This is a genomic window from uncultured Ellagibacter sp., assembly GCF_934617235.1.
Lineage (GTDB): Bacteria > Actinomycetota > Coriobacteriia > Coriobacteriales > Eggerthellaceae > Ellagibacter.
Window position 1 is genome coordinate 1 of the sequence record NZ_CAKTTZ010000020.1, and the last position, 42289, is coordinate 42289.

General features: G+C 61.0%; 39 protein-coding genes. 36 read left to right on the forward strand and 3 right to left on the reverse strand.

Annotated elements, in window-relative coordinates; translation table 11 throughout:
* From Q0G85_RS05250 to Q0G85_RS05385, 28 genes are all read left to right on the forward strand, one after another.
* Positions 1-703 (forward strand): AAA family ATPase (locus Q0G85_RS05250; RefSeq protein ID WP_297155405.1); only part of this gene is annotated, 703 nt, incomplete at its 5' end.
* A gap of 90 nt (positions 704-793) precedes the next feature.
* Positions 794-3472: a valine--tRNA ligase gene (locus tag Q0G85_RS05255; RefSeq protein ID WP_297155407.1), complete on the forward strand. Its 2679-nt coding sequence runs from the start codon at positions 794-796 to the stop codon at positions 3470-3472.
* A gap of 233 nt (positions 3473-3705) precedes the next feature.
* The gene (locus Q0G85_RS05260; protein ID WP_297155409.1) at positions 3706-3918 is read left to right on the forward strand and encodes a type II toxin-antitoxin system Phd/YefM family antitoxin; all 213 of its coding nucleotides are present in this window, start codon (positions 3706-3708) and stop codon (positions 3916-3918) included.
* Entirely contained in the window at positions 3915-4298 is a 384-nt protein-coding gene (locus Q0G85_RS05265; RefSeq protein ID WP_297155411.1) for a type II toxin-antitoxin system death-on-curing family toxin, read from the forward strand. The genes Q0G85_RS05260 and Q0G85_RS05265 overlap by 4 nt, the downstream gene beginning before the upstream one ends.
* A 191-nt stretch (positions 4299-4489) precedes the next feature.
* On the forward strand, positions 4490-5056 hold the full coding sequence (locus tag Q0G85_RS05270) for a zinc ribbon domain-containing protein (protein ID WP_297155413.1): 567 nt from the start codon (positions 4490-4492) through the stop codon (positions 5054-5056).
* 418 nt (positions 5057-5474) lie between these two features.
* On the forward strand, positions 5475-6887 hold the full coding sequence (gene ffh / locus Q0G85_RS05275; RefSeq protein WP_297155415.1) for a signal recognition particle protein: 1413 nt from the start codon (positions 5475-5477) through the stop codon (positions 6885-6887).
* Between the two features lie 223 nt (positions 6888-7110).
* Positions 7111-7632 (forward strand): flavodoxin family protein, encoded by a 522-nt coding sequence (locus Q0G85_RS05280; protein WP_297155417.1) that lies wholly within the window; start codon positions 7111-7113, stop codon positions 7630-7632.
* A 143-nt stretch (positions 7633-7775) separates the two neighbouring features.
* Positions 7776-8021 carry a 30S ribosomal protein S16 gene (gene rpsP / locus Q0G85_RS05285; RefSeq protein WP_158049236.1) on the forward strand — a complete coding sequence of 82 codons (246 nt, stop codon included), beginning with the start codon at positions 7776-7778 and terminating at the stop codon, positions 8019-8021.
* A 5-nt stretch (positions 8022-8026) separates the two neighbouring features.
* A complete protein-coding gene (locus Q0G85_RS05290; RefSeq protein WP_297155419.1) occupies positions 8027-8281 on the forward strand; it encodes a KH domain-containing protein in 255 nt (84 codons plus the stop codon).
* A complete protein-coding gene (locus Q0G85_RS05295) occupies positions 8281-8811 on the forward strand; it encodes a ribosome maturation factor RimM (protein ID WP_297155421.1) in 531 nt (176 codons plus the stop codon). Before Q0G85_RS05290 ends, Q0G85_RS05295 begins: the two co-directional genes overlap by 1 nt.
* A gap of 72 nt (positions 8812-8883) precedes the next feature.
* Positions 8884-9774 carry a tRNA (guanosine(37)-N1)-methyltransferase TrmD gene (gene trmD, locus Q0G85_RS05300; RefSeq protein ID WP_297155423.1) on the forward strand — a complete coding sequence of 297 codons (891 nt, stop codon included), beginning with the start codon at positions 8884-8886 and terminating at the stop codon, positions 9772-9774.
* Positions 9775-9859: 85 nt separating this feature from the next.
* Positions 9860-10429 (forward strand): signal peptidase I, encoded by a 570-nt coding sequence (gene lepB, locus Q0G85_RS05305; RefSeq protein ID WP_297155425.1) that lies wholly within the window; start codon positions 9860-9862, stop codon positions 10427-10429.
* 53 nt (positions 10430-10482) lie between these two features.
* Positions 10483-11415 carry a glycine--tRNA ligase subunit alpha gene (locus Q0G85_RS05310; protein WP_297155427.1) on the forward strand — a complete coding sequence of 311 codons (933 nt, stop codon included), beginning with the start codon at positions 10483-10485 and terminating at the stop codon, positions 11413-11415.
* Positions 11416-13518 (forward strand): glycine--tRNA ligase subunit beta, encoded by a 2103-nt coding sequence (gene glyS, locus Q0G85_RS05315; protein ID WP_297155428.1) that lies wholly within the window; start codon positions 11416-11418, stop codon positions 13516-13518.
* A 30-nt stretch (positions 13519-13548) separates the two neighbouring features.
* Positions 13549-14430 (forward strand): pyruvate, water dikinase regulatory protein, encoded by an 882-nt coding sequence (locus Q0G85_RS05320; RefSeq protein ID WP_297155430.1) that lies wholly within the window; start codon positions 13549-13551, stop codon positions 14428-14430.
* Positions 14431-14531: 101 nt separating this feature from the next.
* Entirely contained in the window at positions 14532-17249 is a 2718-nt protein-coding gene (gene ppdK / locus Q0G85_RS05325) for a pyruvate, phosphate dikinase (RefSeq protein WP_297155432.1), read from the forward strand.
* 79 nt (positions 17250-17328) lie between these two features.
* Complete coding sequence (gene asnS, locus Q0G85_RS05330; protein WP_297155434.1) at positions 17329-18768, forward strand: asparagine--tRNA ligase; 1440 nt, start codon at positions 17329-17331, stop codon at positions 18766-18768.
* Positions 18769-18786: 18 nt separating this feature from the next.
* The gene (gene mtnA, locus Q0G85_RS05335; RefSeq protein WP_297155436.1) at positions 18787-19884 is read left to right on the forward strand and encodes an S-methyl-5-thioribose-1-phosphate isomerase; all 1098 of its coding nucleotides are present in this window, start codon (positions 18787-18789) and stop codon (positions 19882-19884) included.
* 52 nt (positions 19885-19936) lie between these two features.
* Positions 19937-20980, forward strand: a complete 1044-nt coding sequence (locus Q0G85_RS05340; protein WP_297155438.1) for a deoxyguanosinetriphosphate triphosphohydrolase — start codon at positions 19937-19939, stop codon at positions 20978-20980.
* A gap of 6 nt (positions 20981-20986) precedes the next feature.
* Complete coding sequence (locus Q0G85_RS05345; protein ID WP_297155440.1) at positions 20987-21763, forward strand: AzlC family ABC transporter permease; 777 nt, start codon at positions 20987-20989, stop codon at positions 21761-21763.
* Positions 21760-22083 (forward strand): AzlD domain-containing protein, encoded by a 324-nt coding sequence (locus Q0G85_RS05350; RefSeq protein WP_297155442.1) that lies wholly within the window; start codon positions 21760-21762, stop codon positions 22081-22083. The genes Q0G85_RS05345 and Q0G85_RS05350 overlap by 4 nt, the downstream gene beginning before the upstream one ends.
* 204 nt (positions 22084-22287) lie before the next feature.
* Positions 22288-22635, forward strand: coding sequence for a 50S ribosomal protein L19 (gene rplS / locus Q0G85_RS05355; protein ID WP_296058664.1), 348 nt, complete (start codon positions 22288-22290; stop codon positions 22633-22635).
* A gap of 111 nt (positions 22636-22746) precedes the next feature.
* Entirely contained in the window at positions 22747-23535 is a 789-nt protein-coding gene (locus Q0G85_RS05360) for a ribonuclease HII (RefSeq protein WP_297155444.1), read from the forward strand.
* 297 nt (positions 23536-23832) lie between these two features.
* A complete protein-coding gene (locus Q0G85_RS05365) occupies positions 23833-24288 on the forward strand; it encodes a YraN family protein (RefSeq protein ID WP_297155446.1) in 456 nt (151 codons plus the stop codon).
* Positions 24288-25859, forward strand: coding sequence for a YifB family Mg chelatase-like AAA ATPase (locus Q0G85_RS05370; RefSeq protein WP_297155478.1), 1572 nt, complete (start codon positions 24288-24290; stop codon positions 25857-25859). Before Q0G85_RS05365 ends, Q0G85_RS05370 begins: the two co-directional genes overlap by 1 nt.
* The gene (locus Q0G85_RS05375) at positions 25856-26812 is read left to right on the forward strand and encodes a DNA-processing protein DprA (RefSeq protein ID WP_297155448.1); all 957 of its coding nucleotides are present in this window, start codon (positions 25856-25858) and stop codon (positions 26810-26812) included. Before Q0G85_RS05370 ends, Q0G85_RS05375 begins: the two co-directional genes overlap by 4 nt.
* A gap of 84 nt (positions 26813-26896) precedes the next feature.
* Positions 26897-28285 (forward strand): methylenetetrahydrofolate--tRNA-(uracil(54)-C(5))-methyltransferase (FADH(2)-oxidizing) TrmFO, encoded by a 1389-nt coding sequence (gene trmFO / locus Q0G85_RS05380; RefSeq protein WP_297155450.1) that lies wholly within the window; start codon positions 26897-26899, stop codon positions 28283-28285.
* Positions 28286-28288: 3 nt separating this feature from the next.
* Positions 28289-29272, forward strand: coding sequence for a tyrosine recombinase (locus tag Q0G85_RS05385; protein WP_297155452.1), 984 nt, complete (start codon positions 28289-28291; stop codon positions 29270-29272).
* Between the two features lie 4 nt (positions 29273-29276).
* Here the strand turns inward: Q0G85_RS05385 and Q0G85_RS05390 are convergent, their stop codons facing one another.
* A complete protein-coding gene (locus Q0G85_RS05390; RefSeq protein WP_297155454.1) occupies positions 29277-29645 on the reverse strand; it encodes a nitrous oxide-stimulated promoter family protein in 369 nt (122 codons plus the stop codon).
* Between the two features lie 189 nt (positions 29646-29834).
* Between Q0G85_RS05390 and uvrA the strand changes: the two genes are divergently transcribed.
* From uvrA to Q0G85_RS05430, 8 genes are all read left to right on the forward strand, one after another.
* Entirely contained in the window at positions 29835-32732 is a 2898-nt protein-coding gene (gene uvrA, locus Q0G85_RS05395; RefSeq protein WP_297155456.1) for an excinuclease ABC subunit UvrA, read from the forward strand.
* On the forward strand, positions 32722-33705 hold the full coding sequence (locus Q0G85_RS05400) for a DMT family transporter (protein WP_297155458.1): 984 nt from the start codon (positions 32722-32724) through the stop codon (positions 33703-33705). The genes uvrA and Q0G85_RS05400 overlap by 11 nt, the downstream gene beginning before the upstream one ends.
* Before the next feature lie 283 nt (positions 33706-33988).
* Positions 33989-35638: an ABC transporter substrate-binding protein gene (locus tag Q0G85_RS05405; protein WP_297155460.1), complete on the forward strand. Its 1650-nt coding sequence runs from the start codon at positions 33989-33991 to the stop codon at positions 35636-35638.
* A gap of 13 nt (positions 35639-35651) precedes the next feature.
* Positions 35652-36635, forward strand: a complete 984-nt coding sequence (locus Q0G85_RS05410) for an ABC transporter permease (protein ID WP_297155463.1) — start codon at positions 35652-35654, stop codon at positions 36633-36635.
* A complete protein-coding gene (locus Q0G85_RS05415) occupies positions 36632-37486 on the forward strand; it encodes an ABC transporter permease (RefSeq protein WP_297155465.1) in 855 nt (284 codons plus the stop codon). Before Q0G85_RS05410 ends, Q0G85_RS05415 begins: the two co-directional genes overlap by 4 nt.
* Before the next feature lie 9 nt (positions 37487-37495).
* A complete protein-coding gene (locus Q0G85_RS05420) occupies positions 37496-38539 on the forward strand; it encodes an ATP-binding cassette domain-containing protein (protein ID WP_297155467.1) in 1044 nt (347 codons plus the stop codon).
* A complete protein-coding gene (locus tag Q0G85_RS05425) occupies positions 38533-39141 on the forward strand; it encodes an ABC transporter ATP-binding protein (protein ID WP_297155469.1) in 609 nt (202 codons plus the stop codon). Before Q0G85_RS05420 ends, Q0G85_RS05425 begins: the two co-directional genes overlap by 7 nt.
* A 164-nt stretch (positions 39142-39305) precedes the next feature.
* Entirely contained in the window at positions 39306-40394 is a 1089-nt protein-coding gene (locus Q0G85_RS05430) for a hypothetical protein (RefSeq protein ID WP_297155472.1), read from the forward strand.
* 170 nt (positions 40395-40564) lie between these two features.
* Here Q0G85_RS05430 and Q0G85_RS05435 read toward each other — a convergent pair whose 3' ends face one another.
* Positions 40565-41149 (reverse strand): hypothetical protein, encoded by a 585-nt coding sequence (locus tag Q0G85_RS05435; RefSeq protein WP_297155474.1) that lies wholly within the window; start codon positions 41147-41149, stop codon positions 40565-40567.
* Positions 41150-41389: 240 nt separating this feature from the next.
* A partial coding sequence (locus tag Q0G85_RS05440) for a Glu/Leu/Phe/Val dehydrogenase dimerization domain-containing protein (RefSeq protein WP_297155476.1) occupies positions 41390-42289 on the reverse strand: 900 nt, incomplete at its 5' end.

Consider the following 42289-nt stretch of genomic DNA (forward strand, 5'->3'; position numbering starts at 1 on the left):
CATCTACATCGACGAGATCGACAAGATTGCCCGCAAGGCCGAGAACCTCTCCATCACGCGCGATGTTTCGGGCGAGGGCGTGCAGCAGGCGCTTTTGAAGATCGTCGAGGGCACTGAGGCCTCCGTGCCGCCGCAGGGCGGGCGCAAGCACCCCCAGCAGGAGCTTATCCACATCGACACGACGAACATCCTGTTCATCCTAGGCGGCGCGTTCGTCGGCCTGGCCGACATCATCGGTCAGCGCGTCGGCAAGAGCGGTCTGGGCTTCTCCTCCGAGCTGCCCGAGAGCAAGAAGCACGCCGAGGCGGAGCTTCTGGCGCAGGTGCTTCCCGAGGACCTGAACAAGTTCGGCATGATCCCCGAGTTCGTCGGCCGCATCCCCGTGATCACGGCGCTCAACGAGCTCTCCGAGGACGACCTTGTCCGCATCCTCACCGAGCCGAAGAACGCACTTGTGAAGCAGTACACGAAGATGTTCGAGTTCGAAGATTCCACGCTCGAGTTCGAAGAGGATGCCCTGCGCGCCATCGCGCACGAGGCCCAGGAGCACGGCACGGGCGCCCGCGGCCTGCGCTCGATCTGCGAGCGCGTGCTGCAGGACGTCATGTACGACCTGCCTGAGCACAAGGTCGCCACGCACGTCATCGTGCGCGCGAGCGACATCACGGGGGAAACGGTCCCCGAGATCGTTCCCGCTTCCTAACCAGTACTTTCCCGGGGCGCCTTTTACGGGCGCCCCTCTCGGCGTTTTTGCGCCTGTCCGCTTACGTTTCATCGAAGGAGCTTGCATCCAATGGAAAACATGCCGAAGAATTACGATGCAGAAGCCGTCGAGCAGCGCATGCTCGACAAATGGCTCGCCGGCGATTACTATCGCCGCAACCCCGGCGTGGGCGATTGCACGGTGACGATCCCGCCGCCGAACGTGACCGGCAAGCTTCATATGGGCCATGCGCTCGACGACACCATCCAGGACACCATCATCCGCATGAACCGCATGCGCGGCGTCTCCACACGCTGGATCTTGGGCACCGACCATGCGGGCATCGCCACGCAGACGAAGGTGGACAAGAAGCTCGCCTCCGAAGGAATCTCCCGCCGCGAGATCGGCCGCGAGAAGTTCGTCGACGCTTGCTGGGACTGGACGCACGAGTACGGCGGGCATATCGTCGAGCAGATCAAGCGCATGGGCTGCTCGATCGACTTCTCCGACCCGCACTTTACCATGGACGCCGACTACGCCACCGCGGTGCGCAAGGTCTTTTGCGACTGGTACCATGACGGGCTGATCTACCGCGGCAAGCGCATCGTGAACTGGTGCCCGCATTGCACGACGGCCATCGCCGACGACGAGGCGGAGTACAAGGAAGAAGACGGCCACCTGTGGTACCTGCGCTACCCGCTCGTCGAGCCTGTCGATGGGCAGGAATACGTCGTGGTGGCCACCACGCGCCCTGAGACGATGCTCGGCGACACTGGCGTGGCGGTCTCCCCGAAGGACCACGACAAGGACAAGTTCGTCGGCGCGAAGGTTCGCCTTCCCATCGTCGACCGCGAGATCCCCATTTTTTCCGACTTTTACGTCGATGCGGGCTTCGGCACGGGCTTCGTGAAGGTAACCCCTGCTCACGACCCCAACGACTATGGCATGGGCGAGCGTCACGGCCTTGAGAAGGTCAACATCTTCGACGAGACGGCGCACGTGGTCGAAGGCTACGGCGGGTTCTCGGGCATGGGCCGCGACGAGTGCCGCCAAGCGGTCGTCGCCTGGTTCGAGGAGCACGGCCTGCTCGACCATGTGGACGACCATCATCATTCCGTCATGCACTGCTACCGCTGCGACTCGACGCTCGAGCCGTGGCTGTCCGAGCAGTGGTTCGTCGCCGTCGACAAGCTGAAGGGACCGGCGACCGAGGCGGTCACCTCCGGCAAGGTCACCTTCCATCCCTCGCGCTGGACGCAGACGTATCTCACGTGGATGGAGAACCTCAAGGACTGGTGCATCTCGCGCCAGCTGTGGTGGGGCCATCGCATCCCCGTGTTCTACTGCGAGGACTGCGGCTGGGAAGATGCACTCATGGAGGACACCGACGTGTGCCCGAAGTGCGGCAGCCACCATGTCGCGCAGGAAGAGGACGTGCTCGACACCTGGTTCTCGAGCCAGCTGTGGACGTTCGCCACGCAAGGTTGGCCCGAGCATCCCGAGCGCCTGGAAGGGCATCATCCGACGACCGCGCTCGTCACCGCGCGCGACATCATCGCGCTGTGGGTGGCGCGCATGATCATGTCGTCGACGTACTTCCTTAAGGAAATCCCGTTCAAGGACGTGGTCATCTACGCGACCATCCTCGCGAAGGACGGCACGCGCATGTCCAAGTCGAAGGGCAACGGCGTCGACCCGATGGACCTCATCTCCATGTACGGCGCCGACGCGATGCGCTTCAACCTGCTCACGCTTGTGACCAACAACCAGGACGTGCGTTTCGACGCCGATATCGACAAGAAGACCCACGAGCTTCTCGGCAGCCCGCGCACGGAGTCGGCGCGCGCCTTCGTGACGAAGATCTGGAACGCGAGTCGCTTCGTTTTGGGCAACCTGGACGGCTTCACGCCCGGCGAACCGCGCGCGGTCTCGCAGGCCGACGCGTGGATCTTTAGCCGCCTGGCAAAGCTTTCCGTCGAGGTCACGAAGGACATCGAAACTTACCAGTTCGGAGAGATGGCACGCGAGCTGCACGCCTTCTTCTGGAACGAGTTCTGCGACTGGTACATCGAGTTTTGCAAGGCGAGCTTGCGCGAAGAGGGCGACGCCCGCCTGCAGACGCAGCGCAACCTCGTGTACGTGCTCGACAACGCGCTTCGCCTTCTGCATCCCGCGATGCCGTTCGTCACGGAAGCTATCTGGGAAAACGTCCCGCATGCGGAAGGGGAGGCGCCCGCGCTCATGATGGCGAAGTGGCCCGAGCCCGAAAGCCTCGCGTCGCTTGTTGACGAGGAGTCCGAGCGTGCGGTGAGCCTTCTGTGCGACGTGGTGAGCGCCGTCCGCTCGACGCGTGCGCGCTACGGCATCTCGCCCAAGCAGGAGCTCGATGTCGTCATTCGCGCTGACGGGGCAACGACTGAGGTGCTCGACGGCCTGAAGCTTCAGATCTCCTCGATGGGCCGCGTGGCAGGGCTCGACCTTCGCACAGCCGACGCTGAAAAGCCTGCTGAGAGCGCCTGCGTCGTTGCGCACGGCTGCGAGGTGTACTGTGTGCTCACCGGCCTTATCGACTTCGAGGCCGAACGCGCCCGCCTCACCAAGGAGCGCGCGTCTCTTCAGAAGGATGAGGCCAAGTTCGCTAAGAAGCTTTCCAACCCCGGCTTCCTTGCGAAGGCGGCGCCCGAGATCGTGGAGAAGGACACGGCAAAGCTCGTCGAGCTGCGCGACAAGCTCGCGCGCGTCGAGGAGCAGCTTGCGGAGTTAGGCTAGAGTTCGCATCTCTTTTGCGCCGGACTTGCCTATCGGGTCCGGCGTGGTTTTTTATCCAGTTGGACGGACTGTGTTCTACGGTGAGAATAAAAAAGCTCGGCAATGGCACCGTCGCGGTGACCGCAGTCGAATTCGGCAAGTTCACTGGCTCCGCTACGTTCGAAGGTAATGGCTCAGGTTGACGTTGCCATAATAATTGGTCATAATTCTGACCATATTGGAAGGAGGATTACATGGCAACGCTGACGATGGGCCTTGCTGAGGCCAAGACCCACTTTTCCCGCTTGACGGCGGAGGTCAACAGAACCGGAAAGCCGGTTACTGTCTTGAAGAACAATAAGCCTTGGGTGGTGATTCAGCCAGTTGGAACAGATGCATCGACTTTGGATATCGCGGTCGATTTCATGGATGAATACTCCGATGTTTTCAAGGAGCTTGCAAAATGAGTTTCCGCTCTATTGCCAAAGATGAGGCGATTGCGGTGCACGCTGCCGTAATCGCTAAGTTCGGAGGAATCGACGGTGTGCGAGACGAGGGGCTTCTGGAATCTGCGCTCGCTCAGCCGCTCCAGTCCTTCGACGGCGTAGAGCTCTATCCAACCGACGAAGCCAAGGCGTGTCGATATGCTTATGGCATCATCAAAAACCATCCGTTTGTTGATGGCAATAAGCGAACCGCCACCGCTCTTATGGGAGCGTACCTTAGAATATCCGGTCTTGCATTCCAGCCACGTCATGACGAGCTGTTGAAAGCCATGCTCGGCGTGGCCGAAGGCTCATGGGATTTCGATACATTGGTTGAATGGGTGCATTCCGTCGTAGGTTAGGGTAATTTGCGTGGTGCGTGTGGTCGGGTTTTAACAGCAGCCCATAGGCTCTTCTTTACTCTCATATACGTTATCTGGCGATGTCTGCGATATCGCGAGGTATGCCGTTCGCTCTAAAGGTTTTTTGCTATAATCGTTCGCTAGTTGCCCGAAATGCCTGTTGGACGGGCGTCATTGGAAACGAGGAATCCATGTCGGAATTGATGTCGCAGCTCATCACGCCGGAACTGATGACGGCGTTCACGGTCTTCATCGTGCTGCTTGTGGTGCTTTATGTCCTTTCGATCGTGTGGGTCATTCGCGACGCGTATATGCGCGGGACACATTGGTATGTTTGGGGCATCGTTGCGCTCGTGCCGCTTGTAGGCGTCATCGCGTACTGCCTGCTTCGCCCGCCCCTGCTGCAGATCGATCGCGACGAGCAGGAGCTCGAGGTTGCCTTGAAGCAGCGCGAGCTTATGAAGTATGGCGAGTGTGCGAACTGCGGCTATCCTGTCGAGCACGACTACGTGCTGTGCCCGAACTGCCACACGCGTCTGAAGAATCTCTGCTCGAACTGCCATCATGCGCTCGAGCCTTCGTGGACGGTGTGCCCGTATTGTGCCGTGCCGGTGGGGCAGAACCGCAATGGCGGATCGAACCAGCGCCGCCGTACTCGTCCGCAGCAAGCTTCCAGCTCGCAGGGTCAACCTGTTCGCGAGCCGCACAACCAGGTGCGCTCCCGTGCCCCGCGCGCGCAGGAACATCACGAGGAGTAGCGGCAAAGCAGCTTCGCTTTCTCGCTCGGTAAACTACCTGTTCAGGGTGTCGACTTCCCATTGAGGTCGGCGCCTTTTTCGTTGCAGTGAGTTGGGGGATTCACCTTCGATTCGGCTCATTTTCAATCTGCGGTCTTGCTTTCGCCCTAGTTCGCTTTCCTGCTTTGGCAACGAAACATTTCACTGCACTTTTTTGGAAGGGCTCGCGGTGAGACGAATCACCCGACTCCTGTCCCATCATGACTCCTGTCACATCATGCTGGTTCCTGTCCCATTCGCTCACGACCCGCGAGCTGCTGCCTGTTTCCACGTTTTCGGTGCAGTCTTCGCGTGCGGTCCGAGGTCTTTTCCTTCATGCGCCCCGCCTGGCGTATAATCGCAAGAACTGTGCATTTTCGATTTCCAAACTGGAGGATTCATGCTTGAAAGTCTTTCCGAGCGTTTGCAGGGCATATTCTCGGGCCTGCGCGGAAAAGGCCGCTTGACCGAAGAGGATATCAATTCCGCCATGCGCGAGATCCGCATGGCGCTGCTCGAGGCGGACGTCAACTTCAAGGTCGTGAAGCAGTTTTGCGCGCGCACGAAGGAACGTTGCCTCACAGTCGAGGTGCTCGATTCGCTCACGCCCGCGCAAAACGTCGTGAAAATCGTGCTTGACGAGCTCACCGAGCTTTTGGGGCGCACGGACTCTAAGCTCGTCCTTTCCAGCCGCATCCCCAACGTCATCATGCTCGTCGGCCTTCAGGGCTCGGGCAAAACCACCGCGGCGGCGAAGCTCGCCTATCGCCTGAAGCAAGAAAAGCACTCGCCGCTGCTCGTCGCGTGCGACGTGTATCGTCCCGCTGCTGCCGACCAGCTTCAAACGCTCGGCGACGAGATGGGGGTTCGCGTTTATCGCGGCGACGGGAAAGACCCGGTCGCCATTGCGAAGGAAGGTGTGCAGGACGCCATCGACCATCTGCGCGACGTCGTTATCGTCGACACGGCGGGCCGCTTGCATGTCGACGACGAGATGATGGCGGAAGCCGAGGCAATCAAAAGCGCCGTCAAGCCCGATCAGATCCTCATGGTCGTCGACGCCATGACCGGCCAGGACGTCGTGAACGTGGCGGCAGCATTCGCCGAGCGCGTCGACTTCGACGGCGTCATCATGTCGAAGATGGACGGCGACGCCCGCGGCGGCGGCGCGCTTTCCATTAAGGAAGTCACGGGAAAGCCCATCAAGTTCATCAGTGCAGGTGAGAAGCCCGACTCGCTTGAGGAGTTCCATCCTGACCGCGTTGCCAAGCGCATCCTCGGCATGGGCGACATGGTGAGCCTCATTGAGAGCGCCGTGCGCGTGCAGCAGGAAACCGAAGAGGCCGAAACCGCAAAACGCCTCGCGAAATCACAGCTTACGCTGAACGACTTCATCGACATGAACCGCCAGATTCGCAAGATGGGCGGCGTGCGCAAGCTTGTGAGCGCGCTTCCCGGCGGCGACAAGGCGCTCGGCGCGGGGCAGGTCGACGAGGGGGCGCTCGACCACATGGAGGTTATCATCAACTCCATGACGAAGGCCGAACGCGAGAAGCCCGACATCTTGAACGGCAGTCGCCGCGCGCGTATCGCAGCGGGCGCCGGCGTGTCGGTTACTGAGGTGAACCAGCTCATAAAGCAGTTCAACGAGACCAAAAAGATGATGAAGAAGATGATGCCTTCTGCCGACGAGCTTTCCGGCAAGAAGGGTAAGAAGGGCAAGCGTCGCCGTCGCATCCCGGGAATGCCGGGCGGCATGAGCATGGCCGACATCAAGAAGGTGCAGGCGATGCTTGAGCAGGGCGATAAGTAGCGAGTTGCGACGTCGGGCGGCTCGCTGCGAGGCCGCCACATGTCTGCTTGTTTCTAGCGCGCAGAGCGGGACGCGGGCTCGCCCTGTCGTTCGAGCTTCGCAGCACTCGCTTGCCGAGTTGCAGCGGGGAAGTATAAGTTCGTGCTTGACCCGCGGGAAGAGAGGCCCGCTTGCCGAGCGCGCTAAAGGAGAGGGGAACAAAGTGTCTTGCAGGGTGCTAGTAGTGACAGGAAGTCCTCGCGTGGGCGGCAATTCCGACACGCTCGCCGAGGTGTTTATCGAAGGTGCGCAGTCGGCTGGCTGCGAGGTTCGCCGCATCGATGCCGGGCGCGCGAAGATTGCGGGCTGTCTTGGGTGCAACTACTGCTTCACCCACGAAGGCGCCTGCGTTCAGCAAGATGACATGCAGCGGTTCTACCCCGATCTTCACTGGGCTGACGTGCTCGTGTACGCTACGCCGCTCTACTGCTTCACGTACCCCGCGCAGCTGAAGGCGTTTCAGGACCGCATGTTCTGCGGAATCGCGAAGTCGTTCAACATCCCGCGCGTCGGCCTGCTCCTCTGCCTCGAGGACAAAGACATCACGGCGGCGGACTCGCTGCTCGACACGTACCGCCGTTCGAACGCATACACACATCAGGAGAGCATCGGCGAGGTCGTCGTGAACGCCGTTTTCGAGAAGGGGGCTATCGCAGGCAACCCCGGTCTTGAGAAGGCTCGCGAGCTTGGCGCAAGCCTTGCGTAGCCCGCTTTCGCCCGTTTGTGTGGGCATCATGAGTTCTCGCTTGCCATTTTCCCCGAATCTGGGTAATATTAGAAATCGCTGTTTTTCCCGAAGTTGAAGCTTCGCGGAAATCGAAAGATGTAAGGTAAAAGGAGTTCAACTTCATGGCAGTCAAAATTCGCCTGGCTCGTCACGGCGCGAAGAAGCGTCCGTACTATCGTATCGTTGTTGCTGATGCCCGCGCTCCGCGCGACGGCAAGTTCATCGAGGAGGTCGGCCGCTACAACCCGTGCGTCGATCCTTCCATGATCAAGTTCGACCTCGAGAAGGTTGACAAGTGGATCGCCAATGGCGCACAGCCGACCGACACGGTCGCTCGTCTTCTCGAAACTGCTCGCAAGGAAGCGTAGAAGACATGTCCGAGCAGACGGAAGACCTCGTCGGCTTGGTTGACGCGATTGTTCGTCCCCTCGTCGATAACGAGGAGGACCTTGACATTCAGGGGAGCGAGTCCGAAGAGGGCTCGATTCTCGTGGAGATTCGCGTGAACGAAGAGGACGCTGGCAAGATCATCGGCCGCCAAGGTCGCGTCATCAAGGCTATCCGCACGCTTGCCCGTGCGGCTGCTTCCCGTGCCGACATTCCCGTTGACGTGGAGATTGTCGACTAGTGCGCACCTGGGCTGATGTTGCCTGGTTGGCGACTGCGAAGAATTTAGATGGGGGGCTCGTCGTGCGAAGCGCGTCGGGCCTTCCTTTTTTGCTCGAAGAGGGCATGGAGGTGGCATTCGTGCCGCCTGTTCTCGATGTGCCCCGTCGTGCGAAAGTCGAGGAAATCCGCCCACAGGATGACACCTCTGCTGTCGTGTGGTTCGAAGGCGTTGCCGACATCGACACGGCGAAGGCCCTTTGCGGATGCCACGTGCTCGTTCGCCGTGAGGAGCTTCCCGAACTCGCGCAGGCTGTGGCGGCCGCGCATTCGGATGGAGCGTCCGGCTGGGAAGTCCACGATGCCAAGGCGGGCCTTCTGGGAACGCTTTCGCGCGTGGAGGACAATCCTGGTCAGAGCCTGCTTATCGTCGATCGGGCAGGTGGGGAAGGCACCCTGCTCATTCCGCTTGTGGATGAGTTCCTGATAGGGGTCGACGACGAACGCGAGCGCATCGATGTCGACGTGCCGCGCGGCCTGTTAAGCTTGTAGCACCGCGATTTTGCAAGGTGGGCGCTCGGGGTTGGTCCTGGGCGCCCATTTTCGTTTCAAGGAGGACACCGGATGATCATCGAGACCCTGTCAACGTTTCCGGGCATGTACGACTCGGTGATGAACTCATCGATGATGCGCATCGCCCAAGAGAAGGGAATTCTCGACTTTCACGCGTATGACCTGCGTGATTGGACGCATGATCGCCATCGCACGACCGATGACGACCCCTACGGTGGCGGGGCGGGCCTCGTCATGAAGTGCGAGCCGCTCTTCGAGGCGTACGACGAAATCTGTGCAAGGGGAGTAGAGCGCGATTTCGGTTCCTGCCTGGAACGGGCGGATCGGGCGGCGTCCACAAAGCGAGTTCCGCACGAGCCGGAAGTGCCCTCTGGCACTTCCGCGCCAGCAGGACTGCCGAGCGACTGGGCGCTGCCCGATCCGCCCGCCGCGCCGCAGTCGAATTGCTCCAAGCCCTACACCATCTTCCTTGCACCGCAGGGCGAGCGCTTTTGCGACGATATCGCGCTCGATCTCGCTAAAGAGGAGCGCCTCCTGTTCATTTGCGGGCACTACGAGGGCATCGACGAGCGCGTCTACACGTTGGCTGACCGCGTTATCTCGCTTGGGGATTACGTGCTCACCAGTGGCGAGCTCGCCTCGATGGTTGTGATCGACGCGGTGGTTCGCAAGCTTCCCGGCGTGCTCGGTGCCGAGGAAGGGGCAATCACCGAGAGCTTCTCGGACGGCCTTTTGGAGTATCCCCAGTACACGCGCCCTGCCGAATTCCGTGGAATGAGAGTTCCCGACGTGCTTCTTTCGGGGGATCACGGCAAGGTGGCGAAGTGGCGTCGCGAGCAGAGTCTGCTTCGCACGGCCCGCTTGCGCCCCGACCTGCTTGACGACGTGGAACTTTCGCCCGCTGACAGGGATTTTCTGCAAAGATTGCACGAAGAGGGCTAAGGCATTGCGCGAAGCGCTATCATTCGAATTCACGACTTGAATCACGGGTGGCGGCAGCCCCCGTATCGAAAGGATATCTCGCTTCATGTTTTCCGGTCAGCATGCCGAACGCCAGGGCTCTAAGATGGTTCGCAGTCTGCTCAGCATCGTCATCATGGTGCTCGTCGTGTTCGGCCTTTCGCGTTTGTTGAACGCTTTCGTCTTCGGTGCCTACGAGATTCCCTCGGGTTCGATGGAAGACACCATCGAGGTGGGGGACCTCGTCTTCTCGGAAAAGCTATCCTATTATGCGAACGAGCCCAAGCAGGGGGACATCATCACGTTCGCCGATCCGCTCGTTTCCAACCGCACGCTTATCAAACGCGTCATCGCCACCGAAGGCCAAACGGTCGACCTGCAAAACGGTAAGGTCGTCGTCGATGGGGTCGTGCTCGACGAGCCCTATACCGAGAACAAGGTTTCCGAGCCATTCGACAAAACGGCCGTTTCCATCAGCTATCCTTATACCGTGCCCGAGGGCTGCCTTTGGGTCATGGGGGACAATCGAACCAATTCGCAGGATTCGCGCTATTTCGGCGCAATCAAAGCCTCGAGCGTTACCGGTCACGCCGTGTTCACCTACTGGCCGATTCCGCATATCGGGGTGCTGTCTTAGCAAGGGAAAACCGGGCGCTCGGCGTCCCGTGCATCGATACGAGAAGGAGAGTCATGGCAGAGACATCCGCCGGCCCCGTGGCCGACAAGCTGACGTTCCAGGACATCATCATGAACCTGCAGCGCTACTGGGCGAAGCAGGGCTGCGTCGTTATGCAGCCTTACGACAGCGAGGTGGGCGCGGGTACCTTCCACACCGCCACCACGTTGCGCAGCCTCGGGCCTAACGCCTGGCGCACCTGCTATCCGCAGCCGTGCCGTCGTCCGGCCGACGGCCGATATGGTGAGAATCCTAATCGTATGCAGCACTACTACCAGTTCCAGGTCATCTTGAAGCCCTGCCCGGTCGACTCCCAAGAGCTCTACCTCGGCTCGCTCAAGGCGATCGGCCTCGATCCTGACGAGCACGACGTGCGCTTTGTCGAGGACGACTGGGAGAGCCCGACGCTCGGCGCCTGGGGCCTTGGCTGGGAAGTCTGGATGGACGGTATGGAGGTCACGCAGTACACGTACTTCCAGCAGGTCGGCGGCATCGAGGTCGACCCGGTGCCCGTCGAGATCACCTACGGTCTCGAGCGCATCGCCATGTACGTGCAGGGCGTCGACTCCGTCTACGACCTTGTCTGGTCCTATCTGCCCGACGGTACCCCCATGACCTACGGCGACGTCTTCCATGAAAACGAGGTCGAGTTCTCGGCTTACAACTTCGAGGTTGCCGACGTCGAGATGATGCGCCGCAAGTTCGACGAGTACGAGGCCGAGTGCCACTCCTGTCTCGATCGCAAGCTGCCGCTTCCCGCCTACGACTGCGTCATGAAGTGCAGCCATGCATTCAATATCTTGGACGCCCGTGGCGCCATCTCGGCGACCGAGCGCGCCAACTACATCCTGCGCGTCCGCGCCGTCGCCAAGGCCTGCTGCGAGAGCTATCTTGCCGAGGTCGCTGGCAAGAAAGACACGTATTCCACGAAGGGCGAGGTGGCCTAAATGGCAGATACTCTGGATTTCCTGCTCGAGATCGGCACTGAGGAAATGCCCTCGGCGCCGCTTATCAACGCTTCCAAACAGCTTCCCAAGCTCGTTGTGAAGATGCTCGACGAGGCCGGGCTTTCCCATGGCGATGTGCGCGTCATCTCCTCGCCGCGCCGTCTTGCCGCTATCGTGGCCGACGTCGCCTGCGCCACTGAGGCAGTTCACGAGGTCAAGCGCGGCCCGAAGGCCCAGATCGCCTTTGATGCCGACGGCAACCCCACCAAGGCTGCCGAAGGCTTCGCCCGCAAGTGCGGCGTCGAGACCTCCGCGCTTACTCGCAAGGTGGACGAGGATGGCAACGAGTACGTTTTCGCCGAGAAGAACGTGCCCTCCGAGCCCGCCATGCCCATTCTTTCGGCTCTCGGCCACGACGTTATCGCGGCCATCGAGTGGCCCAACTACCGCTCCCAGCGCTGGGGCTCCGAGCATGAGACCTTCGTGCGCCCGATCCGCTGGATTTGCTCGCTTTTGGGCGAGGAAGTTGTGCCGGTGTCCTACGCCGACGTGACGAGTGACAACACCACGCGCGGTCATCGTGTCCTCGCGCCCGGCGATCATGTCGTTTCCAGTCCTGCCGCCTATGAGCAGGTGCTCAAGGATTCCTTCGTGCTCGGCGCCGAGGCGCGCGAGGCGGCTATCCGCGAGGGCATCGCCGCTATCGAGGCCGCTCGTCCCGGCAGCCATGTCGACACGCCCAAGCGCATCTTCGACGAGGTTGTGAACCTCTGCGAGTGGCCGACCGTGCTCGTCGGTAAGTTCGACGAGGAATTCCTCCGCGTCCCGCAGGAGATCATCTGCGAGTCCATGCTCTCCAACCAGCGCTATTTCCCGATTTTCGATGCCGCGGGCAAGCTCACCCGCGAGTTCGTGATCGTCTCGAATGCCGACCCGAAGGTCTCCGCCACGGTCGTCTCCGGCAACGAGCGCGTCGTGCGCCCGCGCCTTGACGACGCCAAGTTCTTCTTCGATGAGGACTTGAAGCGCCCGATGGAGGAGTTCGTCGAGCGCCTCGGCATCGTCACGTTCCAAGAAAAGCTCGGTACCACGCTGCAGAAGGTTCAGCGCATGGAGAAGCTTGCGGGCGCGGCCGCTGCTGCTGCCGGCGAGGATGAGGCGGGTGTTGCGAACGCTGTCCGTGCAGCTCACCTGGCTAAGGCCGACCTTGTCTCCCAGGCTGTCGTCGAGTTCACCAACCAGCAAGGCGTTATGGGTGGCTACTACGCCGAGGCCACCGGTGAGGCTCCCGAGGTTTGCGCCGCCATCCGCGAGCATTACCGTCCGCGTTTCGCGGGCGACGAGCTGCCCTCCGGCGTCTGCGGCAAGTGCGTCGCCATCGCCGACAAGCTCGATACCTGCTGCGGCATCTTCGCAATCGACGAGCCGCCGACGGGATCTTCCGACCCCTACGCTGTCCGCCGCGCCGCAATCGGCATCATCGCCATGTTGCGCACGATGCCCACCGTCGGCCTGAAAGACCTCATCGCAGCCTCGCTTGATGCTTACGCCGAGCAGGGGCTTAAGTTCGATTGCGCCGCTGTGGCTGAGAAGATCGAGCAGTTCTTCGCAGGCCGCTTGAAGTCCATCGCCAAGGACGAGGGCATCCGTCTCGACTCGATCGAGGCCGTCTCTGCGGTCGACGTCATCGACCCCGCCGAGTTCTTCGCCCGCGCCTGCGCGCTCGATGCCGCCCGCGCCGAGCAGCCCGAGACCTACGAGGCGCTCGCGGGTGCCTTTACGCGTGCCCACAACCTCGCGGATGCCGTCCTCGGCTGCGAGGTCGACACCTCGATTCTCGGCGAATCCGAGCTCGCGCTTCTGCATGCCTGCGAGGAAGGGGAGGAAAAGGTCGCCTCCGCGCTCGCCGGCAAGGACTTCGATGCAGCTTGCTCTGCCCTTGCGGCGCTCAAGGAGCCTATCGATGCCTTCTTCGAGGATGTCATGGTTATGGACGAGAACGCATCGCTGCGTGAGAATCGCCTGCGCCTGCTCAATCGCTTCGTCGGCGTGTTTACGGACGTCGCCGATTTCGGGCTGATGGCGAAGAAGGCCCAAAAGTAAACCACCCAAACAGGAAAAGCCAGGCGAGAGATGGATTTCGTTGTGCACACGAACAGGACGCCCCTGCCGACGATTCACGTCATCAGCGACTCCGTGGGACTGACGGCGCAGGCTTTGGCCCGCGCCGCCGCCGCGCAGTTCGGCGTGACGAACCCCTGCATCGAGGTATTGCCGAAGGTGCGCAAGTTCGAGGAGGTGAAGCGCTTCCTCGAAGACCACATGCAGCTTCATCGGGAACTGAAGGGGTCGCCTAAAATCCTCGTCTGCTACACCATCGTCGACAAGGAGCTGCGTATCAGCTTGGCCGAGTATGCAGCTTCCGAGCCCGATATCATCGCAATCGATTTGATGACGCAGGTCATCGACGCGATTTCGGGGCTTTCGGGGCTCGAGCCCTCGTCGAAGCCCGGCGGTCTGCATGTGGCTGACCAGCATTATTTCCGCCGCATCGAGGCAATCGAGTTCACCATTGCCCACGACGATGGGCGCAACCCCCAAGACCTCACGCAGGCAGATATCGTCCTGCTCGGCGTTTCGCGTTCCTCGAAGACGCCGACTTCGATCTATCTTTCCCAGCAGGGATATAAGGTGGCGAACGTTCCGCTCGATCCGCATACCGAGCCGCCTCGCGAGATTTACGATGTCGACCCGACGCACCTGTTCGGCCTCATGACGACGCCCGAGGTGCTCGTGGGCATCCGCACTCGCAGGCTCGGCAACGCCGTTGGTGTCGCGAGCAGCTACGCCGATCCTACCTACGTCTACGAGGACCTCGAGTCGGCTCGCGCGCTCATGCGACGGCTCGGCGCTATCGTCGTTCACACTGAAAACCGCGCCGTCGAGGAGACCGCTCAGGAGATATTGCGCTACTACGAGCGTCTCCACCCCGTACCTACTGGTATAGTTGAGTAGTACTCGAAACGGATGGGAAACGTGCACGAAATGTTTCTGAATGAGTCACGTTTTCCGACGTCATGGGTAAAAAGGTAACCGGAGCTTGTAAGGAGAACAAGGTGACCGAACCAGTGAAGCGCGTCTATGCGTTTGGCAAAGACGCTCAGGGAAACAACGTAACCGAGGGCAACACCACCATGAAGGCAACGCTCGGCGGCAAGGGAGCGAACCTTGCCGAGATGGCCAACATCGGCCTTCCCGTTCCTCCGGGATTCACGATTTCCTGTCAGACGTGCATGGAGTACGCCAACGCCGGCAATGTGTGGCCGGAAGGCGTTCTCGATACGATTCACGAGTATCGTCTCGATCTTGAGAATCGCATCGGCAAGAAGATCGGCGACGCGGAAGATCCGCTGCTCGTCTCCGTTCGCTCCGGCGCTCCCATGTCGATGCCCGGCATGATGGACACGGTTTTGAACCTCGGCCTGAACGATGAGTCCATCAACGGCCTCATCAAGCAGACCGAGAACCCCCGTTTCGCATGGGACTCCTACCGTCGTTTCATCCAGATGTTCTCGAACGTTGTCATGGGTCTCGACGGCGACCTGTTCGAAAACGCCATCAACGCCATGAAGGCGACGCGTGGCGTCAAGTCCGACACCGACCTCACCGCTGAAGATTTGCAAGAGCTCGTCGCGGAGTTCAAGGGCATCTTCACTGAGAACGTCTCGGGCGAGGAATACCCCGCGCTCGTCGTCGACGGTGCCGTGCAGTTCCCGCAGGACCCGATGGTGCAGCTCAAGCTCGCCATCGAGGCTGTGTTCGGCAGCTGGAACAACCCCCGTGCGGTCCTCTACCGCAAGAAGAACAAGATCTCCGACGATTTGGGCACCGCCGTCAACGTGCAGTGCATGGTCTTCGGCAACAAGGGCAACACGTCGGCTACGGGCGTCGCGTTCACGCGCAACCCTGCCAACGGTGCGAAGGAATTCTACGGTGACTACCTGGTGAACGCCCAGGGCGAAGACGTCGTCGCGGGCATCCGCAATACGAGCCCCATTGCCGAACTCAAGCATGTGGAAGGCCTCGAGGAAGCAGGTCGCGAGCTCGAGGAAATCTTCGTGCTCCTGGAGAACCACTTCCACGACATGATGGACATCGAGTTCACCATCGAGCAGGGCAAGCTCTTCATGCTGCAGACCCGCGTGGGCAAGCGCACTGCCGCCGCCGCGCTCCATATTGCCATCGACATGGAGAAGGAGGGCCTCATCGACAAGAAGGAGGCTGTCCGTCGTGTCGCCCCCGACCAGCTTGACCAGCTGCTTCACCCGCAGTTCGACAAGAACGCCGACTACGACGTGCTCGCTCGAGGCCTGAACGCGAGCCCCGGTGCTGCGGTGGGCGAAGCCGTGTTCTCCTCCGCCGACGCTGTGGCTGCCGCCGAAGCTGGCCGCAAGTGCGTGCTCGTCCGCTGGGAGACCAACCCCGATGACCTCGCTGGCATGATCGCGGCAGAGGGCATCCTCACCTCCCATGGTGGAAAGACCTCGCATGCTGCCGTTATCGCTCGCGGCATGGGCGCCCCGTGCGTGTGCGGCGTGGAGGCCCTGAAGATCGATGCCGAAAAGAAGCAGGCAACGGTTGCCGGCACTGACGTCGTCATCAAAGAAGGCGACATGATCTCGCTCGACGGCACGTCCGGTATCGTCGTTTTGGGTGCGGTCGACCTGGTGATGCCCGAGCTCACCGGCGATCTTGACACCATTCTCGAGTGGGCCGACGAATTCCGCAAGCTCGGCGTCCGCGCGAATGCCGACAACCCCGAGGACGCGAAGCTCTCCCGCGACTTCGGTGCATCGGGCATCGGCTTGTGCCGCACCGAGCACATGTTCTTGGGCGAGCGCAAGCAGATTATCCAGACGTTCATCTTGAACGACGACGACGCTGTTCGCGAGAAGGCGGTCGGCGAGCTCTTCGAGGCCCAGACCGGCGACTTCTACGGCATGTTCAAGGAAATGGACGGGCTGCCCGTCATCGTTCGTCTGCTCGATCCGCCGCTGCATGAGTTCCTCGAGAGCCCGCGTGCGCTCGACGTGGAAATCGCGCGTCTCGAGGCGACGGGCGGGGACAAGACCCTTATCGCCGAGAAGCGCATGCTCATGGAACGCATTGACGGCTTCGCCGAGCAGAACCCGATGCTGGGCCTGCGCGGCTGCCGCTTGGGCATCGTGTATCCCATCCTTCCCGAAATGCAGGTGCGTGCCATCGCAACCGCAACCGCAAAGCTCAAGAAGGAAGGCCTCGATCCGAAGCCCGAGATCATGATCCCGCTCGTGTCGACCGTTGCCGAGCTTGAGAAGCTGCGCGCCGTCGCGAAGAAGATCATCGCGGAAGTGGCCGCTGAAGAGGGCGTCGAACTCGACATCGAGGTCGGCACCATGATCGAGTTGCCGCGTGCCGCCGTCACCGCTGACGAGATTGCCACGCAGGCAGACTTCTTCTCCTTCGGCACCAACGACCTCACCCAGACGACGTTCGGCTTCAGCCGCGACGACGTCGAGGCCGAGTTCGTGCCGCAGTATCTGCAGGAGCACCTGCTTCCGTACAACCCGTTCGCCACGATCGATCCGGGTGTGGCCAAGCTCGTGGAAATGGGCGTGAAGCTCGGCCATGAGGGCAACCCCGACCTGGTTTGCGGCGTGTGCGGCGAGCACGGTGGCGACCCGGATTCCATCCACACGTTCAACAAGATTGGACTCGACTACGTCAGCTGCTCGCCTTACCGCGTGCCCGTCGCCCGTCTCGCGGCGGCTCAGGCTGCGCTCGAAGAAGAGTAGCGACACCTTAGGTTTACCATTGCAGGGGTCGGGCGTTCCGCGCTCGGCCCCTTTTGCGCATATCTTGGGAAGGGGAAAGATGCAACGCACGAAAATCGCCCAGCTGTTCGCTGATGTCGACGCGTTCGGGGGCAAGGAAATCACCGTGGCGGGTTGGGTCCGCTCGGTGCGCGACATGAAGAACTTCGGCTTCGTCACCTTGAACGACGGAAGCTGCTTTCGCGACCTTCAGGTCGTGATGAGTCGCGAAACGCTGGAGAACTACGATGAAATCGCAGCTCAGAATGTGAGCGCGGCGCTTATCTGCAAAGGCGTGCTTAAGCTCACCCCCGAGGCGCAGCAGCCCTTCGAGCTCACCGCCGAGAGCATCGTCGTCGAAGGCGTATCTGCGCCCGACTATCCCCTCCAGAAGAAGCGCGCCACGGTGGAATTTCTGCGCACCCAGCAGCACCTGCGTCCGCGCACGAACCTTTTCCGCGCCGTCTTCCGCATCCGCAGCATCGCGGCTGCGTCCATCCACAGCTTCTTCCAGGATCGCGGCTTCCTCTACGTGAACACCCCGATCATCACGGCGTCCGACTGCGAAGGTGCGGGCGAGATGTTCCGCGTGACCGCGTTTGATATGGAGGATGTGCCGCGCGTGAGCGAGAAGGCTGCTGCCGAGTCGAAGGGCGAACTTCGCGCAGGCGAGGTTGACTGGAGCCGCGATTTCTTCGGCAAACCGGCAAGCCTCACCGTTTCAGGCCAGCTCAATGCCGAGAACTTCGCCATGGCCTTCGGCGATGTGTACACTTTCGGCCCGACCTTCCGTGCGGAGAACTCCAACACGAAGCGCCATGCGGCAGAATTCTGGATGGTCGAGCCCGAGATTGCGTTCGCCGACCTCGAAGACGACATGAACCTCGCGGAGGACATGCTGAAGCACGTCATCAACGAGGTGATGGATCGCTGCCCCGACGAGCTCGCCATGCTGAACAAGTTCGTCGACAAGGGGCTCATCGAGCGTCTGACGCACGTGGCGACAAGCGATTTCGCGCGGGTAACCTACACCGAGGCCGTTTCCATCTTGGAAGATGCGGTTGCAAAGGGTCATACGTTCGAATATCCCGTGAGCTGGGGAATCGATCTGCAAACCGAACATGAGCGCTTTCTCACTGAAGAGCATTTCAAGCGCCCGACCTTCGTGACTGATTACCCGGTCGAGATCAAGGCGTTCTATATGCGCCTGAACGACGACGGCAAGACCGTCGCTGCGGCTGACTGCCTTGTACCTGGCATCGGCGAGATTATCGGTGGCAGCCAGCGCGAGGAGCGCCTCGACGTGCTCGAGCGCCGCATCAGCGAGCTCGGCATGGACCCGGCGCAGTACAAGTACTACTGCGACCTGCGCCGTTACGGTTCGTGTCGCCATGCGGGGTTCGGCCTGGGCTTCGAACGCCTCGTCATGTACCTCACCGGAGTTCAGAACATCCGCGACGTCATTCCCCATCCGCGCACTGTCGGTAACGCGGAATTCTAACAAGACAGGGGTCTTTACGTGCGTCATTCTATCGACTTGTCCCAACTTCCGCGCAGCGTGAGCTTTCGGCGCGCTGCGGACGGGGGAGCGGAGCTAATCTATCTCGACGAGCGCTTCTTGCCTGGCGAAGAGCGCTTTTGCACAACGCGCGAGTGGCGGCGTGTCGTGGATGCCGTGAAGACCCTTGCCGTGCGCGGCGCTCCTGCCATCGGTGCTGCGGGAGCTGCCGCTGTGGCGCTTTGGGCGGTGAACGAGGGTGCGGCGGGCGCCGTGTCGCACGGATGCGCCGAGTCGTCCGAGCGCTTTCTTGAAGCACTTGGGCCCGTTGCGGCGGAAATCGCGGCTGCGCGTCCGACGGCGGTGAACCTCATGTGGGCCACCGCGCGCATGGAATCCCTCGCGAAGCGCCTCGTCGCGGAGGGGGCAGCGCCTGGCGAGGTGGCCGATGCCCTCTTCGACGAAGTGCTTCGCATCGAACGCGAGGACGAGGCGGTGAACCGCGCGATCGGCGCTGCGGGGGCTTCGCTTGTCCCCGAGCGCGCTCGCATTCTCACGCACTGCAACGCGGGAAGCCTCGCCACTGTGTTCTACGGGACGGCGCTTGGCGTGGTCTATTCTGCCGCTGAGCAGGGGAAAGTCGAGCGTGTGTTCGCCGACGAGACGCGTCCTGTGGGCCAGGGCGCGCGCCTCACGAGCTGGGAGCTTTCCCGCGCTGGGGTGCCCGTGACGGTGATATGCGACAACATGGCGGCAAGCCTCATGCGGAAGGGCGAGATTGACTTCGTCGTCGTTGGAGCCGATCGTATTGCCGCAAATGGCGATGTCGCCAACAAGATCGGAACGTACGGGGTTGCCGTTCTCGCGCACCACCACGGCATTCCCTTCTACGTCGCGGCTCCCGCAAGCACTTTCGACGCCTCGCTGCCCGACGGGTCGGCCATTCCCATCGAAGAGCGCGACCCAAGTGAGGTCCTGCCGCAGCCGATCGATGGAGTCGATGTGTACAACCCCGCCTTCGACGTGACGCCCGCCGAGCTCATCTCGGGAATCATCACCGAGTTCGGCGTGTTCTCGCCCCAGGATGCCGCACGCGAAATTGCGGCACGCTCGCTCTAGCCGCGACATCTGCTACACTTCGGGTAGTTGGAAATCGAGGGCAGGAGATACGATGCGCATCGTCACCAGGGGGGATCAGCAGTTTCGCGAGCATGAGCTTCTCTCGTCGGATGCGGCTTTCTCCGACGAATCCGAGGGGCGCGACCGTTCGAGCGAGCCCGATTTCCTGCGCAATGATTTCCAGCGCGATCGCGACAAGATCCTCCATACGAAATCGTTTCGGAGGCTTTCGCACAAAACGCAGGTATTCCTTGCGGCGGAGGGCGACCATTTCCGTACGCGTCTCACGCATACCCTGGAGGTTGCCCAGATCGCGCGGACTATCGCCCGGGCGCTCGGTCTCAATGAGGACCTCGCCGAGGCTATCTCGCTTGGCCATGATTTGGGACACACGCCGTTCGGCCACACGGGTGAGGATGCGCTGTGCCGCGTTATTGCGCGCGTGCGCGGCGTCGACCCCGACAGTCCCGAGGCGGCGGCGCTCTATCGTCACAACGAGCAGAGCCTTCGCGTGGTCGAGGTGATCGAGAACGGCGGGCAGGGCTTGAACCTCATGCCCGAGGTTCGCGACGGCATCCTCTGCCACACGGGGCCTGTGCGCGCCGAGACCTTCGAGGGCCGCATCGTCGCTGTGGCCGACCGCATCGCGTACGTGAACCACGACATCGACGACGCCATCCGCGCGGGAGTCCTGCGTGAGGGTGATCTTCCCTCGTCGACGCACGAAGTGCTCGGTTCCGACCACTCTTCGCGCATCGAGACGCTCGTGGTCGATACGGTGCGCACATCGGCGGCAGAGGGTGACATCCGCTTGTCGCCGCGCGTTTGGGACGCCATGGCCGAATTGCGTTCGTTCCTCTTCGAGAACGTCTATACGTGCGATGCGGTGATGGAGGAAGTGGCGAAGGCGATGCGCCTCATCGAGGTGCTTTTCTCGTACTACATCGACAACCCAGGTGAGATTCCCATCGAATATCGCGCCATCTCGGAAGGCGACGATGTCCGCGCTGCGACCGACTATATCGCAGGCATGACCGACCGCTATGCGAAGTCGCGCTTTCAGAACCTATTCGAACCCCATTCCCTTCACGTGTAAAGAACTATGACTGATCTAAAAATCGATTTGCAAGCCAGCTTCAAGGCGGCGCTTCCCATCGTGCTCGGCTATGTTGCCATCGGCCTGCCGTGCGGCATCCTGTGCGATTCCATCGGCCTTAACGCGCTGCAGGTGTTCGCCATGTCCGTGCTCTTCTATTCAGGCGCGGGCCAGTTCATGATTCCCAATATGTGGCTTGCCGGCGCGCCGATCGCTTCCATCATCGCGAGTGTTTCGTTCGTGAACACGCGCCAGATGCTCTACTCGGCGGCCTTCGCTCCCCATTGCATCGGCGTGCGCAAGCGCCTCGCGTTTCTGTTCGCCGCCACGGTGACCGACGAGAGCTACGGCGTGAACACCCTCAAGTTCGAGGAGGGGGGCTGGTCGGTGCGCCGGGCCCTGTTCGTGAACCTGTTCTCGTGCACCTCGTGGACGCTCTCGTGCACGGTCGGCGTGCTGGTGGGCAACGCCATCGGCATCCCGCTCGCGATCGCTTCTTTCGCCATGACCTCGATTTTCATTTGCCTTCTGTGCACGCAGAAGGCGACGGTTGAAAACGTCGTCGCCGCTGCGGTCGCGATGCTTGGCGTCTACGTGTTCAAGCTGGTCGGGCTCACCGGCCCAGCGATTCTCCTTGGTGCAGTGCTGGGTGTCGCCGCCGCGCTGTGCGTCTCTCAGGTGCGCCTTGCACGCACGCGCGAGAATGCGGCGATTGAGGCGCGGATCGGGGCCGCTTCTGTCGGTGGGGAAGGCGTGCGCGAGAAGGGAGGTGAGCGCGAATGACGTGGGAAGAATACTTCATTGTCTTGGGGTCGTGCATCGTGACGATGCTCGCATGTCGTGTGCTGCCGCTCTTCCTTTTGAAGGGACGCGCTCTACCCGATGTCGTCGAGCGCGCGCTTGGCTTTATCCCTTCTGCCGCATTTGCCGCGCTTGTCGCAAACGACCTGCTCTCGCCGGGGATGTTTGCTGCTGGCATATGGCCCGCCGCGGCTCCTTTGGTGGCGAGCGCTGTAGTCGTGGTGGTGGCGTGGAGGACGAAATCGCTTCTTGGCTGTGCGGTGGCAGGTGTGGTATCCTACGCCTTGCTCACGCTCATTTAGCGAGAGTGAAAAGTATCAACGTAAAGACCGGGATGTATACGACGCCTCGTCACAGCGAGCGGTCCAGGACCTCTCTCGGAAACTCGTCGAATTTCAAGTGCAATGCTATTGCGCTTGGTTAACGTGCGCAGTATAATGTCCAACTGTGTCTTTACACCGATATGTACAAAACGGTTTCAAAAGAGAGCATAGAAGGAAACGAAGATGGACATCATCCGCGCTATTGAGCAGCAGCAAATCAAGCAGGACCTTCCTGATTTCAAAGTGGGCGACAACGTGAAGGTCCACTATCGTATCGTCGAAGGCAACCGCGAGCGTATCCAGGTGTTCCAGGGCGACGTCATCCGCCGTCATGGTGCTTCCTGCCGCGAGACCTTCACCGTTCGCAAGATCAGCTTCTCCGTGGGCGTCGAGCGTACATTCCCGGTGCATTCCCCCAAGATCGACAAGATTGAGATCACCCGTCGTGGCGATGTTCGTCGCGCCAAGCTGTACTACCTCCGCAAGAAGGTTGGCAAGGCTGCGAAAATCAAGGAGAAGTCGTTCCGCTAAGGCGAACGCTTCGTTTATATCCATCGAAAAGGCCCCTCGTGGGCCTTTTCGTTTATCGGGACACGCTGCGGGGTTTGCGCGAACAGGCGCGAGGTTGCGAAGGAGACGCTCATGGGCGTAACGGTTGCCGAAATAAAGAAGAGGCTTGCCGAAGCGAATGCGGAGGAATTTGCCGTGCTCGAGCGCGCGCTTGTCGCCGATGAGCGCAAAGGCGTCAGAAGTGCTCTTGCCGTTGCGAAAAGGCGCCTTAAGGCCGAAGCCGACGAAGAAGCTCGCCTGGTGTCGATGTACTCTTTCGAGCGCTCCTTGTGCGGAGAGAACCCTCATGCCGTTGTGGTCGGTCTCGACGAGGTGGGGCGCGGCCCGCTTGCGGGACCTTTGGCGGTCGGGGCCGTCGTCTTGCCAGCGAACCCCAGGATTGCAGGCTTAAACGATTCCAAGCAGGTGAAACCCGCTGATCGCGAGCGCATCGCCGAGGAAGTGAAGCGCGTCGCGCTCGCCTGGGACGTGCACTATGTGGAGCCTTCCTTCATCGATGACCATGGCATGACGGCGTCGCTCAGGCTTGCGTTTTCAAGTGCTGTTAAGGCTATCGAGCAAGCGGGGGTGCATCCCGATGTCGTCCTTCTTGATGGGAATCCGATGCATCTCGATCCGCGTGAGGTCAATGTGATCAAGGGTGATGGCAAATGCGCGTCGATTGCGGCGGCATCCATCGTGGCGAAGGTTGAGAGGGATGCGCTCATGTGCACATACGCAGAGCAATTCCCCGATTACCACTTTGCCGAGAACAAGGGCTATGCAAGCCAAGCGCACATCGATGCGATCGAGCGCGTAGGTTTAAGCCCCATTCATCGCAAGAGTTTCTGCACGGCGTTTACCCAACAGTCGTTATTCTAGCGAGTTACCTATCTATTAATTGCACTGCGATTTGCTCGTGCCGCATTTCTGTCGAATTGCTGCCAGGTTTTTGCGATTCGCGGGGGAATTTGCATCGTTTCTTTTTCGCTTCGAGGGCGAAAGCGTAGCGTTTGTATTTCGCTTTGTGGGGGAATTGGCGTGCGATTTCCATTCCCTTTCACGGTATTTGCCGACGCGAATTTGCGCCTGACGCACATGAATTTGGCGGGGAATCTGCGTCTGTTTCGACAGAATCCGTTTCTATGATGGCTCCATTCCCGAGAAAGGAGCACCATCATGACGAATCGCACTGCCGTTTCCGCACCCGAAGAGGATTCCGCCGGCAAGCCCCGGAAATCCAAGAAGGGCTCGTCGCGCCAAAAGAATATGCACAACAAGGACCTTGGTCGCAAAGGCGAGGAAGCTGCTGCGCGTTTCCTTGTGAGACGCGGATATGACATTATCGAGCGCAACTGGACTTGCATCGCCGGTGAGGCGGATATCATTGCCTTAGACGAGGATACGCTTGTCTTTGTTGAAGTGAAGACCAGGTCAAGCGCCGCAAATGGCCTTCCAGGCGAGGCGATCACCAAGGAGAAGCGCACGCGCTACGAGAAGATCGCCTGCCTGTACCTCGAGCACTCGGAGGTGTCGGATGCGCCCGTTCGCTTCGACGTTATCTCGATCACCCTTATCGGTCCCGATCGAGCCTTCGTCCGCCATCATATCGATGCGTTCGGGGTTGGTTGGTGATGTACGGGCGATGCACGGTGCTCGGCGCGACATTGCGCGGGGTCGAGGCGATACCCGTCGACGTCGAGGTCGCGGTTTCAAGCGGGCTTCCGGGCTTTGCAATCGTGGGCATGGGCGATGCTTCGGTTCAGGAGGCGCGTGAGCGTGTGCGGGCAGCCCTGAGGGCGAGCGGATTCCAGATGCCAAGCGATAAGATCGTCGTCAACCTTGCGCCAAGTTCCCTCAGAAAGACCGGGTCTGGGCTCGATCTTCCCATAGCGGTTGCGCTTTTGGCGGCAACGGGGCAGATCGACCGCGCGAGCATAGAGAATCGTCTGTTCGTTGGCGAGCTGTCGCTTGAGGGGTTCGTGCGCGGCGTTGCAGGGTCGCTTGCGTTTGCGCTGTGCGCCAAGAAGAAAGGGTGCTCGCTTGTGTGCGCCGAGGATGGCGAATCGGTGAAGGTCGACGGGCTTGCCCAGTATGGCCTGCGCTTTCTGGGCGGTATGCGCACGGCTGCCGACCTGCCTCTGCTATCTCCCCTTGTGCCCGGAAGCTCTTCTTGCAGCCTTGATTTCTGCGATGTTGCGGGGCATGAAGTTGCCAAACGCGCTCTGCAGATTGCGGCTGCGGGAAGGCATGGGGTGCTCATGATGGGGCCTCCCGGCTCAGGAAAGACCATGCTCGCCTCGCGGCTTCCCTCCCTTTTGCCGCCGCTCTCGCAAGACGAGGCGCTCGAGAGCGCCCTTATGCACTCGGTGGCGGGAGAGTCGATTGCTCCAATCTTGTCGGGTACGAGGCCTTTCCGCAAGCCCCATCACTCGGCGTCGCTTGCGGGGCTTGTCGGGGGAGGGTCCCCGATACGCCCGGGCGAAATCACGCTGGCGCACAACGGCGTGCTCTTCCTCGATGAGCTGTCGGAATTCAAGAGCTCTGTCTTGCAGGGCATCCGTCAGCCTATGGAGACCGGCGAAGTCCGTCTGACGCGGGCCGACGGGACGGTAACGTTTCCCGCCCGTTTTATGCTGGTTGCGGCATCGAACCCCTGTCCTTGCGGGCATTTGGGGGATGAGGAGACGGAATGCACCTGCACGCTCACCCAGGTGAAAAACTACCAAGGGCGCATAGGGGGACCGCTTATGGACCGAATCGACCTGCATCTCGATGTGCGGAGGATTCCCCCAAGCGATGTGATCGCAACGGGGTCGGGGACATCGTCTGAAACGCTTCGGGAAGGGGTGATGAAGGCGAGGGAATTCGCACAATGGAGATTGCTCCACGATGCGGGGGTTCGCATGGCGGCGTCCGATGCTGGCAAAGGGGCGCTCGAACACGATGCGTCAAGGTTCGGGCACGATGCGGGCTCGTCGGGGGCAAGGCGCCCCGCCGATCTGGTACGCGATTGCCATCTCTGCGAATCGAGCCGCGAATTCTTCGAGCAGTCCGCGAAAAGCCATAACATGAGCGGGCGGGCTATCATGCGCACTCTGTCCGTCGCGCGCACCATCGCTGATATGGAGGAATCTCACGAAGTATTGATGCCGCATTTGTGCGAAGCGCTGAGTTTCCGCGTGAGGGAAGGGGTGGGTGCATGAGCCCGACGGTATCGCAATCAGCCGTGCTTTCGGGTCCGCGGACCGTTATCGAGTGTGGACAGGAGGGGTATCCCGAGCGTCTTTCGCGCTGCATCTCGCCGCCTGATCGCCTTTATGTGATAGGCAATGCCGCAGTGCTGCAAAGGCCGTCCCTTTCGGTCGTGGGAGCTCGCAAGGCGACCCCTTATGGGCGCGGCTGCGCGCGGCGCTTCTCGACGCTTGCGGCCATGAGGGACCTTGTGATCGTGTCCGGGGGTGCGCGGGGCTGCGACTCCGAGGCTCACCGTGCGGCAATCGCCGCCGAGTCGCCGACTGTGGCGTTTCTCGGGGGAGGGTGCGATCGCCTGTATCCAGCCGAGAACGCCTCGCTATTCCAGGCGATCATCGATGGCGGTGGTGCCGTTGTCTCCGAGCGCGACTGGACGTTTCCGCCGGTACCGTATGCGTTCCGCGCGCGGAATCGCCTTATCGCGAGTCTTTCTGCAGCGACGCTTATCGTTGAAGCGGGGCTGCCGTCGGGCACGTTCTCGACCGCAGACGAGGCGCTCGCTGCCGGAAACGAGGTCCTCGCGGTGCCTGGATCGATAACGTCGGCGTCTTCTCGCGGGGCGAATCGCCTGATTTCCCAGGGGGCGGTGCCCATCATCGACGATGACACGTTTCTCGATGCCCTGTTCAGCATTTACGGCTGCCTGCGCCAGGAAGTTGTCTGCGATGGTGAATCTGCAGGGGATTCCTCGGAGATTCGGCAATCGGGCGATCCGATTGTTGCCGCGCTTCGGGCCGAGCCTTTGGGCATGGAGAAGCTTCGCGATATCGCGCGGGAGTGCACTCCTGCAGGCGAGGACCCGTGGGTGTGGCTTATGCTGCGCCTGGCGAAGCTCGAGCAGGAAGGGGAGATGGAGCGCTATCCCGATGGGCGCTTCGGTCCGGTGGTGCGCCCTCTGGTATAATCTCACGGCGCGGGCGCGATGCCCGCTCTTTGCACATACAGGCTGGGCACTCTGCCCGAGGCTTTGGCTTTGAGGGAGGAATCGATGGGCGACATTCAGCGCACGGTGCGCGTTTTGGGGGCGGGACTTGCGGGAAGCGAGGCGGCGCTTCAGCTTGCCGATCGCGGCATTCGCGTGGAGCTTGTCGAGATGCGCCCCGAGGTCGGCACCGCTGTCCATAAAACGGGCAATGCCGCAGAGCTCGTGTGCTCGAACTCGCTCAAAAGCACGAACCCCGATAGTGCCGCCGGCATGTTGAAGGCGGAGCTCTCGGCGCTCGGGTCTCACCTCATCTCCGCTGCGATGCGCAACAGGGTGGCAGCTGGCGGCGCGCTCGCCGTCGATCGCGAGGCGTTTTCCGGCGAAGTGACGGAGCTCCTTTCCAGCCACCCTCTCATCGAGATTTCCCGCCGTTTGGTGAAAAACATCGACGAGGAGGCGGTTGGCGTTGATGCCCTTATCGTGGCAACGGGGCCTTTGACCGATGGCGATCTGGCTCGCTCGCTTTGCGAGGCGACTGGTGCCGATAACCTGGCCTTCTTCGATGCTGCGGCTCCTGTCGTCATGGCGGATTCCCTCGATCGGGACAAGCTCTTCTCGCAAAGCCGCTACGAGGAAGGCGCAGGAGACTATCTGAACGCCCCGTTTAACAAGGAAGAATACGAGGCTTTCGCCCAGGAACTCGTGGGCGCCGAGCGCGTGATCAAACGCGAGTTCGAGTCGAAAGACCTGTTCCAGGCGTGCCAGCCTATAGAAGAGATTGCTCGCACGGGCATTGATGCGCCGCGCTTTGGAGCTTTGAAGCCCGTGGGGCTTACCGATCCTCGTACGGGGCGCAGGCCTTGGGCGGCGCTTCAGCTGCGTGCCGAGGATGCGCACGGGGAGAGCTACAACCTCGTCGGCTTCCAGACGAATCTCACGTTCCCTGAGCAGCGGCGCGTGTTCCGCATGATTCCGGGCCTCGAGCACGCCGAGTTCGCACGCTACGGGGTTATGCATCGTAACACCTTCATCAATGCGCCTTCGCTTCTCGATTGCAACCTGCGCTTTCGCACTGAAATCGGGTCGCGGTGGAATATCCCTGTTCATGTGGCGGGGCAGCTTGCGGGAACGGAGGGCTACTGCGAGGCCATTCGATCGGGACTCCATGCAGCGCTCGCTGTTGCCGCTGAGCTTTCAGGAAAAGAACCCCTCCCGCTTCCCGAGGACACAGCGTTCGGTGCGCTTATGAACTACGCGACTGACCCCCAGACGACGGGGTATCAGCCGATGCACGTCAATTTCGGCATCATGCGGCCGCTTGACGAGCGCATTCGCAACAAGCATGAGCGCTATGCGGCCTATGCGCATCGCGGGGCGGCTGCGCTTGAGGGCTATTGCGAGCAACTGCGCCAAAGCGGCCTGCTCGCTTCCAAAGAAGAAGGCACGTGCTAGCCGATGGTCAAGGGAAAAAGAAAGGTCTCCGCGAAGGAGGGCGAGGCTTGCGCCGCAGAGGCTCAAATCGACGATGCGGTTGTGCGCGCCATCGATGATTTCTGCTCTTCGCTCATCGCGGAGCGCAACGCCTCGGAACATACCGTGCGCGCCTATCGGACCGACTTGGGCGACTACGGTCGGTGGGCGTATCGCGAGGGTCTCGATGCGCTTCAGGTGAGCCATCGGGATCTGCGCCGCTATCTGGCGCAACTCGATGCGGCTCGCTATTCGCGCAAGACGATCAACCGCCGTTTGTCGGCGCTGCGCACGTTCTTCCGCTGGCTGAACGTGACCGGTCGTGCGGATGCGAACCCGGCAAGTGCGCTTATCGGCCCGAAAACCGACAAGAGCCTTCCGCAGGTGCTGCGTCCGCGGGAGATGGTGCGCTTGTTGTCGGTCCACGCTTCCTGCGATGCCCGGGGGCGGCGCCGCGAGCAGTCGCTGACTGACATGCGCGACCAGGCGATCCTCGAGTTTCTCTATGCGTGCGGCGCTCGTATCTCGGAAACATCGGGGCTGCTTGAGCAGAACATCGATTTCGACGAGAAGCAGGCGCGCCTGTTCGGCAAAGGCTCCAAGGAGCGCATCGTTCCCTTGCATGACCTGGCTATAGACTCTCTGAGAAGATATGCGCTCGTGGCGCGGCCGAAGCTGCTTGACGGCAAGGAGTGTCCGTTCTTTTTTGTGTCGACGCGTGGCAACCAAATGAAGACCGATGCGATGCGCAAGATGTTCAAGGCGACGGTGCGCGAGGCGGGGCTCGATGATTCGCTTTCGCCGCACGATATGCGCCATACCTTCGCGACCGATCTCCTCAACGGCGGCGCCGATTTGCGCAGCGTGCAGGAAATGCTCGGACATGCTCGGCTTTCCACCACGCAGGTGTACACGCACCTGTCGGTTGAGCGGCTAAAGCAAGTACATGACCAGGCGTTTCCTCGTTAGAAGCTCATTTTCCGAGAAGGTGTCTGATGGCGGCTGCAGGGTGCTTGAAAAGCATGCGCGGACCGGAGAAGCGCATGACGGTGCGAATCGCCTCGCGCTTTGCGGGGGCATAGCAGTGGACGGGGCACGAGTTGCAGTCCTTCTTCTCGTGCATCTTTAAGCAGCGATCCGTTCGCTTCGCGCAGTAGGCGTCGAGCTCGGCGCACGCTTCGCAGAGCGGCTCCCCGCATATGCCGCGAGCTTCGCGCGGCTTGTCTTTGTGGTTTGCGGCGCAGTAGAGTGCAATCATCTGGGAGACGGTTCGTTTCTCCCGCTCGCGCCGCTTTCGAGTTTTCGGTGTGTCTTCCATGGCTAACAGTTTAGCAAATGCCATGCGCCATCAAGGGAACTCCACGGTGGTTGCGCATCCAAGGCGCAAAAGCCGTCTGCGAATGCTTGCGCAGGTTCCCATCCATCGAACATCCTGTGCCGTTTTGGCGAACAGATGTTTTCTCGCAGATGGCTTCGCACGGGCTGCGATACAATCTTGCGGCTGTACGAATTTTCAGGAAGATGAGGGGAAATGGGACAGAACTCGATCGTCATCAAAGGCGCTCGCGAGCATAACCTCAAAAACGTCGATTTGGAAATCCCGCGCGACAAGCTGGTCGTCATAACCGGTCTTTCGGGCTCGGGCAAGTCAAGCCTTGCCTTCGACACGATGTACGCCGAAGGCCAACGCCGCTACGTGGAGAGCCTCTCCAGCTATGCGCGCATGTTCTTGGGGCAGATGAGCAAGCCCGACCTCGATAGCATCGACGGGTTGTCCCCCGCGGTGTCCATCGACCAGAAGACCACCTCGAAAAATCCGCGCTCCACGGTGGGAACCACGACCGAAATCTACGATTACCTGCGTCTTCTCTTTGCACGTGTGGGTATCCCTCACTGTCCGGAATGCGGGCGCGTCATCAAGAAGCAAACTACTGACCAGGTGACCGACGACATCCTGGCGCTCGCCGTCGACGAAACCACGCGCGCAATCATCATGGCGCCTGTGGTCGCCGGCCGTAAAGGCGAGTTCACGAAGCTTTTCGCCGACCTCGCGAAGGAAGGCTTCTCGCGCGTGCGCATCGACGGCGAAATTGTGAAGCTTACGGGCGAGCCCTTCACTCTCAACAAGAAGATCAAGCACTTCATCGACGTCGTCGTCGATCGCGTCGTGTTGAAGAAATCCGCTACAACGCGCATCGCAGAGTCGGTGGAGAACGCAACGAAGCTCGCCGAGGGGCGCGTGCTCGTTCAGGTGCTTGGCCCCGACGGCAAGCCCCAGGGCGAGGCGGGCGGCACGTCGAGCGGCGCTACGGGCGGACTCGGCGCGGGGGAGCATTTGTTCTCGCTTGCGCTTGCCTGCCCTGAGCACGGCCACTCCATGGATGAGCTGCAGCCGCGCGACTTCTCATTCAACGCGCCTTACGGCGCCTGCCCCGATTGCCTGGGCATCGGCAGCCGCGATGAGGTCGACCCCTCGCTCGTGGTGCCCGACCCGTCGCTATCCCTCGACGAGGGCGTCATCGCACCGTTTCGTACGGGAAACTACTATCCGCAGGTCATCAAGGCGGTTGCGGCCCATATGGGAGTTGACTCGTCCACGCCGTGGGAAGACATGCCCCGTCGCGCGCAGAAGGCTATCATGTCGGGCCTTGGCAAGGAGAAAGTGCGCGTCGACTACGTCACCGTCGACGGTCGCGAAACGTATTGGTATATCGAGTGGGAAGGCGTGCTCGCCGCAGTCATGCGTCGCTACCAGGAGGCGCAAACCGACACGCAGCGTGAGCGCCTCGAGCAGTACTTCGCGACGATTCCGTGTCAAACCTGCCAGGGCAAGCGATTGAAGCCCGAGATCCTCGCCGTCACGGTGGGCGGCAAGTCCATCCATGACGTGACGGAGATGTCGGCGGCTGACTCTTATGCATTTTTCAACGGGCTCGAGTTTTCCGGCCAGGCCGAACGCATCGCGGGGCCCATCGTGAAGGAAATCAAGGCGCGACTGAAGTTCCTCGTGGACGTGGGGCTTGATTACCTGACGCTCGAGCGCGCCACTGCTACGCTGTCGGGCGGCGAAGCGCAGCGCATTCGCCTCGCTACGCAGATTGGCGCGGGGCTTATGGGGGTGCTCTATATTCTGGACGAGCCTTCGATTGGCTTGCATCAGCGCGACAACGAGCGGCTTATCGCAACGTTGGAGCACCTGCGCGACCTTGGCAACACCGTCGTCGTGGTCGAGCACGACGAGGATACCATCCGCAGTGCCGACTTCGTGGTCGACATGGGACCGGGTGCGGGCGAGCGTGGCGGCGAGGTCGTTGCGGCAGGAACGCCCGCGCAGATTATGAAGGCGAAACGCTCGCTTACCGCTGACTACCTGTCGGGTCGTCGCAAGATCGAGGTGCCCGAGGTTCGCCGCCACCCCAAGCGGGGGTCCCTCAAGATGACGGGTGCTTCCGAGAACAACCTGAAAAACGTCACGCTCGAAGTCCCCATCGGGACGTTTACCGTGATCACGGGTGTTTCCGGTTCGGGCAAAAGCTCGCTTATCACCGACACGCTTGCGCCCGCCCTGGCCAATCGCGTGAATCACGCCCATCGTCGTACGGGAGCGTATCGCAAGATCACAGGGCTCGAGTCGATCGACAAGGTCATCAACATCGACCAAAGCCCTATCGGCAGAACGCCGCGAAGCAACCCCGCAACCTATATCGGACTATGGGACGACATCCGCGCCCTGTTCTCCTCGACCCAGGAAGCGAAGGCGCGCGGATATGCCCCTGGTCGCTTCAGCTTCAATGTGAGCGGCGGCCGCTGCGAGGCGTGCAAGGGCGATGGCCAGATCAAAATCGAGATGCACTTCCTTCCCGATGTATACGTGCCCTGCGAGGTGTGCGGTGGCCAGCGCTACAACCGCGAAACGCTTCAAGTCACCTATCGCGGCAAGAACATCGCCGAGGTCCTCGACATGACGGTTGAGGACGCTCTTGCGTTCTTCGAGCATATTCCCGGCATCAAGCGCAAGCTTCAAACGCTTTTCGACGTGGGGCTTGGCTATATTCGCCTTGGTCAGGCGGCAACGACGCTTTCTGGCGGCGAGGCCCAGCGCGTGAAGCTCGCCAGCGAGCTCCAGAAGCGATCCACGGGAAAGACCTTCTATATCTTGGACGAACCGACCACCGGCCTTCACTTCGAGGACGTGCGGCAGCTGCTCGTCGTGTTGCAGCGCTTGGTCGACGTCGGTAATACGGTGCTTGTGATCGAGCACAACCTCGACGTGATCAAGTCAGCCGACCACATTGTCGACTTGGGTCCCGAGGGCGGCGAGCGTGGCGGAACTATCATCGCGTCGGGTACACCCGAGGAAGTCGCGCAGGTGGAAGGCAGCTATACGGGTAAGTTCCTCAAAAGGATGTTGGGGGCTCATGAAGGGTAGTTCGGTCGCGAAGGGCGTTTTGCTCACCGCTGGCGGTGCGGTATGCTGGGGTTTTTCCGGCACGTGCGCGCAGCTGCTCATGGACATCTACGGCGTTCCCCTGGCATGGAATGTGTGCGTGCGCTTGGTGTTCGCGTCGCTGCTCTACCTGGTGTTTTGCACCGCGACACACCGTGAAGCGCTCGTGAGCCTTCTGAAGCAGCCTCGTGAATTGGGCAAACTTCTCCTGTTCTCCATTTTCGGCGTTCTGCTTGTGCAGGTGTGCTACCAGGGTTGCATCTCGGTCAGCAACGCGGGCACGGCGACGGTGTTCGAGCGATGTGGCCTTATCCTTATCATGCTTATCACCTGCATAAAGGCCCGTCGCGCCCCGAAGCGTCGTGAGTTCGCGGGGGTCGTTCTTGCCATTATCGGCACGATATGCATCGCGACCAAAGGGAATCTCGGCTCGCTTGCGATTCCTGCCGAAGCGCTTGCGTGGGGCGGGGCGTCAGCTTGCGCGCTTGTCTTTTACACGATGATGCCGGTCCGATTGCTCGAGCGGTGGGGAAGCGTTGTGACCACGACGGTTTCCATGACGATGGCGGCCGTCATAGCGAACGTCGCCATTCAGCCGTGGAACATGCACGTCGAAGTGACCCCCGGCATCGTTGCCGCTATGGCGGCCCTGGTGATTATCGGCACGTTTTTCGCCTACCTGCTGTTCTTACAAGGCGTGAAACTGGCTGGTCCCATGCGCGCCGGCCTTGTCGGCAGCATCGAGCCGGTCGCTGCGATGACGTTTTCCACGCTTTGGCTCGGCACGCCCATCACGCCTTTCGACATGCTCGGCTGCGCGCTCATCGTGGTCATGGTGCTGCTTGTGACACAGCGCGAGGAGAAGGCGCCTGGTGAAGTGGCATCTGCGGATGAGCATGCACCCTCGGGCGGGGTCGAATCCTCTGCCGAGCACGCGAAGCCGGTCGGCGACTAGCGGACGGCAGTGTGTAGCGGGCGCCAGCGTGCAAATACTGGGAACCAGCGTGTAAGGAACGCTAGCCTGCGTTTCCTTCGTACACGGCATCATAGCCGTTGGCCGCGCACCTGCCTTTTAGGGCCGCTTGCTAACTTGGGTTACGAAATCTGAATTCGTAACACTACAGTTGCTTTTCGTCTGCTATAGTGTGTTACGGATTTGATTCTCGTAACACTAGACAAGTGCGCAAAGGGGTTGGAATAGTCGTGCGCCTTTGTCTGACCGACGAAAGGACTTCTCGATGAAAAGCTTCTCTAGGCGAACGTTTTTGCAGGCGGCAGGTGTAAGTGCTGCTGCAGTGGGCTTCGGCGGCGTACTGAGCGCGTGCACGAGCGGCTCGAATGCTGGCAGCTCGAATACTGGTGCTAGCAGCACCGCAAGCGGGGAGCATGCCTCGCAGGTGACTGTCTCTATGCCCGCGAGCAGCGAACCTGCTGCTGGTTTCGACCCGTTCGTCTCTTGGGGCTGCGGCGAGCATGTGCACGAGCCGCTTATTCAGTCCACACTTCTCACCACGAAGGCCGACATGGGCTTCGAGAACGACCTTGCGACCGCATACTCCTGCAGCGACGATGGCTTGACCTGGACGTTCACGATTCGTACGGACGCGAAGTTCACCAACGGCAAGGCGCTGACGGCACACGATGTCGCCTATACGATCAACGGCGTCGCAAACAGCGAGGCGAGCGAGTGCGACTTGACCATGGTCGACAACGCCGTTGCCATCGACGATGAAACGTGCGAGATTCACTTGAACAAGCCCTTTAACGCATTTCTCTACACGCTGGCTGTTATCGGTATCGTGCCTGATGGCGGGCACGGCGGCGACTATGGGAGCAATCCGGTGGGCAGCGGCCGCTACATGTTGGAGCAGTGGGACCACGGTCAGCAGGTTATTCTTAAGGCCAACCCCGACTACTATGGCGACGCCCCGAAGATCGAACGCGTCGTGGTGGTGTTCATGGAGGAGGACGCCAGCTTGGCGGCGGCTCGATCGGGCCAGGTGGACGTTGCCTACACGGTGGCCACGTTCGCCGACCAGCAGCCGGCGGGCTACGACTTGCTCAACTGCGCATCGGTGGACTCGCGCGGCATTTCCCTTCCCACCATCGCGGCGGGTGCGACGAAGAAGCAGACGGGCGAGGAGTATCCTGCCGGCAACGATGTAACGCGTGATCTCGCGTTGCGCCGCGCCATCAACTATGGCGTTGATCGCCAGGCGCTCATCGACAACGTGCTGAACGGGTATGGCGAGGTCGCCTATAGCGTGAGCGACAATATGCCCTGGTCATCTGATGATATGAAATGCGAGCAGGATGTCGCTCGCGCCAAGTCGCTGCTCGATGAGGCGGGCTGGGCTCCTGGATCGGATGGCGTGCGTGTGAAGGATGGCATTACTGCCGCATTCGACTTGTACTATTCATCTTCCGACTCGGTACGCCAGGCGATCGCCATGGAATTCGCCAACCAAATGAGCGAGCTCGGCATCAAGGTGACGCCGAAGGGCGCAAGCTGGGATGACATCTACCGTCACCAGTTCAGCAATCCGGTTGTGTGGGGCTGGGGCTCGAACAGCCCGATCGAGATATACAACCTGAACTACTCGACGGGTAACGGCAACTACGCGTGCTACGAGAATGCGGCGGTGGATGCGCACCTGAACGCCGCGCTGGCCAATCCCGTGATCGCCGACTCGTATGACGAGTGGAAGCTCGCCGTGTGGGATGGCGAGAACGGCGTGGCTCCGCAGGGCGACGCGACATGGGTGTGGTTCGCCAATGTCGATCATTTGTACTTCGTTGCTGATGAACTGAAAGTTGCCGAGCAGAAGCCTCATCCGCACGGGCACGGTTGGTCTATCGTGAACAACGTCGACAAGTGGAGCTGGTAGGACTCGGCTCTCTATGACGAAGTATCTTACTCGACACATCGTGCGGTTTGCGCTGCTGATGCTCGCCGTGGGTTTGGTGGTGTTCGCGCTGGTAAGCGTTTCGCCCATCGATCCCGTGCAGGCGAACGTGGGGCAGGCTGCCTATGTGAACATGTCAGAAGCGAAACGCGCTCAGCTGGCAAGCTACTGGGGCGGCGATGTGCCGTTTTGGGAACGCTTCGTCAACTGGGTAGGTGCCCTTTTCCAGGGGGACATGGGAACCTCGCTGAGATTCAATGCGCCGGTGTCTGAGGTCATCGCGCATCGTGCGGCGAACTCGCTGGCGCTCATGGGCATCGCGTGGCTGCTCAGTGGCGTATTGGGGTTCGCGCTCGGTGTTGCCGCCGGTGCGCGCCGCGGTGGCGCGCTCGACCGCGTGGTGCGCAGCTACTGCTTTCTTCTCGCCTCAACCCCGACATTTTGGCTGGGTCTGCTCGTCTTGATGATCTTCGCTGTGCAGCTTGGGTGGTTCCCCATTGGGTTCTCCGTCCCCATCGGCGTATCGGCGGCGGATGTGACGTTGGCCGACGCGGCGCACCATCTGGTGCTTCCCGCACTCACCCTCTCGGTTATGGGCGTGGCAAACATTGCGCTGCATACGCGCGAGAAAGTGGTTGACGTGCTGGAAAGCGATTACGTGCGCTTCGCACGTGCGCGCGGCGAGTCGGAATTGAGCGTTATTGTGCACCACGGCCTGCGCAACGTCGCTTTGCCGGCTGTGACGCTGCAGTGTGCGTTCATTTCCGAGATCTTCGGCGGCTCGGTGCTGGTTGAGCAGGTATTTTCCTACCCTGGGCTGGGGCAAGCGGCTGTCACGGCAGGTCTTGGCGGCGACGTGGCGCTTCTGGCAGGCATCGCGCTCGTAAGCGCTGCGTTGGTGTTCGGCGGAAACCTGTTGGCTAACATCTTGTATGGCGTGCTCGATCCGCGCATGCGCGTCGGCGAGGGGAGGGCATGATGGAAGACGTGCTTCATGTCCCCGTGCAGCGTCGAGCTGGAAACCGCATGGTCACGTTGTTTGCGTGCGTCGCGGCAGCTTGCGCGTTGGCTGCGGTGGTCGTCGCAGGGCTCTCTTTGTATGGCCAGGCGACGGCCACGGATTTCACCGCGAAGAACTTGGCACCCTCGCTTGCTCACCCCTTTGGAACCGACTGGATGGGTCGCGACATGCTCTCGCGCACGCTCGCGGGCCTGTCCACCAGCGTGTTGGTCGGTTTGCTGGCGGCAACTGTGTCGTCGGTGATCGCGCTCGTGCTAGGCTGTGCTGCCGCACTTGGCGGAAAGCGCGTGGACGCCTTCGTAAGTTGGCTGATCGACCTCATGATGGGCGTTCCCCACATCGTGCTTCTGGTGCTCATCTCCTTTGCAATCGGCAAGGGCTTTTGGGGCGTGACCATCGGCGTTGCCGTGACGCACTGGCCAAGCCTTGCGCGCGTCGTTCGCGCCGAGGTGTTGCAATGCCGCGAATCGAAGTTCGTGGAAGTCGCCCGCAAGCTGGGGCAAAGCCCGCTGCGCATCGCGCTGCGGCATATGGTGCCCTACGTGCTGCCGCAATTCGTCGTGGGACTTATCTTGCTGTTCCCGCACGCCATCCTCCATGAGGCGTCCATTACGTTTCTGGGTTTCGGCCTGCCTCCCGAGCAGCCGGCCATCGGAGTCATCTTAAGCGAATCGATGGGCTACCTGTCCACGGGCGCTTGGTGGCTTGCGGTGTTCCCCGGTTTGGCGCTCATGGCTACCGTGCTGCTCTTCGACGTGGCCGGGCAGAGTTTGCGCAAACTTGTGGACCCGCATACCGCGCAGAAATAGGTGGGGAAGATGCTGACGAAAACGAATGGAGAACTAGCGGCAAAGGCAGCTTCGGCGAGCGAGCCGGTTGAGCTCGCTCACGAGCAAACCGCGCACGAGGATGCACAGCTGCATCATCATCACACGCATGCGGCCACGTCGCACCATGACGGCGGGCATCACTTGCTGCAGGTCGAGGACTTAAACGTGAGCTTTCGCATGTACGACGAGGATGCGCCGTACTTTCGGGCGAAACAGCGCGATGTGCAGGTGCTTCATGGGCTGAGCATCGCTGTCCATGCAGGTGAAATCGTCGCCGTGGTGGGCGCATCGGGGTCGGGCAAGACGCTTTTGGCCGACGCGGTGTTGGGCCTGTTCGAACCTAATGCCACGGTGACCGGGCGCATCTGGTTCGATGGCGTGCGCATGGTTGCTGAAGGTTTGCGGGCGTTGCGAGGCCATGGGTTGTCGCTTGTGCCGCAAAGCGTGAGCCATCTCGACCCCATGATGCGCGTCGGCAAACAGGTTGAAGGCTTCGCAAACGCACTATCGAAGGCCGAGCGGAAAACGCGCCGCGAGCAACTCTTCGAGCGGTATGGGCTGGGCCCTGAAGTTGCGCGCCTGTATCCGCACGAGCTGTCGGGCGGCATGGCGCGCCGCGTTCTTCTGTGCTGTGCGCTCATGGACTCGCCGCGCGTGATCGTGGCTGATGAACCGACGCCTGGGCTCGATCTTGACCTGGCGGTTCTCGCATTGGATGACTTCCGCACCTTTGCCAACGAGGGCAATGGCGTGCTGCTGATCACGCACGACATCGAGCTCGCGCTGCGCGTCGCGGACCGCGTCGCCGTGTTCAAGGACGGAACCGTGGTGGAGGAGACGGCGGTGGCGAACTTCGCCGACCCGAGCCTGTTGCGCCATCCTTTCACTCGCGAGCTTTGGCATGCGCTGCCTGAGCACGACTTCGCTGCTCGATTTGAAGGTGAAAGCGCAGATGAGCGGGTGCGCAAGGGCGCGTCGGACATTCGGGAACGCGCGAGCGCGTCGTGCGATAAGGGAGGCCACCTGTGCTAGAAGCTCGAGATATCACGTTCGGCTATCCCGGCGCCAAGCCGCTCTATGTCGGGTTCGATCTGCAGGTTGAACCTGGTGAGCGCGTGGCCCTCCAGGCTCCTTCGGGGTTTGGCAAAACCACGATATGCCGCGTGCTCGCTGGGTTCGAGCGCCCACAATCAGGCGAGGTGCTCGTTGATGGGCAGCCACTTCCTCGACGCGGCGTGTGCCCGGTGCAGCTGATCCAGCAGCATCCCGAGCAGGCGGTCGATCCGCGTCTGCGCATGCGCAAAACGCTGGCGGAGGCGGGTGAGATCCCCCAACAGCTCCTTGCCAGCCTAGGCATTCGCGATGAGTGGCTGCAGCGCTATCCCCATGAGCTTTCTGGCGGCGAGCTGCAGCGCTTCTGCATAGCCCGCGCGCTTGCCACGCACCCGCGCTACCTGATCTGCGACGAGGTCTCGACCATGCTGGATGCGGTCACGCAGGCTCATATCTGGCGCGTGTTGCTAGATTACGTCGATCAGGAGAGCGCCGGCATGTTGCTCGTTTCTCACACTCCCGCGCTCACGGAGCGCGTAGCGACTCGGAAAGTGGTGTTGACGAAGGTCGCGCCGCGATAAGCGAGCAATTGGTTCCCCTGGTGCCTGCGCAGCTTCGATCGGCGGATTTCACCTGATTGGACGCGCTTGAGGGCGGCTCGGATGCAGCCTGGCATCGAGATTGTTTGTCTTCCCTTGACGGGGGGCTGGTATGCCATGTTCGTTTGCCTATAATGAACGCTGCTATGGAAAAGACATCCCGAGAGAAAATCGCGCTCATCGTATTCCTCATCCTTGCTATTGGGATGGGTTTCATCCTGTTCGGCTACGTGTTTGCGGGCCATTCGTGGAACGTCACTGCCTCGAACATCGACGATGCGTTCGGCAATATGGATGGCTATACCGCCATCGTCTACGAAGGAACTATCGAAGAGGAAGAAAGCGTCGCGCAATCGACGAATTCTGCGGCGTCGGCTGCTAACTCGAAAGATGCGGGGGGGACTGGGGCGCTTCCTGCGGACTCGAAGGCGGGGGACGGCCAAGCCTCCTCCTCCGATGGCAACCAAGCCTCCTCCTCCGATGGCAACCAAGCCTCCTCTTCCGATGGCAATCAGGCCTCCGCGTCTTCTTCCGAAAGCGGCCAGGCGTCTCCTGCCGCTTCGTCTTCTAACAAGCAGGCTGCTTCTTCCAATGCCAGCTCGAACGAGAATTCAGCTTCCTCGAATAGCGCAAGCGCGCAGGAGAACGGCTCTGCCAATCAGGGAGTTTCAACTGCATCGGAGCCTGTTGCTGCGCAAGCCTCCGCGTCCGAAAGCGTTGCCGGGGAAGGTGCTTCTGCAACTGTTTCCCCTGATGGCACCTCGGATTCCCAGGCGAGTTCCGCCGCTCCGCTCGCGGGACACAAAAAGGAGAAGGAACCGGTCGCGCTCTCCGACGTCGATGAGCTCTACCAGGCCAAGGGCGCGAACGTCCTCTCGCTTAGCACAGGGAACATCGCCACCTACGAAGAGGGCACGATCTTAAAACGCGGCGGTAAGCGCTATGGCATCTTCTCGGTTACCCATGAGTGCTCGAGAATCCTTATCGACGAGAAGGTGAAGTACTTCACCGACCAGAAGGTCGACTACGTCATCGCCCTTTGCCCCGAAGAGTCGTACCTCAAGAATGCTGAGAACATCGACATCGTTATCACCACGAAGGATGCGAAGATTTCGTCCATGGGCGAATCGAGGAACGGCGTCTTCTACGTCAGCACGCCGAAAGTCGGCTCGGTTGGGGCGATTCTCATTTCGCCGAGCAACGTCGTTTCAGCGAAGACCATCTCCGAGCTGTAAACCCTCTGCGGTTATCTCTGCTGCTCGGTAATTAGCAGCGACCGAAACAGCAAGCGACCCCGTCAGGTGCATCTGGCGGGGTCGCTTCGTGAATCGCCTTCCCGAAAAGGGTCAGGCTATTCGGGGTTCCAACATCTGATCAATCGACGCTCCCCCTGGATGGGCCGTCGCTATTTCAAGACGATGTTCTCAAGCATCGGCAGTGCGTCGTTCCAATCGACTTTGGATCCTACGACCACGCCAACCGTCAAACCGGAAGGCGCCTTAGTGAACAGGTTGACGGTGCCGTTGGATGCGGTATGGCGCACCCAGGTGATGCCGTTGATGTCGATTTCGTCAATGACGCCGTCTTTCTTGGAGCCCATTCTGGCTTCCGCTTCGGTCATCGGCTCGGTCTTGAACGTGCGAATGTCAATGAAGGTGAAGCTGTCGTCGCCAAATATGAACTCGCACTCTTCGTACTTCTCGTTCATCGATCTGGTGCCGGGTTTCCAGCCACCAGTTGGCTCTAAGCTGTACGAAGGATAGTCGACGCCGGTTTTGGCCTCAACGGCGGGCTCAGGGGTCTCTTCGGCTTTCGGCTCTTCTGCGGGCTGCGTCGTGGCTGCGTCGTCGCTCGCTTTCTTCTGCTCCTCGGCGCCACCGCCGCAGCCTGCCATCGTGAACGCAAGGGCTGCCGTCAGCGCGACGGCGGGCACACCGAGCGCAATCTTCTTCATCGCGGTCTTCAACATCTTCATCACTCCCTTTCCCATTGCATCGTGTAAGCCGCTTCGCATTTCGCCCTTCCCGACGAAGTCAGCTTCTACGGTTATTGTGCCTTGCGGGGTCACGTCTACGAAGTGACCAGCGGCCCAAACGACGCATGTTCGCGTACCTTACGGCCAAGATGCAGGGGAAATAGAGCTTGCTTGCCCCGTTTTCGGGACTTCAGGCATGAAAAAGGCGGGCTCCGAAGAACCCGCCTTCCCGAAGAATATTCTTTTGGCTTCTGCTTACACGATGCCCTGAGCCATCATAGCGTCGGCAACCTTCTTGAAGCCGGCGATGTTGGCGCCCATCACGTAGTTGCCTTCGTGGCCGTATTCCTTCGCCGTGTCGTCGACGTTGTGGAACATGCCGCGCATGAGCGTCTCGAGCTTTCCGTCAACTTCCTCGAACGTCCAGGAAAGATGCTCGGCGTTCTGGCTCATTTCGAGGCCGGACACGAGCACGCCGCCCGCGTTTGCTGCCTTGCCGGGGAAGAACGCGACGCCGTTTTCCTGGAGATACTCGGTCGCTTCGATCGTGGTCGGCATGTTGGCGCCTTCGCCAACCGCCTTGCAACCGTTCGCAACGAGGGCCTTTGCGTCCTCGAGGCCGAGGGTGTTCTCGCGAGCGCAGGGAAGCGCGATGTCGCAGGGGAGCTGCCACACGCCGCGGCCGTCCTCCGCGTGCCACGTCGCACTCGGGCGTTCGTCGACATACATCGCGAGCGTGACGCCCTTGTCGTGGCCAGAGCGCTTCTTGTTGTAGACGTGCTCGAGCACCTGGTAATCGATGCCTTCTTGGTCCTCGACCCAGCCATGGGTGTCGGAGCAGGCGACCACTTTGCCGCCGAGCTGCGAAACCTTCTGGATTGCATAGATGGCCACGTTGCCAGAGCCATGCACGACGACGTTTTTGCCCTCGAAGGAGTCGCCCTTGCTCTTGAGGTACTCGTCGACGAAGTAAACAAGGCCGTAACCGGTTGCCTCGGTGCGGGCGAGCGAGCCGCCGAAAGAGAGGCCCTTGCCGGTGAGGACACCCGTCCACTCATTGCAGATGCGCTTGTACTGGCCGAACATGTAGGCAACCTCGCGGCCGCCAACGCCCAGGTCGCCGGCGGGAACGTCGGTGTTGGGGCCGATGTGGCG

Coding starts and splice junctions, on each gene's coding strand:
- Q0G85_RS05255 (WP_297155407.1), top strand. CDS start 794: ATGGAAAACATGCCGAAGAATTACGATGCAGAAGCCGTCGAGCAGCGC.
- Q0G85_RS05260 (WP_297155409.1), top strand. CDS start 3,706: ATGGCAACGCTGACGATGGGCCTTGCTGAGGCCAAGACCCACTTTTCC.
- Q0G85_RS05265 (WP_297155411.1), top strand. CDS start 3,915: ATGAGTTTCCGCTCTATTGCCAAAGATGAGGCGATTGCGGTGCACGCT.
- Q0G85_RS05270 (WP_297155413.1), top strand. CDS start 4,490: ATGTCGGAATTGATGTCGCAGCTCATCACGCCGGAACTGATGACGGCG.
- ffh (WP_297155415.1), top strand. CDS start 5,475: ATGCTTGAAAGTCTTTCCGAGCGTTTGCAGGGCATATTCTCGGGCCTG.
- rpsP (WP_158049236.1), top strand. CDS start 7,776: ATGGCAGTCAAAATTCGCCTGGCTCGTCACGGCGCGAAGAAGCGTCCG.
- Q0G85_RS05290 (WP_297155419.1), top strand. CDS start 8,027: ATGTCCGAGCAGACGGAAGACCTCGTCGGCTTGGTTGACGCGATTGTT.
- trmD (WP_297155423.1), top strand. CDS start 8,884: ATGATCATCGAGACCCTGTCAACGTTTCCGGGCATGTACGACTCGGTG.
- lepB (WP_297155425.1), top strand. CDS start 9,860: ATGTTTTCCGGTCAGCATGCCGAACGCCAGGGCTCTAAGATGGTTCGC.
- Q0G85_RS05310 (WP_297155427.1), top strand. CDS start 10,483: ATGGCAGAGACATCCGCCGGCCCCGTGGCCGACAAGCTGACGTTCCAG.
- glyS (WP_297155428.1), top strand. CDS start 11,416: ATGGCAGATACTCTGGATTTCCTGCTCGAGATCGGCACTGAGGAAATG.
- Q0G85_RS05320 (WP_297155430.1), top strand. CDS start 13,549: ATGGATTTCGTTGTGCACACGAACAGGACGCCCCTGCCGACGATTCAC.
- asnS (WP_297155434.1), top strand. CDS start 17,329: ATGCAACGCACGAAAATCGCCCAGCTGTTCGCTGATGTCGACGCGTTC.
- Q0G85_RS05340 (WP_297155438.1), top strand. CDS start 19,937: ATGCGCATCGTCACCAGGGGGGATCAGCAGTTTCGCGAGCATGAGCTT.
- Q0G85_RS05345 (WP_297155440.1), top strand. CDS start 20,987: ATGACTGATCTAAAAATCGATTTGCAAGCCAGCTTCAAGGCGGCGCTT.
- Q0G85_RS05350 (WP_297155442.1), top strand. CDS start 21,760: ATGACGTGGGAAGAATACTTCATTGTCTTGGGGTCGTGCATCGTGACG.
- rplS (WP_296058664.1), top strand. CDS start 22,288: ATGGACATCATCCGCGCTATTGAGCAGCAGCAAATCAAGCAGGACCTT.
- Q0G85_RS05360 (WP_297155444.1), top strand. CDS start 22,747: ATGGGCGTAACGGTTGCCGAAATAAAGAAGAGGCTTGCCGAAGCGAAT.
- Q0G85_RS05365 (WP_297155446.1), top strand. CDS start 23,833: ATGACGAATCGCACTGCCGTTTCCGCACCCGAAGAGGATTCCGCCGGC.
- Q0G85_RS05370 (WP_297155478.1), top strand. CDS start 24,288: ATGTACGGGCGATGCACGGTGCTCGGCGCGACATTGCGCGGGGTCGAG.
- Q0G85_RS05375 (WP_297155448.1), top strand. CDS start 25,856: ATGAGCCCGACGGTATCGCAATCAGCCGTGCTTTCGGGTCCGCGGACC.
- trmFO (WP_297155450.1), top strand. CDS start 26,897: ATGGGCGACATTCAGCGCACGGTGCGCGTTTTGGGGGCGGGACTTGCG.
- Q0G85_RS05385 (WP_297155452.1), top strand. CDS start 28,289: ATGGTCAAGGGAAAAAGAAAGGTCTCCGCGAAGGAGGGCGAGGCTTGC.
- Q0G85_RS05390 (WP_297155454.1), bottom strand. CDS start 29,645: ATGGCATTTGCTAAACTGTTAGCCATGGAAGACACACCGAAAACTCGA.
- uvrA (WP_297155456.1), top strand. CDS start 29,835: ATGGGACAGAACTCGATCGTCATCAAAGGCGCTCGCGAGCATAACCTC.
- Q0G85_RS05400 (WP_297155458.1), top strand. CDS start 32,722: ATGAAGGGTAGTTCGGTCGCGAAGGGCGTTTTGCTCACCGCTGGCGGT.
- Q0G85_RS05405 (WP_297155460.1), top strand. CDS start 33,989: ATGAAAAGCTTCTCTAGGCGAACGTTTTTGCAGGCGGCAGGTGTAAGT.
- Q0G85_RS05410 (WP_297155463.1), top strand. CDS start 35,652: ATGACGAAGTATCTTACTCGACACATCGTGCGGTTTGCGCTGCTGATG.
- Q0G85_RS05415 (WP_297155465.1), top strand. CDS start 36,632: ATGATGGAAGACGTGCTTCATGTCCCCGTGCAGCGTCGAGCTGGAAAC.
- Q0G85_RS05420 (WP_297155467.1), top strand. CDS start 37,496: ATGCTGACGAAAACGAATGGAGAACTAGCGGCAAAGGCAGCTTCGGCG.
- Q0G85_RS05430 (WP_297155472.1), top strand. CDS start 39,306: ATGGAAAAGACATCCCGAGAGAAAATCGCGCTCATCGTATTCCTCATC.
- Q0G85_RS05435 (WP_297155474.1), bottom strand. CDS start 41,149: ATGGGAAAGGGAGTGATGAAGATGTTGAAGACCGCGATGAAGAAGATT.